A 57671-nucleotide genomic window follows, 5' to 3' on the forward strand; every position below is an offset into this window, starting at 1 on the left:
TAGTGGGTCAATGGTTTTTGACAGTACACAGGTTTGTTCATGTTCATCGCCATCAACGAAGCTGGCGCATGGGTATGGTCCGGTGTGGAAACGATCACGGCATCGATTTCGTCGCCCATTTCCTCCAACATGGCACGGTAATCAAAAAACACACGGGCACCGGGGTGCATTTTGTGTGCTGTGGACAGGTTGATGGCATCCACATCGCAGAGGGCGACCACCTCGACCGAGGCATGCGATGAAATCGCCTTGAGATCCTCCATCCCCATATTGCCCACGCCAATGTGGGCCGTTCGTAACTTTTCTTTTGGGAAACCTGCTTTTAAAATAGAAGGTGCCAACATGATCCCTAGGGCTCCCACACTGCTTTTTTTGATGAATTCTCTTTTGTTCATGGTTAGGTATTGGAGGTTATAGTTTCTTGATTTTTATGTTTCTGAACCAAATGGGGCTCGAATGGTCTTGCAAAGCGATGTAGCCCGTTTTGAATTTTCCGTAATCGGGGGCATTGTCCCATTTCCCCGAGGCCTTCTTGGCGTTCCATTCCTCGGACCACGGCACGAACTCCAACAGTTTCTTGCCATTGAGCCAGTGCTCCACCTTTTCGGGGGTGAACACGATCTTGGAAGAATTCCATTCCCCTACCGGGTTCAACTGTTTCTGGGATTCGTCCGCCACGTGCATGGCATAGTCCGCCCCTGTCCTCTGCCAGTCCTGGAGCAGCTCGGGGTGCTCGGCACCAAATTGCGAGTTGTACCCTGTCAGATCATGTATCCTGGCATAGTTCTCGTCATCGATGATCTGATATTCCGGGGCCACCACGGGGGGGCCGTCATAGCCTTCCTTCACATGGTAGAAAATGCCACTGTTGGCCCCTTCGGGGATCTTCCATTCCAGATAGAGCTCGAAATTGTCGAACTCCTCGGCACCATATATGATGTCCTTTCCACCGGTATAGTCCTGTTCCATGCCCAGTTCGGTGTCGAAGGTCAGGATGCTGTCCCTGATGGTCCATCCGGGGGGCAGGGAGTCCATGTTGTATCCTCTCCAACCTTCCAGACTGGTACCGTCAAAAAGATGGACCCATTCGGCTTTCTTCTCTTCAGGTTGGGCGGTTGTTGTTTCTTCTGTTTGTTTCGTTTGGTTTTTACAGGCCACAAGGAGGATGGATAGCAAGGCGAGCCTGAACAAATTTTGCATAGTACTAAGGTTTTTTATCTGGAGGGTTAAAGTACAAAATATTGCCAAACTTTTTTTGTGCCTTTTTCATTACATTTAAGCCTGACTAACTCAACACTTTACTAATGAAGACTTGCTTTTTCAAAATCGGTATGCTGATGCTTGCCGTGATTTTCTGCAGTACATCTATTCATTCCCAGAGAAAAAAGAACAGCCAAGCGGCCCCAGAGTACCCTAAGGACCTCTATTCCAGTTTGGAGTATCGATTGATAGGTCCTTTCCGAGGCGGACGTTCTGCAGCAGTCACTGGAGTACCGGGAGAACCCAACTTGTTTTATTTCGGTGCAACTGGCGGGGGTGTATGGAAAACAACTGATGGTGGCCGTAGTTGGGAGAATATTTCCGATGGTTATTTTGGTGGGAGCATTGGGGCAGTCGAGGTGGCCAAAAGCGACCCCAATGTTATATATGTGGGCGGAGGTGAAAAAACGGTACGCGGGAACGTCTCTTCCGGTTATGGGGTCTGGAAGACCGAAGATGCTGGCAAAACATGGAAGTCTGTTGGGTTGGAAAACACTAGGCACATCCCAAGGTTGCGAGTCCACCCCACAAATCATAATATCGTGTATGCTGCGGTCATGGGCGATATCTACAAACCGACCAAGGACAGGGGGATCTATAAAAGCATGGATGGCGGAGCATCTTGGAAACAGGTCCTTTTTGTGAACGATCAGGCAGGGGCAGTAGATTTGACCTTCGACCCCAACAACCCTCGGATCTTATATGCATCCACATGGAGGGTACAGCGCACCCCGTACAGTCTGAGTAGTGGTGGCGATGGTTCGGCTCTTTGGAAAAGCACGGACAGTGGTGAAACTTGGACCGAGATTTCAAAAAACGAAGGCTTCCCGAAAGATACGTTGGGGATTATCGGAGTGACCGTTTCCCCCCAAAACAGTGACAGGGTCTGGGCCATTGTGGAGAACAAGGAAAAGGGAGGGCTTTATCGTTCGGACGATGGAGGAAAAAAATGGACATTGATCAATGGTGACCGTAGCCTACGGCAACGGGCATGGTATTATACCAGGGTGTATGCGGATGCTGAGGATGTGGACAAGGTCTATGTGCTCAATGTAAGCTATCACAGGAGTACGGATGGTGGAAAGACCTTTGAGTCGTTCAATGCGCCACATGGGGACCACCACGATCTTTGGATAGCCCCGGAAAATTCCCAACGCATGATCATTGGTGACGATGGTGGGGCCCAGATCAGTTATGATGGCGGCGAAACGTGGAGCACCTATTACAACCAACCCACCGCCCAGTTTTATCGGGTGACTACCGACAATGCTTTTCCATACCGCATCTATGTGGCACAACAGGACAACTCTACCTTGCGGATCAATTATAGAAGCGATGACAATTCCATTGGGGAAGATGATTGGGAGGAAACCGCAGGAGGGGAATCGGCCCATATCGCTGTTGATCCTGCGAACAATGACATTGTGTATGGCGGAAGCTATGGCGGATTCCTGACCCGCGTCAACCATAAGAACAAGACCGTTAGGGGCATCAATGTCTGGCCAGATAACCCTATGGGTTATGGTGCTGAAGGCATGAAATATCGATTCCAATGGAACTTCCCCATTATTTTCAGCAAACATGATCCCAAAAAACTATACACTTTCTCCAATCATGTGCACATGACCACCAACGAAGGACAAAGTTGGGAACTGCTCAGTGGGGATTTGACACGGAATGATCCTGCAAAACTAGTGTCCAGCGGAGGACCTATCACCCAAGATAACACTAGTGTGGAATACTATTGCACCATTTTTGCCGCCAATGAAAGCCCGTTGAAGGAAGGATTGCTTTGGGTGGGCAGTGACGACGGACTCATCCATGTGACCAAGGACGGGGGCAAGACATGGGAAAATGTCACTCCACCGAACATGCCCGAGTGGAACATGATCAACAGTATAGAACCATCCGCTTTTGATGAGGGGACTTGCTATGTAGCGGCCACCCGATACAAATTGGGGGATTTTGCCCCTTACCTTTACAAGACCACCGACTACGGGAAAACGTGGGCCAAGATCACCAATGGTATCGAAGCCGAACATTTTACCCGTGTGGTCCGTGAAGACCCCAAAAGAAAGGGATTGCTCTATGCCGGAACCGAGACCGGGATGTATATTTCGTTCAATGATGGCCAAAACTGGGAAAAATTCCAGTTGAACCTGCCCATTGTGCCTATCACGGACCTGACCATCAAGGATGACAACTTGATCGTGGCCACCCAAGGAAGAAGCCTTTGGGTGATTGATGACCTTACCGTATTGCACCAGTTGAACGATGCGAAGAAATCCGCCAATGCCATCCTATATCATCCCAAGGACAGCTATCGAACCAAGGGCAATGCAGCAAGAAGGCCTTCCAAGACTGAAGGACAAAACCTCGCCAATGGGGTGATCACCCACTTCTACCTAAAGGATATTGCAGAAAAGGACAGTATCTCCCTCACGTATACCCAAATGAACGGGGATACCTTGGCTTCCTTTAGCAATTATGCTAAAGAAAAGGACAAGAAATTGGAAGTGAAAAAAGGAGGTAACACGCATGTTTGGGACACTAGGGGCAAAGGGGCCGAAAGGTTACAGGGCATGATCCTTTGGTGGGCCAATCTGAATGGTGCAAAAGCAGTTCCCGGAACATACAAGGTACATTTGAACGTTAACGGGGAAGAACAATCCCAAGAATTCAAGATCTTGCCCGATCCAAGGTCGGAGGCCAGTCTGGCAGAAATGCAGGAACAGTACGATTTCATCACCGATGTGAACGAAACAGTGGACAGGGCGCACCAATCCATCAAAAAGATCAGGAGCATCAATGGCAAACTGGACGAGTTCGTAAAGCAATATAAGGACAACGAAGCTACCAAGGCCTTGGTTGAAAAGGCCAAAAAAATGAAGGAAGGGTTTGGAGAAATTGAAAAAGCACTGTACCAGACGAAGAACCAAAGTAATCAAGACCCTTTGAACTTCCCGATCAGGCTCACCAATAAGCTGGGCCACTTGAACAGTTTGGTGGCGTTGGACGATTTTCCACCCACCGAGCAGGACATTGCGGTAAAAAATGAACTCTCCGCCAAAATAAAAGAACAGTTGACCGCTTTTGATGCATTGGTGGACAAAGAGATAGCGGCATTCAATGAGGAGTTCAACAACTTGAAACTGAACTACCTGTCTGTAGAGGAATAAAGAAGTAAAGGGAAAAAGAGTAAAGGGTAGGGGAAAAGATAGTTTTATATCTGCAACTTACCCTTTACCTTTGATTCCTATTACATTGGGCCCAACTAATGGAAATCTATAACTACATCAAATCGCTCCACTTGATCTTTGTGGTCACATGGTTTGCGGGACTGTTCTATATCCCACGGCTTTTCATATACCATATTGAGGCATGGCAAAAACCATCACCCGACAAAGATATCCTCACTGACCAGCTCAAGTTGATGACCAAGCGATTGTGGTACATCATCACATGGCCTTCTGCCATTCTGTGTACCCTTTTTGCCATTTGGCTGTTAGTTTTGATGCCCGGTTGGCTGCAACAATCATGGATGCATGTGAAGCTGGCCTTTGTGGCATTGCTCTTCATTTACCATTTCAAGTGTCACCAGATATTCAAGCAACTGCAGCGAGACGAGGTGAAATACACGTCAAAGTTCATGCGTATTTGGAACGAGGGGGCCACCCTTATCCTTTTTGCCGTAGTTTTTTTGGTCATTTTGAAGAGTGCCTTCAATTGGATCTATGGGGTCATCGGCATTTTCGTACTGGCCATACTGCTCATGTTGGGCATTCGACTGTACAAGCGCATCCGGGACAAAAATCCAAATGCCTAGAAAAAGTTCAAGTACCAAGTTCAAAATGGGGAGATCCAAATTTAGTTGAACTTGAGTTTGTCACTTGAAACTTGATCTTGAGCTTCATTTGGCTTGATAATTGTTTAAATTTATCGCAAATCAGCCAAGTTTGTTCAAGAAGCTATCCTTACGGTCCCGGATTTTTTTCGCCATGATCATGCTGGTGGTCATTGCTTCCATATTGATAGTTGCCGTCACCATTTATCAATATAGGGAAGAAGGAAAGGACTACCACAACGATAGGTTGGAGCGGAAGGAAGAACAGGTGTTACAGAGTATATCCTACACCTTGAAAGAGACTACCTATCCAATTACCACCGAAAACCTGGGCCATATTTTTAGGGAAGAGATCTATAAGATTGCGGACGTACAGAATGTCAACTTCAATATTTATGACCTCGAGGGCAACCTCATCAAAAGTTCACGTCCCAGCTTTGAAGAAGACTCCATAGCCAATTGTTTGGATGCAAAGATCCTGAATTACCTTCGTGATAGCGGAGACAAGAGATATGTTGAGGAAAAGCGGGCCGCTGGGGATAATTATCAGGCGACATATTCCTACATCAATGACCCCAAGTTCAAGCCCATCGGTATCATGAACCTTCCCTATTTTGAGGACAACACGTTCAACAACAAGGAACTACGGGAATTCCTTTTCAGGTTGGGCGGGGTGTACTTATTGATGTTGATTTCGGCCATAGTGCTGGCCTATTTCATTTCAAAATACATCACAAGGTCGCTCCAGACCATATCCGATAAAATGTATAGGACCAACTTGACCCGTAGGAACGAGAAGATCTATCTGGAAAACCCCGGTGAAGAAATCGGAAAACTAGTGGATTCCTATAACAGAATGATCGATGAATTGGAAGAGAGTGCCGTGAAATTGGCACGTAGCGAAAGGGAACAGGCCTGGCGGGAAATGGCCAAACAGGTGGCGCATGAGATCAAGAACCCCTTGACCCCATTGCGGCTTACCGTTCAGAGTTTTGAGCGCAAGTTCGACCCCAACGACCCCGACATCCTAAAGAAGGTAAAGGAGTTTTCCAAGACCTTGGTGCAGCAGATAGACACCATGAGCAACATTGCCACGGCCTTCTCCAGTTTTGCCGATATGCCCGCACAGCAGAACGAGACCCTGAATGTGGTGAAGATCGTGAAACTGGCACTGGAGATTTTCAATGAGGATTACATCCACTTTATTGCAGATGAGGAAGAGATCATTGCCAAACTGGACCGGACCCAGCTCATCAGGGTCATCACCAACTTGGTGAAAAATGCCATACAGGCCGTTCCCGAAGTCGAATCGCCCCGCATATTGGTCACAGTGGCCACTGAAGGGAAGTACGTGAAAATCTCTGTTGCCGACAATGGAGTGGGCATTCCAGATGGTCTGAGGTACAGGGTCTTTGAGCCTAAATTTACCACAAAATCAAGCGGCACAGGCCTTGGCCTGGGGATGGTCAAGAATATTGTGGAAAACTATAAGGGAACCATTACCTTTACTTCAAAAGAAGGCAAGGGAACGGTCTTTACCATCAAATTCCCCAAACAACAGCGAAAATAAACTCGAGAACCGGTCCGCGATGGACCATTTCTTAAAGGAAATATATGGACTACGAAAACATCTACATCGAAGAAGAAGGAAATTTGGCCATTATCACCATCAATAGGCCAAAAAAATTGAATGCACTCAATCGAAGGACCATTGAGGAACTCCATGTTGCTTTTAAGGAGCTGGACGAGGACAGGGATGTCAAGGCCATCATCATCACGGGCAGTGGCGAAAAGGCCTTTGTGGCCGGTGCTGATATTTCGGAGTTTGCCCACTTTTCGGTGAAGGAAGGCCGTCAATTGTCCGCCATGGGACAGAAAAACCTGTTCGACCTTGTGGAGAACCTGTCCACACCCGTTATAGCAGCCATAAACGGATTTGCGCTCGGCGGTGGCTTGGAACTCGCCATGGCCAGCCATTTCAGGGTGGCCAGTAGCAATGCAAGAATGGGGCTTCCCGAGGTATCTTTGGGAGTGATCCCAGGTTATGGGGGTACACAGCGTCTACCACAACTCATCGGCAAGGGCAGGGCTATGGAACTCATCATGACCGCCGGGATGATCGATGCGGACAAGGCTTTTGCTTTTGGACTGGTCAACCATGTAGTGTCACAGGAAGAACTTTTGCCCCTTTGTGTTAAAATAGCGGGCAGGATATCGAAAAATTCCGCTGTGGCCATCAAGCATGCAATAAAAGCGGTAAATGCTGGTTTTAGGTATGACGCCGATGGCTATGCCGTGGAGATAGATGCCTTTGGCCATTGTTTTGGCACCGACGATTTCAAGGAAGGTACATCCGCTTTTTTGGAAAAGCGTCAGGCAGATTTCCCCGGATCATGACCGTTGGCCCCAACTAAGCCAAACCATGACCAGAAACCAACTTTTTCTATTTTGCTTTGCGTTGTTCGCTATGGTGACCGTAGCACAAAAAATGCCAGTCACCTATGATTTCGGAGAAAAATACAACGATCGATATCGGTATTCCAACCTGATGACCATTGACGGGGATGGGACAGGGGGCTATATTTTGGTCCGGGCCTATTACCAAGGACTGATCTTGAGGCCAAAGGGATATCTTATTGAACATTATAATAGTGATCTGCAGTTGGTCAATGAGTACAACTATAAACTCAAGGACCAGGAATTTGTGGAAGGGTTCTTCAAAAATGGACAGTTGAACCTATTGTTCCTCAATTATAACGGAGCGAAAGGGCAATACGAATATTGGGTGCATACCAGTCCCATCATCGATTTTAATTTTAGCACAAAACAGTTGCTTTCCATTGCATCCGAACAGGTCAATGACCCTGTGGGCAAAAATTTTTATAACCGGAATTTTTCCAGTGGATTTTCCACCGCTATTCTTTTCAATGAGAAAAAAACAGGGTTCATCATAAGTACCCACCACAAAAAGGGAAAGGACAACAAGCACATCATCCATTTGTTCGATACTGCCCTGAACAAAAAGTTTGCGCATGATTTTTCCGAAGAGATAGAGGAAAAGAACTATGCCTTTGAGAACGTGTCCATCACTCCAGATATGCAAACGGCCTACATTATTGGAAAGGCCTATTTTAAAAAGAACCGTTTTCAGGTGGATGAGCGAAAGTTCCAGTATGAGCTTGTGAAAGTATCCCAAAATGGGAGCCAGACCCAATCTTTTGTGGATCCTGGCAAATACCCTGAAGGGCTTTACCCCATCATCTTAAAAGACAAACTTGTCTGCGTCGGTTTTTATGCCGATCGAAAGGACAATCGCTACAACGGCATCGCTTATTTTGATGTGGACCCCTCCACCCTCGATATCCGAACCAATAAGTACAATGCATTTTCGGAACAGTTCATGGATGACAAGTTTGGCCGCGAAGGGGACAAGGTCGTAAAGAATTTGGTGTTCAAAGGAGTAGAGATTGCCCAGAACAATGAAATTTTCTTCAATGCAGAGGAGTATTTTGTCACTTCCGGTCTGGAGGTCACTGGAGCGGGACAAAGGGTAAAGATTGAGCGCTACCACCACAACGACATCGTGAGTGTGAAACTGGGAGCAGATGGGAATATGGAGTGGGCACGCAATATCAATAAAACCGAGGTGACACAAGGTGATGGGGCGTATGCATCCTATAGTTCGTATTGCAAGGATGGCAAAACCTACTTTTTTATCTGTACCGCGGCAGAAAACCCACAACTTATCAACAACGAGCGCCTCATCTTCAAACAAGGTCTCAGCCGAAACCGCAATGTGTTCTTGATTTCTTTGGATGAAAATGGGACGATGGACTATGAAAAGATCATAGACCAGCAAGAGGCCAGATTGCCTCTTATGGTTTCCAAACCCTTGAAAGACGAAGCGGATAGCAATATGCTCTTCTACGCCAAGAGAGGCGGAAAAAAACAGTTGGTGAAGGTAGGCTTCAATTAAGGATTCTATGTTATTTTGTTATTGATACTTAATGCTCAATTCAGGGTGTTTAGTGTTTGAACATGAACTTGTGCTTATCACTAATTGGCTACAAACTGCCCATTGATTTCCGCATTCCCTCCTTTTTCAACCTTAGTTTTTTAAAATTTAAGAAAGAATATCCTTACAAACTTTTTCATCCGTCAATTCCAAAGGCATACAGGTCAATTTGCATTGGGCATCCGTTAGTTAGGCCCAATTCCTAAAAGACACTGAGGTACTTTTGGTTGGTATAACCTTTCAAATTGATTTTATGAAAACAGTTAAGTTGTTCAGTATGGCTATGCTCTGTATGGCAATGGTTTTGGTATCCTGTTCTGGTGAGGATGGGGAACAGGGCCCTCAGGGACCAGCTGGGGCACAGGGACCGGCTGGAGCGGATGGTAAGGATGGAATTGATGGACAGAACGGGACCCACGGAGCGGATGGTGTGGACGGGAATGCCAATGTGCAATCAGTCAAAATAAACATGGACGCATGGAATGGAGGAGAAATTTTTGAGTTTGACATGCCGATTGAAGCTCAAATGAGACCCAATTATGCTTTTCTTTTTTATTTGGAATATTTAATAGAAGGTGAAGTTGCAATGCATTCGGTGCCTGGGGCCCCTATATTTGGTGTATTTACAACAGATGTGAGTTTCTTGGCCAATTCCGATGTAAGCCCCAATGGCATTATTGTGTTCAAGGATTACCAAGGGGCTAGTTTTAATGTGCCTCCAGGTTTTTACCTCAACTTTGTCATTATTGCTATTGAGATAAATACCATGCAAGGCAAAGACGACAGTGTAGATATTATGACCAAACTTAAGGCCGCAGGAGTGGACACCAACGATTATAATGCTGTGGTAGCCTATTTTGGTCTGGATTGAAAAAGGAAATTACCCCTTTGGGGCACATCCCAACCATTAAGCGGAAAGCCGGACATTGTCCGGCTTTTATTTTCTGAATGAGTTTTAACAACTCAGAAATTCAAAAATAGGAAATAATCCATAAATTTGGAATAAATCCTATTTTATGACTTCCGATGATTTCCTAAAAGGCAGGGGCGCACAAAAAAACACCCCCAACCAGTTTTTGCAGCATGTGTACGAGATGCGGGCAGACTTTTTGGAATTTTGTAGGATAGAGGGCGAGGAAGCGGAAAGCAACAAGACTCAATACATCCCAATTTTCCCAAAGACCATCGTGAACAAGGTGGACAGCCCAGATGTGGGGATGATGTTCTCCATGAACCCATACCAAGGCTGCGAACATGGCTGCATCTATTGCTATGCAAGAAATGCCCACGAATATTGGGGATATAGTGCCGGATTGGATTTTGAACGAAAGATCTTGGTAAAGAAATCAGCTCCGAAACTGTTGGAGGCCAAGATAAAACACAAAAATTGGAAGGCGCAGACCATCGTTATGTCTGGCAACACGGATTGTTACCAGCCTGCCGAGCAACAATTTGGGATTACCCGAAAATGTTTGGAGGTATTCTTGAAATACAGGCATCCTGTGGGCATCATCACTAAAAACGCCTTGGTATTGCGGGACCTGGATGTGCTAAAAGAGCTCAATGCCCATAGGTTGATAGCCGTGAACATATCCGTCACTTCACTTTCCGAGGCAACCAGAAGAAAACTGGAACCACGGACGGCATCCATCCAAAAAAGATTGAAGACCATCCAAGTCCTGTCAGAGAACAATATCCCTGTGAATGCCATGTTGGCCCCCATGATACCTGGCATCAATAGCCATGAATTGCTGTCATTGGCAAAAGCGGTTTCGGAGCATGGAGCACTTTCTTTTGGGTTTACGGTGGTCCGGCTAAATGGAGCGATTGGACAGATCTTCACCGATTGGATAAAGAAGGCCATGCCAGATAGGGCAGAAAAAGTGCTCCACCAGATTCAAGATTGTCATGGCGGTACCTTGAATGACAGTCGGTTTGGACTTAGGAACAGGGGTGAGGGCAAGATAGCTTCCCAAATACACGATATGGCGCGATTGGCTCGTCAAAAATATTTCAAGGGCAAAGAGTTCCCGATCTTGGACAAGGAGCTCCATGAGCAATACAAGGATGGTCAGATGAGGCTGTTCTGAAGGAAAATGGCAATGAACAAATTCCAAAAAACAAAAAGGCTGTCCTAAAAAAGATTAAATTGTCATTTTGAGCACAGTCGAAAAATCTCAATTGCACTGTAATCAGACATTTGAACTTTAAGGAGATTCTTCACTTCATTCAGAATGACACTTTTAGGACAGCCTCTTAAGTTTTAATCTAGAGCTCCCACCCTTTTCGATACTCGCGGGTCACCCATTCATTGGCTTTGTCATAGTTGGTGATCTTCATGTTCTCTCCATCCCAGAGTAGTTTCCTTCTACCAGGGGAGTCGAAAGGATCCCAGTCCGTTGGGGTTTTTCCAGGCTTCAATTCCTTGTATTGATAGGCTTTTACGGCCAAGTTCCCCATAAGTACGGTTTCTGTCAACCTACCAGCCTTATCAAAGTTGGACGAAGTGGTCGCACCATTCAGGCAACCATCAACAAAGTTGGCAATGTGTCCGTCCATACCTCCGGGTATTCTCGGGTATTTTGGGGCGGGTGATTTGTAAAGGTCCATCATATCGGAAGGTAGCAAACGGGCATTTCTGGAATAGGTGTCGCAAATCAAAGTACCCTTATCGCCATACATAATAGTACCCCCACCGGTATCGCCAATGGTTTCTCCATCCTTCAGTTCATCCGGCAGATCTGGCTTAAGGCCCCCATCATACCAGTTCAGGGCGATGTCTCCGTGCTCTTCATGCTCAAATTTCAAGTGGATTTTGGATGATGGAGGGCAGGAATGGCTATAATCGGCTTCCACAAAATCATCTACCCAAACCGTAGTGCAACTGGCTTCTGCTTCGGTGGGATACCCAAGGTCCAGCACACTGAAAGGGGTCTCCATGATGTGGCAGCCCATATCGCCCAACGCACCTGTTCCAAAATCCCAGAACCCTCTCCATTTGAAGGGAAGATAAGCATCGTTGTAATCTCTCATGGCTGCTGGGCCCAACCAAAGGTCCCAATCCAGTTCCTTGGGGATGCGGTCTTTTTGGGTAGGCGTGGGAACGCCTTGCGGCCACACTGGGCGGTTGGTCCAGCAATCAATGGTATGTATTTTCCCGATGACTCCCGACTCCACCCACTCACGGGCGATACGGCTGTCATCGCTGGAAGCTCCTTGGTTGCCCATTTGGGTCACAATACCTTTCTCTTTGGCCACTTGGGTCATCATACGGGCCTCATGGATGTTATGGGTCAATGGTTTTTCAACATAGGCATGTTTTTTCTCCCGCATAAACGGAAGGGCTATGGTGGCATGCGTATGGTCTGGGGTTGCGACCATTATGGCATCGATATCTTTCAATTGCTCATCATAGACCTTTCTGAAGTCTTTATATCGCTTTACGTTCGGAAAAAGTTCGTAGGTAGGTTTTGCCCTTCTGTCGTCCACATCACAGAAGGAGACAAATTTGACGCGACCAGTGTCGTGTAGTCCCCTCACCACGGCATTTCCTCTGCCGCCGACACCAAAACCGGCAACATATAGGGTATCACTTGGCGGAACATGCATTTTGCCCAAGACATGGCTGGGTACAATGGAAAATGCGGCCGAAGCAGCCGCGGCATTTTTTAGGAACTTTCTTCTTTGCATTTTGTTTAGTTTGATTAAATGTCCATCACAAGATACAAAAAAGTGCAGGAGAAGGAATATTATTCTTTTCCATTCCACTCGTTATAAAATCGCTCCAGATAGTCCAGCATGAACAGGTGCCGCTCTTGGGCCATTTTTTTTCCGGTCTCGGTGTTCATGCCTTCTTTCAGCAATAAAAGCTTCTCATAAAAATGGTTGATGGTAGGCGCTTTGGAAGCCTTGTATTCCTCCTTGGTCATGTTGAGGTTGGGAGGGATACTCGGGTCGTAGAGCGCCCTGTTCTTGAACCCACCATAGTTGAAGGCCCTGGCAATGCCAATGGCGCCCATGGCGTCCAATCGGTCCGCATCTTGCACGATTTCCAGTTCTTTGGAGGTGAATTCTTCCCCATCCCCATCAAGACTATTTTTGAAGGACATGTGTTGAATGATTTTTACCACATGCTCGATGGTATTTTTGTTGACGCCTTCGGCTTCCAGAAAACTACACGCCATTTTGGGGCCAAGGGATTCATCGCCCTGATGGAACTTGGGGTCTGCAATGTCATGTAAAAGTGCTGCCAATTGCACGGTCAGTGCATCTGCACTTTCTTGTTTCAAAAGCATTTGGGAAGTGTTGAACACCCGTTCAATATGGAACCAATCGTGTCCGCCTTCGGCATCATGGAGCGTTTCCTTGACAAATTGGATGGTTTTTTCCAGGAGATGGTCGTTGTTCATTTGGAAGGATGTATTCCGGATACGATCTGTGCTTCGGCCCGGGCAATGAGTTCTTCGGCATTTCCCTTGTTCTCAAAGGGTTCATGTACTTGGAATTGGACATGGGAACCCAGCCCCATCGGGAATTTTCCATAACGGAGCAATTTCCATGAATTGTTGATGCTGATGGGAACGATCAAGGCCGAGGGAGCTTGCTTCATCAATACCTTGAGCCCGGTGGTCCTGAAAGGTTTTGGATCTCCTGTGCGACTGCGGGTGCCCTCGGGGAATATGACCGCACTGCGTTGGTGCGTTTCAATATACTTTCCCAATTTTTGGAGCTCAGCGATGGATTGTTTGGGGTCTTTCCTGTCAATCAGTGCCGAGCCGCCATGCCTTAGGTTGAAGGACACACTCGGGATACCCTTGCCCAGCTCTATTTTGCTCACAAATTTGGGATGATGTTTCCGCATGTACCAGATGATGGGGGGGATGTCATACATGCTCTGGTGGTTGGTGACGATGATCAGGGGCCTGTCAGTCGGTATCTTATGCAGATTTTCAAACCTATAGCGTGTCCCTAGTACATTGGTGCACCGCATAATGAACCAATTCAGCACCGATACGCTCCTTTTGTGTGCATCGTATCCGAACACCTTGAGGCAAAACCATTGGATGGGATGAAAAACGACCAGTACCAAACCAAAAAAAAGGAAGAAAAGAACGGTCAGGGGATAGGATAGCAATTTTATCACGGCAAAAACTTACATATAGTTAATCGTAAAAATAAAAAAACCACCCTTTAGGGTGGCATCTAATTTAAGTCATGGAAGGAATCAACAAAACTCGTTGTAGGCTTCCATCAAATTTTCGGCAATGAGTTCCGCTGGTCTTCCCTCAATGTGGTGCCTTTCTATCATGTGCACCAATTCACCATCCCTGAAAAGGGCCATACTGGGTGAAGATGGGGGGAAAGGGACCATGTGGTTTCTTGCAGTGTTCACCGCTTCGGTGTCCACTCCGGCAAAAACGGTCACCAAGTGGTCCGGTTTCTTACTGTTCTGTAAGCTCAATTTGGCAGCTGGACGTGCATTTGCAGCGGCACAACCACAAACGGAATTCACCACGACAAGGGTGGTGCCTTCCTTCTTGAGGGCGTTTTCAACGGACTCACTAGTATATAGTTCTTCAAACCCGGCCATGGCCAAGTCTGCTCGCATGGGTTTAACCAATTCTTCGGGATACATAGGCTTCATTTTTATTAAAATACAAAGATACGGCTTTGTCGGGTTTTTTTCATCACCCTTAACATAGCTTAAGACTTTGTTTCTTCGTTAAAGCCCTATATTTGGGCTTTAAAATTTGTAGGATGGTCAAATGGGTGGCCGCCGTTCTCGGCTTTTTTTTGTTTCGGTTTCCAGGGGCTGTGCTGGGCTTTTTTTTGGGAAGCCTTATGGACAGTCTTGGAAGTTCTGGTAGTAGTGCCAAAAATTTTACCCGACAGACGGTCTCCCCCGCTGATTTTGAGCTGAATCTGCTTTCCCTCTGTTCCATTATCATCAAGGCCGATGGGCAGGTCAGCCAAAGGGAGCTCGACTATGTGCGGCAGTATTTTTTGAGCACCTATGGCAAGGAGAAGGCCAATGCCATTTTTAGGACGTTCAACGAGGTCATCAAAAAAAGGGAGATATCGGCACAGCGCATTTGCTCCTATTTGGCACAGCGTACCCGTTATGAGGTCCGGTTACAGTTGCTGCACTTTCTGTTCGGGATAGCACAGGCCGATGGACAGGTGAGCCAGGCCGAAATCAACAAATTGAGGGAGATTGCAGGTTATCTGAAAGTGGGCCAATACGATTTTGAGAGCATCATGGCAATGTTCATCAGGTCCGCCGACAACGCCTATAAGATTTTGGAAGTGAACAAGGATGCCACGGACGAGGAGATAAAGAAGGCCTATAGGAATATGGCCAAAAAATACCATCCCGATCGTGTGGTGACGGAAGACGAGGCTATCAAGAAGGGGGCAGAGGAGAAGTTCAAAGAGGTGCAGAAGGCCTATGAGACCATACAAAAAGAACGGGGAATCTCGTAAATTTAGTTAGGAGTTAGGAGTTAGGAGTTAGGAGTTAGGAGTTGGTGGATTGTGTGTTTCAATTAAAACCATACGCTGACCATAAACAACAATACCATGCAAGATTTTATATTTTATATCAAACTGGGGCTGAACCATGTGTTGGATTTTGGGGCTTATGACCATATCCTCTTCCTATCGGCATTGGCAGTGCCCTTTACGTTCAAGTATTGGAAACGGGTATTGATTCTGGCCACAGTGTTCACCATCACCCACTGTATTTCCTTGGCGGTTTCTGTTTATGAGGTCATTACTGTGGATGTGGGCCTCATAGAGTTTTTGATTCCCGTGACTATCTTGCTGACCGCCCTTTTCAACTTCACCTACGTGTTCAAGGAGGCCATGGATGTTGGTCTTTTCCTGCACATTTTGGCCACCTCCTTCTTTGGGTTGGTCCATGGGTTTGGGTTTTCCAACTATTTTAAAATGTTGATGGCCGAAGAGGAGGACAAGATTACCCCATTGCTGGGTTTTGCAACGGGAATAGAGCTTTCGCAGGTGACCATCATTTTGGTTGTCCTTGCCATTGCTTATGTAATGTTGGACTTATTGAAGATCAAAAGACGCATTTTTATAATGGTGGCCTCCATTTTGATCATAGCCATCACAATACCGCTGCTCATTGCCACGTTTCCCATATAAGGCCCCGTTAAATTTAACCGAATAAGGTTGTAAGGGTCTTCCAAAGCAGGTATATTTATTTCAGCATCAGCATTTTTGATATTGACCTATGAAGGAGAGCAAACAAGAAAAATATGACAAAGCCTACTTGCGGATGGCCCAGGAATGGGGAAAACTCTCCTATTGTAAAAGAAGACAGGTGGGGGCCATCATTGTCAAGGACCGCATGATCATATCCGATGGATACAACGGGACACCCACCGGTTTTGAAAACATCTGCGAGGATGATGAAGGATATACCAAATGGTATGTGTTGCATGCCGAAGCGAATGCCATACTCAAGGTAGCTTCCTCCACCCAGTCCTGTGAAGGGGCCACATTGTACATCACGTTGTCCCCATGCAGGGAATGCAGTAAACTGGTGCACCAGTCTGGCATAAAACGTGTGGTGTACCAACAGGCGTATAAAGATGATTCCGGGTTGAAATTCCTGGAGAAGGCCGGTGTGGAGATCCTGCATTTGCCCGTTGTGGAGGAAATGGTTTGAACCTCAATTGCTATTATGAAAAAGATCAAAGGTTATTTATGGCCAACATTGCTTGCTCTTGCAGTGGCTATCGGTATATTTATTGGGGGGAAGCTCCATTTCAATGACTCGCCCGAAAAACTGTTCTCCACCAATTCCAAAAAGGACAAGCTCAACCGCCTCATCGACTATATCGACTATGAATATGTAGATGAAATCGACACGGACAGCATCGTGGATGTTACCGTGAACAATATTCTGGGCAAGTTGGACCCCCATTCCGTCTATATCCCAAAGAGTGAGATGAAAGAGGTCTCCGAGAACATGAAGGGGGATTTTGCGGGCATTGGAGTGAGTTTTTACATGTTCCGGGACACCATCACCGTGATCAGGACCATAAAGAACGGTCCAAGTTACATCAGTGGCATCAGACCGGGTGACCGTATTTTGATGGCCGACAAGGATACCCTGTTCGGGAGAAGGATCCCCAACGACGATGTGGTCGCTACCTTAAAAGGTAAAGTAGGCACTAAGGTAAACCTTAAGGTGTACAGGAAATCGGAAAACAAGATGATGGATGTGTCGGTTACCCGAGATCGGGTGCCGATCAGGAGCGTGGACGGGTATTATATGCTCACCAAGGACATTGGCTACATCAAGATCAACCGCTTTGCCGAATCCACATTTGGAGAGTTCAAGGATGCCCTAAAAAAATTAAAACTTAGGGGTGCCGAAAAACTGGTCTTGGATTTAAGGGACAATCCCGGGGGATATTTGGGCATAGCCGAAAAACTGGCCGATGAATTTTTGAGCGAGGACAAGCTCATCCTTTTTACCAAGAACAAAAAGGGACGCATCAAAAAGGCCTTTGCCACCGATAAGGGGGATTTTGAGGACAAACCGGTGTACGTGCTGATCAATGAGCGTTCGGCGTCGGCCAGTGAGATCATTGCCGGGGCATTGCAGGACAACGATATAGGGACCATAGTGGGCAGACGTTCCTTTGGAAAGGGATTGGTGCAGCGGGAAATGGACCTCGGCGACGGCTCTGCGGTTCGTCTCACTGTTTCCAGATATTACACGCCTACGGGACGTTCCATCCAAAGATCCTACAAGGATGGCAACCGCGACTATTACCACAAGTTCATGGAGCGCTACAGTAGTGGAGAGCTTATTTCAGCGGACAGCATCAAAGTGGCGGATTCGCTACGATTTGTGACCCCCAAGGGAAAAGTGGTATACGGTGGCGGCGGTATTATCCCTGATGTCTTTGTGCCCATTGGAAGTAATGAGGAAGAGGCCATTGAAAGCATGGACGACACCTATCAGTTCTTTTCACGGTTTGTTTTTGAGCATTTGGAAGAAGATCGGACCCGATACTCGGGATACGACCATAACCAATTTTTGGACGAGTTCACTGTGGACGATATCCTTTTTGACCAGTTCATCCAATTCGTTTTGGACAGAAAGGTGAAACTGGACTTTTATGCCTACGAGGAAAAAATAAAAGCCTATTTGAAAGCCAATATTGCGGAGCAGCTCTTTTCACCCAATCTTTCCGCACAGATCAAGGGTGATTTTGATGCCATGCTGATGAAGATCAAGGAATTGGATGCCGAAGCCTTTGAAAAATCACAGGTTGGCGCGGTAAACCTCAACCGTTGAATCAATCCCTGTTCTTGAGCTTGTTCTCCACCTTTTTGGAGGTAATGTAGATCAACAGTAGCACTACGGCACACAAAGAGGCCATGATGCCAATGAGCGCAATGGTACTATCGCCTTGGAAAGGTTCTTCAAAATCCACCAAGGTCACATTGTACGCAATGAGGCCCAAGGCCAAAATAATGAGGATCACACTGAATGTTCTGTTCATGACAAATCTTTAAAGCCCATGCTCAAAGAGCTGGTTGATATTGGTGGCAAACAATTTTACGGCAATGGCCAATAGCACCACTCCAAACACCTTTCGGATGATGCTCAGCCCGTTCTTTCCCAATACTCGTTCAATCTTGGCACTGGACTTAAGAACCATATACACAAAGATAACGTTTAGAACGATGGCAACGATAATGTTCTCCACATGATATTCTGCTCGCAACGACAAAAGGGAGGTCATGGTGCCGGCCCCGGCAATAAGGGGGAAGGCAATGGGAACGATGGAGGCGGTCTCTGGTTCATCGTCCCTGTAGAGCGTGATGCCCAATATCATTTCAATGGCCAGGAAAAAGATGATGAACGATCCTGCGACCGCAAAGGAATTCACGTCTATCCCGATCAGGGAAAGGATCCTTTCCCCAACGAACAGGAAGGCGACCATGATGCAGGCAGCCACAATGGATGCCTTTTCGGATTGGATATGGCCCACCTTGTTTCGCAACGAGATGATGATAGGGATACTTCCCAAGATGTCTATCACGGCGAACAAGATCATTCCAGCAGTTGCTATCTCCTTAAAATTGAAATTCATGGCGCTATTTTTTTCGGACTGCAAATTTACGTGTAAAAAAACCTTTTGGACCATATAAAAAGGTTTCGAAAACGTCAAATTTTAGGTTTTGGACTACCTTTGTCCCAAAAGCGATAAGCCCATTATGTTCCAGATAGGAAAAACCATTGTATCCGAAGAGATATTGGAGAACGACTTCGTCTGTAACCTGAACGCCTGCAAGGGAGCTTGCTGTGTTGGGGGGGAGTATGGTGCGCCATTGGAAGATTCGGAAACTGACAAGCTCGTCAATATTTTTGAAGAGGTGAGGCCCTTTTTGAGACCTGAGGGCATCAAGGCCATTGAGGAGCAAGGTGCCTTTGTGGAAGGGGAGGACGGTGAGTGGGAAACCCCTTTGGTGAACAACAATGAGTGTGCCTATGTCATCTTCTCGGATGCAGGAGTGGCCAAATGCGGCATAGAGGCAGCCTATGAGGCCGGTGCCACGAAATGGAAAAAACCTGTTTCCTGCCATCTGTACCCCGTTCGGACACGTGAATATTCGGAATTTACGGCGGTCAACTACCACAAATGGGAAATATGCGACCCTGCTTGCAGCTTGGGGAAAGAATTGAAAGTGCCCATTTACAAATTTGTGAAGGATGCCCTGATACGAAAGTTTGGAAAGGCGTGGTACCGGGAGTTGGAAGAGGTAGCTGAGGGGAAACCTAAATCGTAGGGATGTCCAGCACCACTTTGGTGCCGTTCGGGACCCCGTTTTCATCGAATAGGTCCACTAAGGCCACCTCAAACTTGTTCTGGTAGTCCTTGGAAAAATTGGCCAAGCGCTCCTTGGTAATGTGGATGCCCACGGACTTTCTTTTCAACACTCTGTTTTCCTTGTTGGCCTCTGCGGCCAATCGGCCCACACCATTGTCGATAATCTCTATGGTCACATGTCCCTTGTCCCTCTTCCGTACATTGATGTGGATTTTTTTCTCACCATCCTTTGGGGAAAGTCCGTGCCATAGCGAGTTTTCAAGAAAGGGTTGCAAGGTCAGCGAAGGGATTTTGATGTTATCGATGAAAATATCCTTGTCCACATCGATTCTGAAGTCGATTTCATTGGAGAACCGTATGTTTTCAATGTTCATGTACAGTTCCACGGTCTCCAGTTCTTCCGCCAGGGAAATTTCCCTTTGCGAGGAGGCCTCCAGAATTTTTCGCACCAGTTTTGAAAACTTGTTCAGGTAGTGTACCGCATTTTTTTGCTCGTTGTTGATGATATACAACTTTATGGAATTCAAAGAGTTGAACAAAAAGTGTGGGTTCATTTGGCTGCGTAGCATTTTTTGCTCCAGCGTGAGCACCCTTTTCTCGTTCTTGCTCTGGTACTGACGGTACAGAATGTAGAGAATGGAGGAGATGAGCCCTACGATCAATGCGCTGACCAAGAGGGTGGTCTGGTTTTTTTTCAGCCGGAGGCGCACGATCTCATTTTCTTTGGCCAGCACAGAAATCTGGTTGTTCTTCTTTTCGGCCTCGTAACGGACGATGATGTCGTTCATGTACCTCAAGTTGGTGGCGCTGGAAATCTGTGCTTCATACTCATCTGCCTTCTTGTAGAACTCATAGGCCTTTTTGAAGTCGCCCCTGACACTTTCAAGCTCTGACAATTTTTGGTAGGCATAAAGGATACTGCTGGGCAGGTTATGGGTTTGGGCCATTCCAAGTCCTTCTTCGATGAATTCCCTTGCTTTTTCATAATTGCCCAATTTGGTATGGGCCCACCCCGTGTTGATGAATATCGATGGGGTGATGAAAAAGTCCCCGATCCTTTGTGAGGCCTCCAACAAAGGTTCTAATAGCACCAAAGCGGCATAAGGCATTTCTTGCTTGAGGTAGATCTGGGCAAGGCTGTTCTTGCAGATGATGCTTCCGTATTCCGAATTGATTTCCTCGTTGTAGGCAAGGGATTTACGGTAGTTTTCCAGAGCGGCTTCTAGGTCCCCTTTTTCTTCAAGACAGTGACCAATGTTTTGATGGTTGATGGCCAGCCCCAGTTTATTGCCAAGTTCCTCTTCCAATTTCAGTGCCCTTCGGAACTGCATGATGGCCAGATCGTACTGTTCCAGGGTTTGGTAGAGATTCCCGATGCCGTTCAGTGCCACATTGATGCTCCTTTTGATATGGTTGGAAGGATTTTCCACCGTTTCGGCCAATTCCAGGGCCCTTTGGTTATAGTCCAATGCTGTTTTTATGGCATCGGTCCTTCTATAGACCACCCCGAGCATATTCAGGCTGAGCACCCGGAGTTCCGTGTTGTTCGCCTCTTCGGAAGCGGCCAGTGCCTGTTCGTGCAGATCGGCCGCCTTTTTGTATTGGGAAATGTTTCGGTACTTGGACCCCAATTGGTTCAGGGCATAGGCCTGGCCTTCCGGATAGTTGTTTTCTTCGCTCAATCGAGCAAAATAGCGCAAGAGTGTAGTGTCGTTTTTCTCCGCTTCCAGATGTTCGTCCAAGGATTCGTAAGTCTTGGGCTGTAACTGGATAATGGCTTCGGCTTTTTCCACAAAGTCTGCAGGGACTTTTTGAGCTTTCGATACCTGGAATACGGAAAGGAACAATACAAATGCCAGAGTAGTTCTTTGTACTCGATGTAGGTTTTCGATTTGTTTGAACTTTATCTTAGGCACGTATATAAGGGAGGGTTACAGCATATCCAGAAAATCGGATTTTTTTTGCCGGGATACGGGAATTTTGTGATTGGACTCCAAAACCACATAACCATCGGTCTTCAAGAACTCCTTTATCTTATTGAGGTTGATGATGTATGAATTATGGATCCGGAAGAAACTGCTTTCTGGCAAGAGCGAGTTCACTTCCTTTAATTTTTTGGTGAGTAATATCTTCTGGCCATCCTTTAGAAAGATGGTGCTGTAGTTCCCGTCAGATTCGGCATAAAGAATCTCATCGCTGTTGAGGAAGACCAACTTGCCGTCCGTGTTGATGGTGATTTTCTTGCTGTGCGATTCCGCATTGAAATTCAAGAGGATCTTCTCCAGCCTGTTGACAGTCAGGTTCTTGGAATTGTACCTCTTTATTTTGGCAATGGTGATCTCTAGGTCGTCGGAGTCTATGGGTTTCAACAGATAGTCTATGGCCTCGTTCTTGAGGGCTTGTAGGGCATATTGGTTGTATGCAGTGGTGATGACCACTGGAAAATCTTTGTTCTTGAGGTTTTTGATGAACTGGAACCCATCCATCGCTGGCATTTCTATGTCCAGAAAAAGGCAGTCTGGGGTGTTGCGCTCCAGATACTCCAACGCCTCATGAGCATCGGTAAAAGACGCAACAATGTCCACTTCATCGCTCAAATTGGTCAGTTCCCAACTCAAACTCTGTAGGGCCTTTATTTCATCGTCCACAATTACGGCTTCTAGCATAGTACACGTATAGGTCTTACCAAATTTAGGATTATTCTCCATACACCGCTAAAATTATGTGCTAATGGATGTTTAACGCGTATAACTGGCATGAAATACCAAATTAGGGGGATTAAACCCTTTTTTTGGGGTGTAGACGTGGTTTTCTGGTTGATATGACACAGGACAAAAACCAGTTATACACAAAAAGGGACCGTTTATACATACTCTAAAGGGGACACATTTTTTGTTCTTTATCTTGGCGGTGTCAAAAAATGAATGATTGACGAAAAGCAACCAGTGATGAAAAAATGTGTAGTTCTTTTTGTGATTTTGATTGTTGCTTTGATCATTGCCGCAGTATCTGAACGTAAACCAGTGAAGATACAGACAGAATGGGACAAGGTCATTGCCAAAAAATGACAGTCTTGGCAAGACAACGCTCTTGAAAATATTGTATTACCAAACATATGTACGGCCGCAGCAATCAAACTCTTGATTATAGAAACCGCTTGCAAAAAAAAATCTCCGGGCGCCACGATCTGGATTTGGTTATAGGTTTCGGGGGAACTACCTATTTCAAATAAGGATCATAAAACGGTTGGACGGGGACAGGCCGTACCTTTGGTAATATGACAAGGGAGATATTTCTCCTTAAATAATACAAGACCAATCAGTATAGAATCCAATATACTTTTTGGTCTTTTTTTGTTGTGCCCCACAACGGAAAAAATCTTTCCACAAAGGCGTCTTTTCTGAACCCAAGAAACATCACTGGCCACCCAAGATTTCAACATTTGGTGTTAAAAACTTTGTCCCTGATTCAAATATGTGCCCTTTACATTCTAACAACATTTTTAAATCTTTGTTGACCTTTTGAACCCTTCCGAACTAAAAACTTTTATAACGAGCTATTATGTCCGCAGCAACAGAGCCCATATTGCAGGAAAACAAAGACAGATTTGTGATTTTCCCCATTCAGCACAATGACCTGTGGGAGTGGTACAAAAAATGTGAAGCCTGTTTTTGGACCGCGGAAGAAATAGACCTGCACCAGGACCTAACGGACTGGAACACCAAACTGAATGACGACGAGCGTTATTTCGTCAAACACATTTTGGCGTTTTTTGCAGCTTCGGACGGGATAGTGAACGAGAACCTTGCGGAAAACTTCGTGAACGAGGTGCAGTATTCCGAGGCTAAGTTCTTTTATGGCTTCCAGATCATGATGGAGAACATCCACTCAGAGACCTATTCCCTCCTGATCGACACCTATGTGAAGGACGAAAAGGAGAAAAACGTACTCTTCAATGCCATCGAGAACTTTCCGGCCATAAAGAAAAAAGCGGATTGGGCCCTCAAGTGGATTGAGTCGCCAAGCTTTGCCGAACGATTGATCGCCTTTGCGGCCGTAGAGGGGATTTTCTTCTCAGGCGCCTTCTGCTCCATCTTTTGGTTGAAAAAAAGAGGGTTGATGCCCGGGCTCACCTTTTCCAATGAGCTTATCTCCAGGGACGAGGGCATGCACTGCGATTATGCCGTACACTTGCACAACAAGCACTTGGTGAACAAGGTGCCAAAAGAACGCATCACCGAGATTATCGTGGATGCACTCAACATAGAAAGAGAGTTCATCACGGAATCGCTCCCCGTTAGCCTTATCGGGATGAACGCCAAATTGATGACCCAATACTTGGAGTTTGTCACGGACAGATTGTTGGTGGAACTGGAATGCGAGAAAGTATACAACGCCACCAATCCGTTCGATTTTATGGACATGATTTCACTCCAAGGTAAGACCAATTTCTTTGAAAAACGCGTATCCGAATACCAAAAAGCGGGCGTGTTGAACAAGGAAAGTGACTCCGATTCGCAGAAAATCAGTTTCGACGCGGACTTTTAAGGAACCGAAGAACCTTTGCCCACAAGAAAGCTCCTTTCTTGTGGGCCTTATAGGCCTTGATCTAAAAATGTTAATTTTTTTAACAAGGCTGTGGAAGAACCAACAGTATCAACAATAATATTCGTAGCGACATGTATGTAGTAAAAAGAGACGGTAGAAAAGAGCCGATAATGTTCGATAAGATCACGGCAAGGGTCAGGAAACTTTGTTATGGACTCAACAATCTGGTAGATCCCGTAAAAGTGGCGATGAGGGTCATCGAGGGACTGTACGATGGTGTTACCACCTCCGAGTTGGACAACCTGGCGGCGGAGATAGCGGCTACCATGACCACCACGCATCCGGACTATGCAAAACTGGCCGCGCGGATATCCGTTTCCAACCTGCACAAAAATACCAAAAAGTCCTTCTCCGAAACCATGAAGGACCTCTACGAATATGTAAACCCGAGAACCGGCAAAAAGGCGCCACTGCTTTCCGATGAGGTGTATCAAGTGATTGCCGAACATGCCGAACAACTGGACTCGACCATTATCTATAACCGCGATTTTGGCTACGACTATTTTGGGTTCAAGACCTTGGAACGTTCCTACCTGTTGAAGATCAACGGGAAGATAGCGGAACGTCCTCAACAGATGCTCATGAGGGTCGCTGTGGGAATCCATTTGGACGATATGGATGCCGTGGTGGAAACCTACGAGCTGATGTCCAAAAAGTATTTCACCCATGCCACGCCCACGCTCTTCAACTCAGGGACCCCCAAACCCCAGATGTCCTCCTGTTTCCTTTTGGCCATGAAGGACGATAGCATTGACGGAATCTATGACACCTTGAAGCAAACAGCAAAGATTTCACAGTCTGCGGGTGGGATTGGCCTGTCCATCCACAATATCAGGGCCACAGGATCGTACATTGCCGGGACCAATGGGACCTCCAACGGAATTGTGCCCATGCTCCGCGTGTACAACGACACAGCTCGCTATGTGGACCAAGGTGGCGGAAAACGCAAAGGTAGCTTCGCCATTTATGTGGAACCTTGGCATGCCGATATTTTCGACTTTTTGGAACTTAAAAAGAACCACGGGAAGGAAGAGATGCGGGCACGTGACCTGTTCTATGCCATGTGGATCCCCGATCTGTTCATGAAGCGCGTGGAAGCCGACGGGGAGTGGACCTTGATGTGTCCCAACGAATGTCCAGGACTTTTCAGTACCCACAGTGAAGAATTTGAGGCACTCTACACCAAATATGAGGCCGAAGGAAAGGGTCGCAAAAAGATAAGGGCCAGGGACCTTTGGGAGAAGATATTGGAATCCCAAATTGAGACAGGTACCCCCTATATGCTCTACAAGGATGCCGCCAATAGGAAAAGCAACCAGAAAAATTTGGGGACCATACGTTCCTCCAACCTCTGCACGGAGATTTTGGAATATACCTCCCCCGATGAAGTTGCGGTGTGCAACTTGGCATCCATAGCACTGCCCATGTTCGTGAAAAATGGTGAGTTTGACCATAAGGAACTCTTTAAGGTCACCAAGCGCGTCACCAGAAACCTGAACAAGGTCATCGATAGGAACTTCTACCCTGTGGAGGAAGCCAGAAACTCCAATATGAGGCACAGACCCATAGGATTGGGTGTGCAGGGCTTGGCAGATGCCTTCATCATGTTGCGGATGCCCTTTACCAGCGACGAGGCCAAAAAACTGAACCAAGAGATTTTTGAGACACTGTACTTTGCTGCGGTGAGCGCTTCCATGGAAATGGCCCAGGAAGAAGGAGCCTATTCCACATACAAAGGTTCCCCAATGTCCAAGGGAGAGTTCCAGTTCAACCTATGGGGCATCAAGGACGAGGAACTGTCCGGCCGATGGGATTGGGACAAACTTAGAAAGGAAGTGCTGCAGCACGGCGTCAGGAACTCCTTGTTGGTGGCTCCCATGCCCACAGCGTCCACATCGCAGATATTGGGCAACAATGAGTGCTTTGAACCCTATACCTCCAACATATACACCCGCAGGGTGCTTTCCGGGGAGTTCATCGTTGTGAACAAACACCTATTGGAAGATTTGGTAAAATTGGGCCTTTGGAACGAGAACCTAAAGCAGGAACTCATGAGGGCCAATGGTTCCGTGCAGGGCATAGATGCCATTCCAGAGGACATCAAGGAACTGTACAAGACTGTTTGGGAGCTCAGCATGAAGGATATTATCGATATGAGCAGGCAACGTGGCTATTTCATTGATCAAAGCCAATCGCTGAACCTGTTCATGGAGAACGCCAATTACGCCAAGCTCACCTCGATGCATTTCTACGCTTGGAAGAGCGGCCTGAAAACGGGGATGTACTACCTTCGAACCAAGGCAGCGGTGGATGCCATCAAATTTACGTTGGACAACACCAAGAAGCAAGAAGTCCCTGTTGAGGTAGAGGCAGAAGCAGCATCGGCGGCAGTGGCGCAAGAGATCACTGTGGAGGCTATTTCTGCCGAACAGCAGCAAGAAATTGACATACAACCCATGACTCCTGAAGAAATGAGGGAAATGATAGCACGGGCCAAGGAAGGCCAAGCAGACGACGACTGCCTGATGTGCGGTTCATAGCATAGTCGGCACTGGACTTTATCAGTGCATGTGATAGTGTTTATTGACCAAATGCCCCGGAGCGTTCACCCCACTTGGAACAATTCCGGGGTATTTTTTTGAAAAGATTCATAAATAAAAAACCCTCCAATTTTATTGGAGGGTTTTTTTATATCTCATAAGAGAACAAGACTTACAGCGACCAAGCTTTTCCGCCGGTCAGCGTGTTGAGGTCTTCACAGGGGATGTATTCTCCTGGTATGGGCAAATAGGCCAATACTTCCTCACCAACATATTCTGATGATTTGTAGGCCCAAGTACCCAGATCTCTCAGATCGTTGGCAAAGGAGAAGCGGGAAATATCGTCATCCAAAGTGGCTTGGCCTCCCTGCATGATGGCCTCCATGTAGCTGTTGATGGCTTCAAAATGGGCTTCCTCTTCCTCATCCGAACGTTTTCTTAAGTATGTTTGAAGTGCGGGCTCAATATCCACGGGTTCGATGTCCATCAGCGTCTCTTTTCCGGAATCCACCAGAACCTTATCGTAGAATTTGTTCATTTTCATGACTACAAAATCCCTTTGTTCCAATGGAATTACCTCATCCAAGTATTTGTCGATGAAAACGTGTACGTTCATTTCCGTAGCAGATGGGGTATCTGTTTTGGGAAGGATCACGTCCAGTGTCTGGGCAAGTGCATATCCTTTTTCCTTGTCCAGAAAACTGGGGACCCACTCGGCATAGGCGGGTTTGTCCTTACAACTTTGGAGCAGTCCCAAAAGGGTCGGAGTGGCCACGGCATAACCAAAGGCCAATCCCATATTCTTAAGTGCAGATCTTCTTTCCATTATATATTTCCTTTTTTGAGTTCTTGGGCAGCATGGTTAGCAGCTCTCGCGGTAAAAGCCATATAGGTCAACGATGGGTTTACGCAACTGGCTGAGGCCATAAAGGCACCGTCCGTTACATAAACGTTCTTACAGGCGTGGACTTGGTTGTATCCGTTCACCACGGAGGTCTTAGGGTCAAGGCCCATACGAGCGGTACCCATCTCGTGGATGCCCAATCCAATGGCATAGGGGTTGTCGTAAGGCGTAATGTCCTTGGCCCCTGCTTTTTCAAGCATCTGTACCGCTTGGTCCTGCATGTCCTTGCGCATGTTCAGCTCGTTCTGTCTGATTTCGGCATCGAAGGTAACGGTAGGTAGTCCCCATTTGTCCTTTTTGTCGTAATCCAAGATCATCCGGTTGTCTTCATAGGGAAGAATTTCTCCGAAGGCCAACATGTTCATGGTCCATCCGCCAGGTGTCAGGATGGCATCCTTATAGCCTTTTCCGAAGGAGGCCTCGGCGACCAATTCTTCATAATTGCCCCTAGAGGCACCTCCTTGGTAACCATAGCCACGGGTAAAGTCCTTCATGTCGGTATCCCCGCCAAGGTTCCTGAACCTCGGAATATAGGTTCCGTTTGGCTTCCTTCCCTTATAGTATTTGTCATCAAACCCATCGAATTTGCCACTGGCACCAACCAAGAAATGGTGGTCCATGATGTTTCTACCCAATTGGTCGGAGTCGTTCCCCAATCCGTTAGGGAACCTGTCCGACTTGGATTGCATCAAAATGGAGGTAGAGGCCACGGCCGAGGCACAAAGGAAAATAACCTTTGCCTTGAACTCGAATTCTTCCTTGGTTTCCCTATCGATTACTTTGACACCGGTTGCTTTCTTGGTATTGGGATCATAGATGATTTCATGTACAATGGAGTCGGGTCTAAGGGTCATGTTTCCGGTCCTTTCCGCGGCGGGCAATGTGGACGACACGCTGCTGAAGTAGGCCCCGAAAGGACACCCTCTCACGCAACGGTTACGGAACTGGCAACGCACCCTTCCGTCTCCCTCAAATTTTTTGTCACTGTTGATGTGGGCCACCCTTCCAGCGGTGATCACACGGCCATTGAAGTGTTCGGCCACTTTTCCTTTTACATGCTCTTCCACGCAGTTGAGCTCCATCATGGGTTCAAATTGCCCATCAGGTAGTTGGGGCAGGCCCAGGCTCTCACCCGAAACACCGATATAACTTTCAACCTTATCGTACCAGGGGGCGATGTCCTTGTAACGTACGGGCCAATCCACGGCGATGCCTTCGTTCTTGTTGGCGGTAAAATCGATATCGCTCCAGCGGTAACTGTGACGGCCCCACATAATCGAACGGCCTCCCACATGATATCCCCTCATCCAGTCAAATCGTTTCACTTCATTGTAAGGGTGCTCCAGATCGTTCACAAACCAATGCTTGGATTCGGCCCTGACAGTATATCCTGTCCTGGCCTGCTTTTCTTGTTGCTTTAGTTCCTCTCTTGTGGGCTGTCCGGCATTTGGAAAATCCCATGGGTCCAGATTGGCTGTTGGATAGTCTTCACGGTGTTTGACCATCGGACCACGTTCCAAGACCAAGGTCTTGAGCCCATTTTCGCAAAGTTCCTTGGCGGCCCAACCGCCACTGATGCCCGTTCCTACCACGATGGCATCATAGGATTCTTGCTCTTGGTTGTAATAAAATTTACTCATTTATTCGGATTGTTTATTTGCTAAATGTATTAATTATTAAATTAATTTTCTACATTTAATGCCTGTGTTTATTGAGAATTCAATACTATAACGTTGTAGTTTTTGGATTCTATATCAAAATTTTCAACTTAAAAATATGAACAGAAGTAGTTTAGCCCAAAAAGGTATTTTATCTCTATTTGCAGTTGTATTGTTTGGAATTTTTTCCTGCAAACAGAATCCCAAAAAGGAAGTTGTCGATGATCAGGTAGCAGAGGGGGTAATGGTCGAGGAAACCAAATCGGACATTAAACTTTCATTGGCCCAATGGTCCTTGCACAAAATGATATTGGAAGAAGGGGTGGACCCATATACCTTTGCCGAGAAGGCCAAAGGATGGGGTTTTGAAGGCCTGGAATATGTGAGCGGACTCTATTATAAGGAACTCCAAGCAGCCAATTTCTCTGAGGAGGCTATGAAGAATTGGGTGGAAAAGAGCAAGGCGGAAAGTGAAAAGCACGGTATGAAGAACCTGCTCATCATGGTGGATGGTCAGGGAGACTTGGCGGCCACTGATGAAAAAGAAAGGAAAGCAGCTGTGGAGAACCATTACAAGTGGGTGGATGCCGCTGCTGCGTTGGGGTGCCATTCCATCCGTGTCAACTTGAACGGGACGCAGGACCCAGAACCATGGGTGCCCGCATCGGTGGACGGACTTACCCAATTGGCCACTTATGCCAAGGACAAGAATATCAATATCATCGTAGAGAACCATGGTGGGCCTTCCTCAAATGCAGCTTTGTTGGTCGAGGTGATGAAAAAAGTGGGAATGGACAATTGTGGCACACTGCCCGATTTTGGAAATTTCTGCATCAAAAGGGAAGCAGGCGATTACTATGAGTCCAAATGCCTTGAGGAATATGACAGATATAAAGGAGTGGAAGAGTTGATGCCCTATGCCAAGGCCGTAAGTGCCAAATCCTATAGCTTCGATGCCGAAGGCAACGAGACCCGGGTGGATTATAAAAAAATAATGGACATTGTGGAAGAAGCGGGCTATTCAGGCTTTGTGGGCGTGGAATACGAAGGAAGCGAACTCAGCGAAGAGGAAGGGATTTTGGCCACCAAAAAGTTATTGGAAAAAGTGCTTAACTTACCCGAATAATTTTAGGGTCCATGAAGGGATTTTTGCAACAACTCTTCGATTACAATTTTCATTGTAACAAAAAAATCATCCAACAGTGTGGCGGTCTGGACGTAGTTCCTGAGAACAGCCAAAGGCTTTTCAGCCATATTTTGAACGCCCACCATATCTGGAACCACAGATTGTTGGGCAAGCCCAGTGAGTTTGGGGTGTGGGATACACAACCTTTTGAAAAGTGGGAAGAGGTCCATTACGAAAACCAGCGTACCTCTTTTGAGATCGTGACCAACACCGACGATTTTATGAAGCGGGTGGAATATGAGAATAGCCAAGGCAGGACATTTTCGAATGAGACCAAGGACATCCTTTTCCATATCATCAACCATTCCACGCACCACAGGGGCCAGATCATGATGGAACTGCGTGCCTCTGGAACAGTGCCGGAACCATTGGACTATATACATTACAAAAGATGAATACTAACTAAACACCCCACATGAACATAAAAACCAAACTTCAACTTTCCTTTATGATGTTCCTCGAATTTTTTATTTGGGGAGGTTGGTTCGTTTCATTAGGTACGTTTTTAGGGAACAACTTGCAAGCCACGGACGCACAGCTTGCCATGGCTTTTTCCACACAGTCTTGGGGTGCCATCATAGCACCGTTCATTATCGGTCTGATAGCTGACCGATATTTCAACGCCGAACGGATTTTAGGGGTTTTGCACCTCATGGGTGCGGTGTTGATGTACCTGATGTACCAAAGTGCCGATTTTGCTACTTTCTATCCGTATGTCTTGGTCTATATGATTCTGTATATGCCCACGCTTGCATTGGTGAATTCGGTATCATTCAACCAAATGACAGATCCCGCCAAACAATTTTCATTTGTACGGGTTTTTGGTACTATCGGATGGATTGTTGCCGGGCTTTTGATCAGTTATGTTTTTTTCTGGGATTCACCCGAAGGCAGGGAGGCAGGTCTGTTGAAGAACACATTTTTAATGACGGGTATTGCTTCGGCTCTTTTGGGTCTTTTCAGTTTTACCCTACCCAAGACTCCTCCAAAAGTAAACAGGAATGAAAAAGTGGACATTTCCGAGATATTGGGATTGGATGCCCTGAAGCTTTTGAAGGACAAAAATTTCCTCCTGTTCTTTATATCCTCTGTATTGATATGTATTCCGTTGGCATTTTATTACCAAAATGCAAACCCGTTCCTTGCTGAGATCGGTGTGGAGAATCCAACAGGGCTGATGACCATTGGTCAGGGTTCTGAGGTTTTGTTCATGTTGCTACTTCCTTATTTCTTTAAAAAATTCGGGTTCAAGAAAACCATATTGGCAGGGATGCTGGCTTGGACCGTGCGCTATTTGCTATTTGCATATGGGGATACGGGAGAGCTTTTGTTCATGCTTATCATTGGGATAGCCCTTCACGGAATCTGTTATGACTTCTTCTTTGTTTCAGGGCAGATTTACACCGATTCAAAAGCAGGAGAAAAATATAAAAGTTCTGCGCAGGGATTGATTACCTTGGCCACCTATGGAGTAGGTATGCTCATCGGGTTCTGGATTGCTGGGAAAATAGCGGATTATTTTAAAATAGAAGGTGTGCACGAATGGCAGAATATATGGATGTACCCAGCAGGCTTTGCATTGTTGGTGGCCATATTGTTCGTGCTATTCTTCAAAAATGAAAAAGTAGCCTATAAATCATAAAAACAAATAGCACCATATATATTAAGGGACACAATTAATAACTAATGCAAACCATGAAAAACGTAAATAAGAACCAACTTTTTTTGGCGGCCTGTATATCCTTGGTCGTTACTTCCATGACCTTTGCCATCAGGGCAGGTATATTGACCCAGTTGGGCGAGGAATTCGGGATTTCCAACCAACAATTGGGGTGGATAAACAGTATGGCCTTTTTGGGATTTCCTTTGGCGATGATCCTTGGAGGGCTGCTTTATAATAAAGTAGGGGCACGAAAACTTATGGTGGCTGCGTTTGTCTGCCATCTATTAGGGTTGGTGCTTACCATTGTGGCAGGGGGGTTCTGGACCCTGATTATTTCCACATTCTTCATTGGCTTTGCCAACGGATCCGTTGAGGCGGCCTGTAACCCTATGATTGCCGATATGTACACCAAAAACCGTACAGCAATGCTCAATAAGTTCCATGTTTGGTTCCCGGGAGGTATTGTGATAGGCTCGTTGATCTCAAAGTTCATGACCGATTTTGGAATGGGGTGGCAGTTACAGATTGGGATTATGTTGATACCTACCTTTATATACGGGTACATGTTTTTCAAACAGGAATTTCCAGAAAGCGAGCATATTGAAACAGATACGGCGAAGAACATCAAGTCGCTTGCCGACCCCTTGTTCATTTTCATTTTGGCATGTATGACCCTTACCGCCATTTCAGAATTTGGACCACAACAATGGGTAGAGCGTATTTTGGGCAACTCTGGGGCCAGCCCAATGCTGATATTGGCCATGGTAACAGGTATTATGGCCATAGGGCGGTACTTTGCAGGGCCAATAGTGCATAGGCTCAATCCAATAGGGGTGCTTTTGTTGTCCGCACTCATAACAACCGCAGCCGTATATAGCATGAGCATAGCCGAAGGATCCATGATTTATTTGGCCGCGGTTCTTTTTGCCTTGGGGGTTTGCTATTTTTGGCCTACCATGATCGGTTTCACCTCGGAATACCTCCCCAAGACAGGGGCACTTGGAATGTCGTTGGTGGGAGGTGCAGGAATGTTCGCCACATCCATATGGCAGCCTGTGATCGGCGGATGGTTGGACAGTGCAAAGGAAACCGCAGTGGCTTCTGGACTGACCGATCAGGTGGCAGAGCTTACCGCGGGCAAGGCCACTTTGGGAAAAATGATGTTCTTTCCATTGGCAGTGGCCATTTTGTTCGCCATTTTGTTTTTGTTTCGAAAAAAATTGGAAGAACGAAGAGTCCCGCAAGGACATGCTTCTGAAGAAATAGTTTAATCAAAAAGTAAAAATAGAAAATGCCAAAAAAAATAAGACTTGGAATTCTTGGAGGAGGTGGTGATTCCCTGATCGGGGTGTTGCACAGAGTAGCCTCTTTCATCAATGACAATTATGAAATCGTAGGAGCGGTCTTTAACCCAGACCATGAGCAAAGTTTAGATTTCGCAAAGGAAATAGATGTCCCCACTAACCGTATCTACAAAGATTTTGATACGTTGATAGCAGAGGAAATGAAGTTGCCGGAGGATGAGCGTATACAGGTGTGTTCCATCCTTACGCCCAATTTTCTCCATTTTCCCATGGCCAAAAAGCTACTGGACAATGGGTTTCATGTCATTTGCGAAAAACCCATGACCACCACTTACGAAGAGGCCAAGATTTTACAGGAAACCTTAAAAGAGGCAGGAACGGTCTTTGCGGTTACCCATACGTACACCGGATACCCTATGGTCCGCCAAATGAGGGAGATGATCAAGGACGGCGTAATCGGGAAGATCCACAAAGTGGACGCCCAATACTACCAAGGCTGGATGAACCCCATAATCCACGACAAGGAGAAACGTGGAACGGTTTGGAGGCTCGATCCCAAAAAGGCGGGCATCAGCTCCTGTATGGGGGATATTGGGGTACACGCCTTCAATATGATCGAGTTTACCACTGGTTTGCAGGTACAATCCATTTTGTGTGATTTCAATTATATCTATGATGATAATGTGATGGATATGGATGGTACCGCCCTTATCCGTATGGACAAAAATGTGAAAGGGGTCATTAGGGCTAGCCAAGTGGCCACAGGGGAAGAAAATAATCTGTCCATTGCCATTTATGGCCAAAAGGGTGGATTGAAATGGGAGCAGGAAAACCCAAACTACCTTTACAAGTTGAACGATCCAGAACCGCTACAGGTCTACAAGCCGGGCCATGGGTACAACTCCAAACTATCGTTGGACGGCACCAAACTGCCCCCGGGCCACCCGGAAGGCATCTTTGATGCCATGGCCAATATCTATTTGGGCGTGGCAAAGGCCATCCGTGGAGAGGAATACAACAACGGGGAATTCCCTACCATGTTGGATGGTGTCCGTGGTCTCAATTTTATTGAGAACACTGTGGCCTCCCATAAACAGGGCAATATTTGGGTGGATATGGATTGATCCAAAAAGATTTCATGTCAGTTCGAGCGCAGTCGAGAACAAAAGAGGTTTCGACTGCGCTCAACCTGACAACTTTCTAACATAGGAGACCTCCTATTTTTTATACAACATTTCAAAGGCCTCAAAGACCACGATCATGCTTTCTGAGGGTTGGGTGCCGAATTCCGAAAGTTCACGGGTATAATAGTCCCAATGGGTCTTTTTCCAATGTGAAAGGCTTTTGTCCCCCTCACCTTCCAAACGTGCATGATCTTCACGAATGGCAAAATAGGGCACCAACTTTACCGATGTGGTCCTAATGACACATTTGGCGGTCCCTTTCCAGTCCGTCACCACATAAAAATCCCCTATTTTGGGCAATTTTTCATTCCGTAGTTGGATTCCCTTCAAGGAGTGGGAGGTCGCTCTTTTGATTTCCTTGCAGACAAGATCGGCGCAGGTGTTGGCATCCTTCTCATTATCACAGAAATGGATGACCTTGGGTGCATCCTCGGAAGCAAATTCCAAATGGGCATCCAAAAAATCGCCCCAAAGATTTCGGGCAGAGGCATTTTCCATAAGCAGGTTTTAAGAAAATTTATGTTGTTTGAATTGTTGCGCGGCATGGTTTGCAGCCCTTGCAGTAAAAGCCATATAGGTCAGCGAAGGGTTTACGCAATTGGCCGAGGTCATAAATGCCCCATCGGTAACATACACGTTGGGAACGTCATGCAATTGGTTATGCTTGTTGAGGACGGATGTTTTTGGGTCGTGACCCATTCTTGCCCCTCCCATTTCGTGTATGCCAAGTCCGGGACCTGTTACCATATCGTAGGTGCTGACGTTCCTAAAGCCGGCGGCCCTTAGCATGGCAGCAGCCTCCTCTTTGATGGCCTCCCTCATTTTATACTCATTCTCCTTGAATTCCACGTCAAAGTCCAATTGAGGTAGTCCCCATTGATCTTTTTTGTCCTTGCTCAAGGTCACGCGGTTGTCGTGGTATGGGAGCATTTCACCAAATCCGGTCATCCCGATTTCCCAACCTCCCGGTTCTAAAATGGCTTCTTTGAGAGCAGCACCATGACCCAGTTCGGCCACTGTCTCGCCCCAATTGCCCCTACTGGCGCTCCCCTGGTAGCCAAAACCACGCAGAAAATCCTTTCGTTTGGTCTTTTCATCAAGGTTGACAAACCGTGGAATATAGAACCCATTCGGTCTTCTTCCCTTGTAGTATTTGTCCAAATGCCCATCCACTTTGGCAGAAGCGCCCAAATTGTAATGATGGTCCATGATGTTGCGCCCAAGTTGGTCATGATTATTGCCCATGCCGTTGGGGAACACCTTCGACTTGGATTGCAATAAAATGCCCACTGAGGCCATGGCCGAGGCGCAGAGAAAAACAATTTTTGCCTTGAACTCTATTTTTTCATGGGTTTCGGCATCCACGATCTTTACCCCGGTAGCCCTTTTTTGGTTTTCATCATATACCACCTCATAAACAATGGAATTGGGCCTCAAGGTCAAATTTCCGGAGCGTTCGGCAGCGGGCAAGGTGGAGGAATTACTGCTAAAATAGCCTCCGAACGGGCACCCTCTCCAACATCGGTTTCTGTATTGGCAAGGACCCCGACCCTCAATGTTGGGGTCTTTATCGGTAATGTGGGCGACCCGGCCAATGGTCAAGAGCCGATCATCGTCGAATTGTGAGCCTAGGGCAGATTGAAGTTCTTTTTCCACACAGTTCAGTTCCATGGGAGGCTGAAATTGTCCATCGGGCAACTGTTTCAGGCCCAATTTTTCGCCGCTTACGCCAATATAGGTCTCCACTTTATCGTACCAAGGGGCTATATCTTCGTAGCGCACCGGCCAATCCACACCAATGCCCTCATTTTTATTGGCTTCAAAATCAATATTGCTCCACCTATAGCTTTGTCTGCCCCAGGTCAGGGAGCGTCCGCCGACTTGGTACCCCCTGATCCAATCGAACCGCTTGGTTTCTTGGTAAGGATGTTCCAGGTCATTCACAAAAAAATGCTTTACATCGTCACGGGGTGCCCAACCCACGCGTAATTGTTTATGATACTTTTCTTGGTCCTCCCGGCTTAGGTTTCCTCTAAAGGGGAAATCCCATGCGTCCTTGTTCATGGTCTTGTAGTCCTCAACATGTTTGACCATTGGGCCACGTTCAAGCACTAAGGTTGTAAGACCGTTTTCGCACAGTTCCTTGGCGGCCCAGCCCCCACTTATACCTGTGCCAACAACAATGGCATCATAAACTTTGTTTTCGTACACCTTGTATTGTTTTAATTGTTAACGAATCCCTATATTTATGTTTTACTTCAAGAGATGTAAAATTAACACAGTTTTTTTCTTAAATATAGAAGATAAATCCTAAATGGATGAGGATTTATAAATTCTTAAAATCAATTTAAATGAAGACAATCAAAGGACCGGCTGTATTCTTAGCGCAATTTGTGGACAGTCAACCTCCGTTCAACTCCTTGGACGGACTTTGTAAATGGGCCTCAAGTTTGGGGTACAAAGGCATCCAGATACCCACTTGGGAATCGTTTCTCATCGATTTGGACAAGGCAGCCGAAAGTCAGGATTATTGTGATGAACTGAAGGGAAAGATCAATTCCTATGGGTTGGAGATCACGGAACTTTCCACCCACTTGCAAGGACAATTGGTGGCGGTTCACCCTGCCTATGATATCATGTTCGACAATTTTGCTCCTGAAGCCTTTAAAGGCAAACCCAAGGAGCGCACCCAGTGGGCCATCGAAACCGTGAAAAAAGCAGCCACGGCCAGTAGAAGATTGGGTCTTAATGCCCACGCAACCTTTTCAGGGGCATTGCTTTGGCATACCGCCCACCCATGGCCCCAACGCCCTGCCGGACTGGTGGAAATGGGCTTTGAGGAGCTCGCCAAAAGATGGATGCCCATCCTCGACCATTTTGATAAAGAAGGAGTGGATGTCTGTTATGAGATCCATCCAGGGGAAGACCTGCATGATGGGGACACCTTTGAGCGATTCTTGGAAGCCACGGGCAATCACAAACGGGTCAATATCCTCTACGACCCAAGCCATTTTGTACTGCAGCAGTTGGATTATATCGAATACATAGACCATTACCACGAGTTCATCAAGGCATTCCACGTGAAGGATTCCGAGTTTAACCCCACGGGTAAGAAAGGTGCCTTTGGTGGTTATAACGATTGGGGAGACAGGGCCGGAAGGTATCGTTCCCTAGGCGATGGTCAAATCGATTTTAAGACCATCTTTTCCAAACTGACCCAGTATGGGTGCGATGTGTGGGCCGTGATGGAATGGGAATGTTGCATCAAGAGTCCGGAACAGGGAGCCCGTGAAGGAGCCAAATTCATACAGGACCATATCATCGAGGCAACGACCAAAACGTTCGATGATTTTGCCGGTGCTGAAATAGATAAAAATCAACTAAAACGAATACTAGGATTATGAAAAAATCAGCTTTGTTGGCAGTACTTGCCGTGGCTTTTGCCTGTAAGGAAAAACCAAAAGAGAACACGGAAGAAATGGCAGAAGAAATCATCGAAGTAGTGGAGGAACCTGAATGGACCACCTTGTTCGATGGAACATCCTTTGAAGGATGGCACTATTACAATGGAGGGGAAATAGGGGAGCCCTGGAAAATTGAGGATGGAAGCATGGTACTCTATCCGCCAGAAACAAGACCCGAAGGAGCCAACTACAATCTGGTCACGGACAAGGAATTTACCGATTTTGTGCTCACCATGGAGTGGAACATAGCCGAAGGGGGAAACAGCGGTATTTTTTGGGGGGTCAAGGAAGATGAAAAGTATGGACAGCCCTTTTTGACCGGACCTGAGATCCAAGTATTGGATGATGAGAGACATCCCGACGCCAAGAACGGTCCCGATCGTTTGGCCGGAGCCCTCTATGATATGGTGCCGCCATCTGCCAAAGCGGTTAAACCAGCAGGGGAGTGGAATGCCGTTGAAGTCATGATCAACCATAAGACGAATGAAGGTTACATCATGCTCAATGGGACCAAAATCGTTGAATTTCCTGTTGAAGGTGAAGGATGGGATGCATTGGTCGCCGATTCAAAGTTTGCGGATTGGGAGGCTTTTGGGGCGTTCAAAACAGGCAAAATAGGCCTTCAGGATCATGGTAACATGGTGTCCTTTAGAAATATCAAGATCAAAGAACTATAGCATGTCAGTATTCAGAAACACCTTCATGGCCCTTGCCATACTGATGGGCATATTTGTATCCGCACAAGAAGTGGAACCCAACAAGCCAGAGGCCACTGAGCTCTACCAACCCGTGCCGCCAAAGGTGGTGCCCGGAGCGAACGGGGCCCCTCCGAGTGATGCCATCGTACTTTTCGATGGTACCAGTTTGGACCAATGGATCAGTTCCGTGGATAGCACTGCGGCCAAGTGGACCCTTAACAAAGACGGCAGCATGACCGTGAAGAACAGGACAGGGGACATACAGACCAAGCAGAATTTTGGCAGTGTGCAGCTCCATATCGAATGGAAATCGCCTGCCGAGGTGCAGGGCAAGGGGCAGAGCAGGGGGAATAGCGGTGTGTTTCTTTCCAACCTGTACGAAGTGCAGGTTTTGGACAACAATGACAATGACACCTACGTGAACGGTCAGGTTGGGTCCATATACAAACAGCACATCCCCTTGGCAATGGCTTCCGTTCCCACAGGGGAGTGGAACGTTTATGACATCATATACCATGCCCCTGTTTTTGAGAAGGGGCAAAAGGTGAAGTCGGGCACATTGACCGTCATCCATAACGGGGTTTTGGTACAGGACCATGCTGAGATTAAGGGAACGACCCCCTACATTGGGTGGCCCAAAAATCCACCGCATGGGAAGGGGCCCATCAGGCTTCAGGACCATGGGGACAACAGCAGGGTGAGCTATAGGAACATTTGGGTGAGGGAACTATAACCGTTCCAAGACCCGCCCCCCACGCACAACATTTTCAGACCGCAAAGAGGCTAAAAGCTATTTTGGTTACCTTTGGCAAAATTTTCATGTATATATGATCCAATCCATGACCGGCTTTGGGAAGCACATCGTGCAGCTCCCTTCAAAGAAGATTACCGTAGAGCTAAAATCGCTCAACAGCAAGAGCTTGGACATCAATGCGAGGATCCCACAATCCTATAGGGAGAAAGAACTGGAATTGCGCAAGATGATAGCCGACGTTTTGGTGCGCGGAAAAGTGGACCTTGCCCTCTATGTGGAGATCACAGGAGAAGAGACCACTGCGGAAGTGAACCAAGGCATGGTCAGAAAATACATGGAACAGCTGGCCAATATCGCCAAGGGGGATGATATCAAACTATTGGAACTGGCATTGCGCATGCCAGATACCTTGAAGACGGAGAGGGACGATATCGACGAGACAGAATATGAAGCCATAACAGAAGCCATGAAAGAGGCGCTTTCCGAGATAGTTTCCTTTAGGAACGAGGAAGGAAAAGTATTGGAGAAAGATTTCGATGATCGCCTCGATAACCTGAACACATTGTTGGCTCAGATCAAGGTGATGGACCCAGAACGACTGGCAACGGTAAGGGAGCGTTTGGAAAAGGCCGTGGCAGACCTCAAGGTGGAACTGGACGCCAACCGGTTTGAACAGGAACTGATCTATTATCTGGAAAAATACGACATCACCGAGGAAAAAGTACGCTTGGCCAACCATTTGGACTATTTCAAGGCTACGCTAAAATCCAATGACTCCAATGGGAAAAAGCTGGGGTTCATCGCACAGGAAATCGGTAGGGAGATCAATACCATCGGTTCCAAGGCCAACTTTGCCCCCATGCAACAATTGGTGGTGCAGATGAAAGACGAACTGGAAAAGATCAAGGAACAAATGCTCAACGTATTATGACAGAAGGAGGAAAACTCATCATTTTTTCGGCACCGTCCGGTAGTGGAAAGACCACTATTGTCCAACATTTGTTGAAACAACCCGAATTGAACCTTGCATTTTCCGTATCCGCAACCTCAAGACCGCGAAGAGGGAAAGAAAAGCATGGTGTCAATTATTACTTCATGTCGGTATCGGAATTCAAGCGGCACATCAAGAATGAGGATTTTTTGGAGTGGGAGGAAGTCTATCGGGACAACTTTTACGGAACATTGAAAAGTGAAGTGGAACGCCTTTGGGCCGAAGGGAAGAATGTGATCTTTGATATCGATGTGGTGGGTGGCCTGCGCATAAAGAAAAAATTTCCCGATAGGACCTTGGCCGTTTTTGTGAAACCGCCCAGTGTGGACGAGTTGAAGATCAGACTGAAGAAGAGGAGCACGGAAAGCGATGACAAGATCAACATGCGTATCGCGAAAGCCTCTGTGGAACTGGCCACGGCTCCCCAGTTTGATAAGATCATAAAGAATTACGATTTGGATGTGGCACTCAACGAGGCACACCAACTGGTCGCCGAATATGTCGGTGCCAAGGTGCCCGGTCCAAAAGAAGAATAAATATGAAAAAGGTAGGGCTCTTTTTTGGGACCTTCAACCCGATACATATAGGCCATTTGATTATAGCCAATCATTTGGTGGAGTTTTCGGACCTGGATGAGGTTTGGTTCGTTATCACCCCTCAAAGCCCGTTCAAGACCAAGCAATCGCTTTTGGAGGACCACCACAGGTACCAAATGGTGTACGAGGCCGTCCAAGACTATGACAAGTTAAAACCGAGCAAAATTGAGTTTGATCTGCCACAACCCAATTACACCATCAACACCTTGGTCCATTTGGATGAAAAATATGGCGAAGGACATCAGTTTTCTCTCATTATGGGAGAGGACAACCTGAAGGGTTTCCATAAATGGAAAAACTATGAGACCATTTTGGAACACCGTTTCATTTATGTATACCCCAGAATTTCCGAAGGAATAATAGAACACCAGTTTCATGGACATCCCAAAATCAAAAAGGTGGATGCCCCCATCGTGGAAATTTCTTCAACCTTCATCCGAAAGGCCCATAAATTAGGTAAAAACATCAAACCATTGCTTCCCTTTGCCGTATGGAAATATATGGATGAGATGAACTTTTACAGATAGTAAGTTACGGTTTGGCCTTTACCACACCCACCATACTGTCAGCGGTGCCATAATACAAATACCAAGTTTCGTTGAAGAGTATAAGTCCTTCCAGAAAAGTGGTCCCCTCTTTGTACTGTCCCGATTTTTCAAAAGGCAGTTCGGGCTTGATAAAGGGCGCATCGGTGCGGTCCAGTAGTTTCCAAGGCTCGTTTGGGTCAAAAAGTGCCTGTCCGCCTGTATAAATTCGATTGCCCAGTTCCTTTACTCCTATGTTCTGTGAGTTTCCTGCATTGTAGAGCACCACAATGCCTTTTTCGGTGAGCAAGGGAGGTGGTCCGGCCTCCACCAGCCAAGAATCAAAATAACCGGGTCTGGGGCTTAAAACTGGGGCAAGTTTGCCTTCGTAGGTTTCCACGGGTGCCCAGTCTTTCAGATTTGTTGAACTGGCCAGCCAAATGTGTGGAACCCCATAGTACATCCAATAGAGCCCATTGATTTTGGCGGCAACCAGTTTGTCGTTTTTAAGTTCAGTAACTATGGCTCCAGATTTGGTTTCACGATTTAAATAAACACCTTGTTCATATTTTTGAAAAACAGGGCCATGTTTTTCCCAGTGTACCAAATCCTTGGAAGTAGCCACTGCAAGTCTAGGCACTTCGCGGTTCCACTGGGTATAGGTCAGTACGTAGGTCCCATCTTCCGTTTCCACGATCCTGGGGTCTTCCGTGCCGCCAGGCCATTCATTCTGCTTTTGATGGTCTTCATCGGGATAAAAAACGGGCACAGGCTGTTTGGTATAGGTGACCCCATCTTTGGAAATGGCCATCCCGATCCTGGAACGGTGCCCTCCAATTTCCTTTTCCCCTAATTTTTCCTCGGCTCTGTAAAGCACATGAATGCTCCCATCCTTCACAATGGCCGCTGGATTAAAAGTGGCCATGGATTCCCAATGCGTATTTTGATGGGTTATTGGATCTTTGAACTCAGATTCTGAATTTTTCCCAAGAATGGGGCGTGCATCTTGATCGCGCTCGAAAGGCCCTAACATCCATTCCTTTTCCTTGGATTGCGCCAAAGCAGAAAAAGAAGAGAATATTAGAAACACATAGACGAACCCACGAAGCATGACCATGCCATTTTTAGAGTTAGTCTTAATGTCCAAGTTGAAGAAATTATGCATCATTTTTCAGCGGGATTTGCTGGAAAAGATACGCTATTTTATTTCTTCTCCGTGATCTTGGCCGGTGTTATGGAACTGTCGTGTTGTTGAAAATACTGTTCCAACAGATCCATCATAGCGGTCATAAGGTCACGTGTTTCCAACAAAAGGGAGAAATAGAGGGTGGTATTCTTGGGGCTGGACTCTTCTGTCCTTGTCCTGGAAACCTGCCTGTCTATTTTTTGCGAAACCATGTCATAGAGATCCTGCTTGGAATCCAAAATGGCCCCTATCTGTTCAAAAGACTTCGCCTCAAAGGCCTTTTGGGTCCTGTCAAAAAGTTCTTCCAGCTTTTGGTCTATTTCCTTTAGTTCCTTGATCTGGTTGTACTTTAATTTCTTATGATTATTGTGCACATGGTTATAGCTCACCTTACCAATGTACTCAAGGGATTGGGAAACATCGGTGAGGTGCCCCATCGCATTGATGTAAAAGTTACTGGCCCCAATATGGGCTTCCTCCAAGTTTTTGATGAAGTAAAAGGTATGTTCCCGAAGATCTTCGATCTCCCCGGCCAGCTTATTCCCCTGTTTTTTGTTCTTCTTCAAAAAGTTGAGGTCCTGTTTGGCCAGCCCATTGATGGAATTGGAATAGATTTTTTTGCTACGCTTCACCACATTGGCAATGTTGGCGGCACTTTCTTCGATGACCCCCTGTATGGAGCTGCTCTCGGCCCTTCGTAGGCGATCCTCCACCTTGATTTCCTTTGTCTTCTTGTTGTAGGAGATGTAGTTCCTCACCAAGAGCAATACGGAGGCAAACAGCAAAATGGCGATGGCCGCGCCCTTGCCAAAACTGATCAGTGCCAAGATGGTCCCAGAGGCCAAAAAGGCGATGATGGCCGTACTGAACCATCCAGCGATCACGTTCAGTACCCCGGCCACACGGTAAACGGCACTTTCAGCACCCCAGGCCCTATCGGCCAAAGAGGTTCCCATCGCAACCATAAAGGTCACATAGGTGGTGGAAAGGGGTAATTTGTACGATGTGGCCACGGAAATCAGGATACCGGCCACCATAAGGTTCACAGAGGCCCTGATCATATCAAAGGCGGGCAAATGGTGCACTTTGTCCTTGGAGAGGTTGATGACAGGTTTTTGGAACCTTTTATCAACTGCGGCTTTTACATTGGAAGGAACCATGGAGGATGCCCACTCCGATACGGCAATGGTATACCGGACAAGGCTTCTGGACAAATAGTTGGGTTGGAACCTTTCGTTGGCCTCCCCTTCGCGGGACAGGTTGATCTCCGTATCGGCTACATATCGGGCCTTTTTGGAAAGCCACAAAGTGGCCACCATCACCATACCCGAAATGAACAGTAGCAGGGTAGGGGTCTCCACTTTGGTGGACAGGACCTCCATGCTGAACTCGGAAGCTGGTATTCCCGATGCGCTCCAAGCTTGATAGGACTGTAGCCCTGCAATGGGAACCCCTATAAAATTCACAAGGTCGTTTCCGGCAAAGGCTAGGGCAAGGGAAAAAGTTCCCACACCGATGATCAGTTTATAGATGTTCGTTTTAGCAAATAGGATAAGGACATACGAAATAACGGCCCAAGCCAAAAAGTTTACTACTATGACCTGATAGACACTGGTTTCAAGGAACGCCTTGATGGTCATGTTTCCAATGAGACCGTAGGTTCGGTCGGCAAATGGAGTGCCGCTGATCCCTTTGATCAGAATAAAGTATGTAATGGCCGAAAGCGCCAATCCCCCAAAAATGGCACCGGTCCATTTGGGTTTCTTTTGGAAATTATAGGACAGTAAAAGCCTTGAGACCCATTGCACCACGGCTCCAATGGAAAACGCGATGACGACCGAGGAAAGGATTCCCACAATGATCTCAACGGCCTTTTCGGTATTGATGTAGTTGACAACATCGGAAAAATTTCCGTTGGCAGCACCTATCTTGATCAATGCCATGGCTACCGCAGCCCCCAAAAGGTTGAACACTATGGAGACCGTTGTGGAGGTGGGCATCCCCAAGGTGTTGAAAAAGTCCAACAAAAGAATGTCCGTGATCATCACGGCCACAAAGATGAACATGATTTCATCGAAATAGAATTCCCCGGGGTTAAAGATCCCTTTTCGGGCAACTTCCATAAGTCCACTGGAAAAAATGGCGCCACAGGCAATGCCTATGCTGGCCACGATCATGATGGTCTTGAAGGAAAGGGCCTTGGACCCAATGGCTGAGTTCAGGAAGTTCACGGCATCATTGCTCACACCAACTACAAGGTCGGCAATGGCCAGTACTGCAAGCGCAACCATTATGAGGAAGTAAATATTGTCCATAGTTAAAATTCAAAAAAATTTTTCAAATATCAAGAGAATGACCTACGATTAAGTTATGTTAAGGTTATTTTTTATAGGTGTACGTCCAATTGTAACCGGAACATCACCTCGTCCGTTCCGTTGTCCACATTCAAATAACTGAGGTCTGTCTGCACCTTCAGTTTGTGCCCCACAATATACTTTGAAAGTCCCAGTGTATATTGATTTTCCGGATTTTTTCCAGTGATGTCCCGATCTAATTCAACATGGGTGTACCTTGCAGAAACTTCCCAATCGGTCTTGAAAAGATAGCCTGTCTGAAGGTTCAGGGCATTCCCCACTTGTACAATATCCCCTGTTTCCGTGCCGTCCAGGTTGATGGCCACAGGCTCGTCCGCATCGCGATGGGCATATTCGCCCATGAGGGAAAGTCCACGGTATTTGAACATAAAATCCATGAATAGTGTTGAGATATCCGTTTCGTACAGGCCAGTATCCGTTTGCATGAATGTCCCCATATTGCTTCGGGTCCTTACGGCATCCTTGTTTATATCATAGGTGGCAGCTACCATGAGTTTTGGAGTTGGTTCCCGGCTCAGGTCGGCCCCTTTGTAATCCCCTTTGGAAATGAACGTGCCAAACGGAAGGAATTCCAACCGTGAGGTGTATTGATGTCCTCCCAGATTACCTTTGGTAATGTTTCTGCCCTCACCTTGGGAAAAAGCAAACTTTTCCCGCACCAATGCTTTTTTCCCCAATTTGAAATGATGCCTTAGCTGAAAGCCCATGTCCCGGTCTATGTTGAATTTGCTGTTGAGCAGTGACCTGTCCACCTGCTGGAGGTCCGCCGAGGAAATGACTCGCTCAATGTTTCCTGGGAGTTTGGTCTGCCCGAACCAGAGTTCAAAGTTTTGGTAAAAGTTCCACATCACCACGGCGTCCAAAATGTATCTGGGGGTGTTTCCCGTAAATTCCGAACCTCCTGAAATATCACGGTTGGATAGCCCAAGCTCCAACTTGTAACGGAGTTTCGGGGTATGGACAAATCCATCAAATTTCAGTCGGGCCCTACGCACCAAAAAATTCTGTTCAGGGTTTCCAAGCTCCCCATTTTGGTTTTCTTCCCAAGATGAAATGGCCAAAATCTGCATTCTTGCCCCAACCTTTGCGGTCCAGCTGCTGTCCTTTCCGACAATATTCAAGAGGCCATTGCCAAATGTGGATTGGGCCTGGTATTGCGAATAGGAAAAATGAATGCATAGGAAAAGAAAGTAGAATCCCAATAGGGCCAACTTTTTGATATCCATTACAGTACTAGTTTTTGTCGCTGCAAAGAACCGTACCCAATGTTAAATTAATGTTGCCTGTATGTTATGATAAGAATGTGTCATACAAAAAGGGCCACCTTTTTGAAAAAGGCAGCCCTAGGATTTCGAAGAATAGTCGACAAAAACTAATATCCGTAACGAAAACCTTATTGTAAACCATACAAAATAGCTCCTTCTAGATGTCTTAAGTGTAATGCTAAAATGAAGAAATCATTAAAATTCGAGGCACAAATGCACTTTGAGGTTTGCTTGAGCATATGAAAGCTTAGGCGTATATTGCACCAATAGTAAACTATGGACTGGGAACAGCTACTCTCATTACGGAGATTCGGGGACAAAGCAAAGAGATTGCGCAAAGAACAAAATGAGACCCGTTTGGGTTTTGAAGTGGATTATGACCGCATCATCTTCTCCTCTGCATTTAGAAGCCTTCAGGATAAGACACAGGTAATCCCGATGCCCATTAGCGTTGGCTCCAAAAAGGATTTTGTACATACACGCCTCACCCACAGTTTGGAGGTTTCCGTAGTGGGAAGGAGCCTTGGGCGCATTGCCGGGCAGCAGATCTTGTCCAAATATCCCTTTTTGTCCGAGGTACATGGCTATCATTTCAATGATTTTGGGGCCATAGTGGCCGCAGCCGCCTTGTCGCACGACATTGGCAATCCGCCCTTTGGGCACAGCGGGGAAAAGGCCATCGGGAATTATTTTGCCCAGGGCAGTGGCAAAAGATATAGGAATGCCCTTTCCGAAGTGGAGTATCAGGATTTGATCGATTTTGAAGGGAACGCAAACGGTTTTAAACTGCTGACCGAATCCAGGGAAGGGGTTCCCGGGGGGCTTCGGTTAAGCTATGCCACTTTGGGAACTTTTATGAAATATCCAAAGGCCTCGTTGCCCAAAAAGCCTTCCCGACATATTGCGGACAAAAAGTTTGGGTATTTCCAATCGGAAAAAGCCTTCTTTTTGGAAGTTGCCCATGAAATTGGGCTCGTACCAAACCCCAATGCCCTTGGAACGGCTTTCTTTCGACATCCGTTGACCTATCTGGTAGAAGCGGCCGATGATATCTGTTATACCATCATCGATTTTGAGGATGGGATCAACCTTGGGCTTGTACCGGAAGAATATGCCCTGGAATACCTGATCAACTTGGTGAAGGGGAGCATCAACACCCAAAAATACAATGCCATGAACAGTTCCAGTGACCGATTGAGCTATTTGAGGGCCTTGGCCATAAATACCTTGATCGGTGACGCTGTTGAAGTTTTTGTGGCGAACGAGGACAAGATCTTGGAAGGTAATTTTGACGCCGCTCTTTTGGATAAGGGAAAATACAAGGCCCAGGTAGACGATATCATAAAATTGAGCGTGGAGCGAATCTATCAGTCCACCGAAGTGATCGACAAGGAACTGGCGGGCTATCGTATCATATCCGACCTTTTGGAAATGTACACCACGGCCCTTGTCAACATCAAGGAAGGGCATGATACCAACTATGACCGGCTTCTCGTGAAAAGCCTGCCCGAAATGTACCGAAAAACAGACGTTGACATCTATACGATATTATTGGGCACCAGCTGCTTCGTGGCCAGTCTATCGGATAGTGCGGCCGTGCATATCCACGATAAATTGACGGGGAGGACATTCTAAAAATTGTATAGGATACCCACGCCCAGTAGCTGCTTGAACTGGATTCGGGGGATACCTGGGTCGACTATGGTGCCGTCATCTGCCACCACTTCATCAAACTTGATGTCATCGTCAAAAATGAGATGCGTGCCTATATTAGCGTTGATGTATTGATTTACCTTGAGGTTGAAGTTCATTTCCCAATCCACATCAACATTTCCAAAACTCCGCACATAATCGGTATACAGGTTTATCCTATGCTTCATCAGTACATTTTTTAGGACTTCCTTTTCCCAGGTATTGGTGACCAAAAATCCCATTTCCATAAAGACATTGTCCCCAGCTTCCACACCGAAGGACCCCAAATTGGAAAGGGCATCGTCCAGAACAAAGGTGGATTTCATGGTGGCGGGAGATATGTAAAGGTTAAACTTGTCGTTGGGTGGAATATAGGAAGTACCGATACCCACAAAAAGGTAGCCGGGGGCCATGAACCTGGAAATGGGGTTCTCCCTGTCCGGATATTTGAAACCGTTCGAGAATTGGGTGTTGAAATTGGCCTTTACGGAATAGTACCAATTGGTTATGGTATCCCTCCTGAAACTTATGGTCGTTGAAAGCCTGAGTTGGTCATCCGTTTTCCGGAGCTTTCTTCCTTCTTGGGCATTCATCCCATATCGGAGCTGTGCCTCATTGTCCCAGTTCAGATAGCGAAACTTGTAGTTCCGTGCAAAACGGAAACTCGCTAGGGCCGAGACGGAGTTGTCGCCCCCCGCATTCCAGTTCACAAAGGAAACCTCATTGATGTTGAGGCCAAATTCGTTCACTTTTTTCCAAAAGGAAGTAGGCTTGAAGCGTTTGTACCATCGCTTCAAGGGTTTCACCCGGTTCAGCACGGTCCGCGGATCGGTCAGCTTTGCCTCCCGGGTAAGATATTTGAGTTTGGTATCCTTGATACGGACAATCTTGAAACCCGTTTCCGTACTATCGGGTTCGAAGACTTTTAAGCGATTGATCTGTGCATGTGACGAAAGGAAAACAGTGAAGAATAGAATCAGAAAACAAATTATCCGCATTGGTCCAAGGTTGATTGTAAATATGAAAAAAGCGTATCAAAATCTATACCAGCCATCTTGTGGGTCTCCTCCATGGTGCCATGATCCACAAACTTGTCCGGAATACCGAGAATGGTAACAGGTTTGGACAACCGTTCCCCGTTTGCAAATTCCAGTACCGCCGAACCAAATCCACCCATTTTGCAGCCATCTTCCACGGTGATGATATGATCGTACCTTTCAAAAATAGTACGGAGCATCTTTTTGTCCAAAGGTTTGGCAAAGCGCATATCATAGTGGCCAATGCTTTCGGGTGTGTCCAAAGCGGCAATAGCCCGTTTCACCTCGTTTCCGATATGGCCAATGGAGAGCACGGCTATTTTTGTTCCCTCCGTCAAGCATTTGGCCGTGCCAATTTCAATGGGTTCAAAATCATTTTTCCAATCCAAGGTTGTGCCCTGCCCTCTAGGGTATCGGATGGCTATGGGGCCACTTAGTCCCAATTGGGCGGTGTACATGATGTTCCTCAGCTCCATTTCGTTCATCGGGGCAAAAACAACAAGGTTGGGGATGCATCTCAAATAGGCGAGGTCAAACACCCCATGATGTGTTGGGCCATCTTGTCCCACCAGTCCGGCACGATCCAAACAGAAGACTACGGGAATGTTCTGAAGGGCCACATCATGTATGACCTGATCATAGGCCCGTTGTAAAAAAGTGGAATAGATGTTACAAAAAGGCACAAGGCCCTGTGTGGCCATCCCCGCAGCCAAGGTAACCGCATGCTGTTCGGCAATCCCCACGTCAAATGCGCGATGGGGCATTTTGTCCATCATGAATTTTAGTGAGCTGCCAGTGGGCATGGCAGGTGTGATTCCCACAATCCTGTCGTTCCTTTCGGCCAATTCCACCAAAGTATGCCCAAAGACATCTTGATATTTGGGAGGCTCGTTTCCTTTCACTTTTTTGAACCGTTCCCCGGTCACCTTATCAAATTTCCCCGGGGCATGGTACACCACTTGGTCCTCCTCGGCTTTTTTCAGCCCTCTTCCCTTGGTGGTTATGATGTGCAACAACTTTGGTCCGCCCAGTTGTTTCAACTGTTCCAGTTCTTTGATCAAGGCTCCAATGTCATGGCCATCTATGGGTCCGGAATAGTTTAGGTTGAGGCATTCGAAGATGTTTTCGTCCTTTGCTGTCCCTTTTTTGACATTGGTGAGGTATTTTTTAAGAGCCCCGACGCTGGGGTCTATGCCGATGGCATTATCGTTTAGGATGATGAGTGCATTTACATCAGTAACGCCCAGATGGTTGAGCCCCTCAAAGGCCATTCCACTGGCAATGGAAGCATCGCCCACCACAGCAATGTGCTGTTTGGCAAGGTCACCGTTCAACCTTGATGCCATGGCCATGCCCAAAATAGCAGAAATGGCAGTGGAACTGTGACCTGTGCCAAAATCATCGTACACACTCTCACTTCGTTTGGGAAATCCGCTGATACCGCCAAGTTGTCGGTTGGTCCCAAAAATTTCCTTTCGTCCTGTCAATATCTTGTGTCCATAGGCCTGGTGTCCCACATCCCAAATGAGTTTGTCCTTCGGGGTGTCGAATACATAATGTAGGGCAATGGTGAGTTCCACTACCCCCAAACTGGCACCAAGATGGCCTTCTTTGGTAGATACAATGTCAATGATGAATTCCCTCAGTTCTTGGGCAAGTTTGGGCAATTCATCCATGCCCAATTTTTTGAGGTCTTCAGGGGAATTGATATGTGTTAAAAGTGCTTCCAACGGACAAAAAACAAAAGTACCGATTATCGACTAACTTTTTTTATGCGTAGCTTAGCCCATCCATGATTTTTTCAATTTTTTTCCGGAATGAACCTGTTTGATGACAACTATTTCATGAAAAAGGCCTTGCAACAGGCCGAAACCGCTTTTGAAATCGGGGAAGTGCCCGTTGGCGCGGTGGTGGTAGTGAACAACAGGATCATTGGCAGTGCGCACAACCTTACCGAGCGACTAAGGGATGTCACGGCACATGCCGAAATGCAGGCCATTACGGCCGCCTCCAATTTTCTGGGGGGCAAATACCTGCATGGGTGTACACTTTATGTTACCTTGGAACCTTGTCAAATGTGCGCCGGGGCGCTCTACTGGAGCCAAGTTTCCAAAGTGGTCTATGGGGCTGCAGACCTTGAGCGCGGGTTCAGCGTAGTGGGTGGGAACTTGCATCCGAAGACAGAGATTCTTGGAGGGGTCATGGAAAATGAGGCCTCCGAGCTGCTCAAAAGGTTCTTTATCCAAAGAAGGAATTTGAATTAAATAAAAAACCCTGACAGTGCCAGGGTTCTACAAAAAATCAAAATAAAATATTGATGTTATCCGATTACCTGCACACGTGCAGCAACCACTCCTTTTCTTCCTTCTTCTTCTTGGTATTCTACTTTGTCGCCTTCGTTCAATTCCACCCCGTTCAAAGCTGTAACGTGAACAAAGATGTCCTTTCCTGTGTCGTCGTTGGTAATGAACCCATAACCTTTGGATCCATTAAAAAATTTTACTGTACCGGTCATTAAAATAAATAATTTGTTAAAATACGAAAGTAGAGTTTTTTGTGTCGCGATAGATAAATTGAATATTAAATCTTAAGAAAATTATTGATTTTCAGTCTTTTTTTGCTCCTTTTCTTGCATTTTCTTAATGTTTTCCTTCGTCAACATATAATCTTTCATATTTTTCCCCTTGCTCTCCTTGATCAAGAAGAGGGGCATGGCCACAAGGAACAGGCCCACGGTACCCAGGCCGATGCACTTATGCCCCAGGCCGGGATTTTCTTCCTTAATGGAAAAACCATAGATGATGGAAGCGATGGCGGCCAAGGTGACCAAGACGACAATATATTTAAATTTGAATTTCATTGGCTGTAATTGATCAATTTTCTGCGATAGGCTGTCAATAGTTTTGATTTTGAGATGAAGCCCTCATATTTCCCATCCTTGATGACCGGAAGGTTCCAAGCCCCGCTGTCCTGGAATTTTTTCATCACCTGTTTCATGCTGTCCTTACCGTAGAAAATGTGTTCAGGCGGAGCATGCATCAAGTTCTTTACAAAAACGGTGTCGTAAAGTTCCGTATCGAACATGAATTGCCGGATATCGTCCAGCACAATGATGCCCATCAGTTTTTCGTCGTCGTCCAAAACAGGAAAAATGTTCCTTTTGGACTTGGAGACGGATTCGTGTAGCATTTCGCCCAAGGACATCCTCGGGTGCACGGGCATGAAATTTTTCTCGATCACATCATCCATTTCCAAAAGACCCAGTACCAATTGGTCTTTATTGTGCGACAAAAGGGCGCCGATCTTGGCCAATTCTTTGGTGTATATGGTATAGTCCAAAGCATTTTTGGTGATCAGATACGAAATGGAAGCGGTGATCATCAGGGGGACGAACAGTTCATAGCCCCCAGTAATTTCTGCAATAAGGAATATGGAGGTCAGTGGGGCGTGGATCACCCCAGCAATGAGACCGGCCATGCCGATTAAGGTAAAATTGCTCTCGGATACCGAAAACCCAAACCCCAGATTATTGATGACCTTAGCCACCACATTGCCCAGTGCACTGCCCATCACCATGGTCGGGATGAAGATCCCCCCGGCACCCCCAGCGGCAAAAGTGGTCGTCATGGCTATGGCCTTGAAAAGGGTGATTCCGAACAGCAGTGCGATGACCACCCAAATATTGTTCGTGTAGGCATCAAAAGGAGTCGTGCCCAAAGCTTTCAGGTGATTGCCCTCCAAAAGGTTGTTGATGAAGCCAAAACCTTCACCATAGAGCGGGGGAATGGCATAGAGCATGATACCAATGGCTATCCCGCCCACCAACAGCTTGTATTTTGGGCTTTTGAATCGTTTAAAAAAATTCAGGATGGCAAAGTACATTTTGGTAAAATAGATGGATGCAAAAGCGGTGCCCACGCCCAATAAAATGTAAAAAGGCGTATCCTCCAACTGGAACCCTTCGGTCAGTGAGAATTTGAAAAGCACCTCGTTCCCCAAAAAGAAATAGGAGGTAAGGACCCCTGAAATTGAGGCAAGAAGCAGTGGCAGCATGGACATCATGGTCAGGTCCAGCGTGAACACCTCCACGGCAAAGATGATGGCGGCTATGGGTGATTGGAAAATGGAAGAAATGGCCCCAGCGGAGGCACAGGCCACCAATAAGGACCTTGTCTTCGTATCGATATGGAACAATCGGCTAAGGTTGGAGCTGATGGCCGATCCTGATTTTACGGCCGGCCCCAAAAGCCCCACGGATCCCCCAAAACCGACCGTGAGCGGTGCGGTGATGAGAGGGGTGTAGATGTCCTTGACCCCCAGTAGCCCTCCCTTTTTGGAAAGGGAAAAAATGATGGACGAAACGGCATGTTGTAGCGGTTTCTTCTGTACATATTTCACGTAGAGATATACAAAGGTCAAGCCGATGGTGGGCAGAATGAAGTACAGTTGGTTCTCGGAAAAGATAATGCCCATTTTCAAGAGGGATTCTATAAAATAGGTGATGTTCTTCAACGTCACGGCCACCAGCCCTGCCAAAAAGCCCACGACCAGGCTCATGATGTGCACAAAGGTCTTGTTGGAGATGTTTTTGTATCTCCATTTCAGAAAGCGGGTAAGTAAGCTTTTCTTATTGGGCATTTAGCTAACGGTGTACTTAAAGGTATTAAAAATCCCGCCTTGGGCGGGATGAATTTTATAAGTCCAATTTGATATGTAGTTCCTTCAACTGTGCTTCATCGATTTTGGCAGGGGCATCTATCATCACATCCCTTCCGCTGTTGTTCTTGGGGAATGCGATAAAGTCCCTGATGGTCTCCTGACCGCCCAAAATGGACACCAAACGGTCCAGGCCGAAGGCAATCCCACCGTGGGGCGGGGCACCATATTGGAAGGCATCCATCAAAAAGCCGAACTGTGCCTTGGCCTCTTCGGGGGTAAAGCCCAAATGTTTGAACATGGTGGCTTGGGTTTCCTTATCGTGGATACGGATGGATCCCCCACCTATTTCATTTCCGTTCAGCACGAGGTCATAGGCATTGGCCTTGACGGCACCAGGGTCGGTCTCCAAAAGCTCCAATTGACCCGGCTTGGGAGAAGTGAAGGGGTGGTGCATGGCATGATAGGTGCCCGTTTCCTCATCCAATTCCAACAATGGGAAATCCACTACCCAAAGTGGGGCAAATTCATTCGGTTTTCGGAGTCCGAGCCTAGTGGCCAGTTCCATGCGGAGCGCACTGAGCTGTGCACGGGTCACATTGGCATCGCCAGATAGCACACAGATGAGGTCTCCGGGATTGGCTCCGGTCACTTCGGCCCATTTGGCCAGGTCCTCTTGATCATAGAATTTATCCACGGAGGATTTATAGGAGCCATCTTCGTTACATTTTACATAGACCATGCCCTTGGCGCCGACCTGTGGGCGTTTGACCCAGTCGATCAGAGCGTCAATTTCCTTGCGGGTATATTCCGATGCACCGGGAACGGCAATGCCCACTACCAATTCGGCGGTATTGAACACATTGAAATCTTTGTGCTGTGCCACGGTGTTCAGTTCACCGAACTGCATCCCGAAACGGATGTCCGGTTTGTCGTTGCCATAAAGGCGCATGGCATCGTCATAGGTCATTCTTGGAAATTCCTGAATGTCCACGCCTTTGATTTCCTTCAAAAGGTGTTTGGTGAGGCCCTCGAAGGTGTTGAGGATGTCCTCCTGCTCCACAAAGGCCATTTCACAATCGATTTGGGTGAATTCCGGCTGCCTGTCCGCACGGAGGTCTTCGTCCCTGAAACATTTTACGATCTGGAAATATTTGTCCATACCGCCCACCATCAACAACTGTTTAAAGGTCTGTGGGGATTGTGGAAGGGCATAGAATTGTCCTTCGTTCATTCGGCTTGGCACCAAAAAGTCACGGGCACCTTCTGGTGTGGATTTGATCAAGTAAGGGGTCTCCACATCGATAAACCCTTGGTCCGAAAGGTATTTTCGGACTTCCATGCTCACTTTGTGTCTGAAAATGAGATTATTTTTTACCGGGTTCCGGCGAATATCCAAATAGCGGTACTTCATGCGAATGTCCTCCCCACCATCGGTATCGTCCTCAATGGTGAAGGGGGGCAGGAGGGATGTGTTCAGGATGGTCAGTTCGGTCACCAATACCTCGATTTCCCCCGTGGGGATATTGGGATTTTTGGAGGCCCGCTCTATGACCTGTCCCTTGGCCTGGATAACGGTTTCTCGCCCCAGTTCCCTGGCCTGTTCCAGAAGTTCTTTTGAAGTGCGCTCCTCATCAAATACCAATTGCGTGATCCCGTAACGGTCGCGCAGATCCACCCAGGCCACAAACCCCTTGTCCCTTAGCTTGTGCACCCAGCCACTTAAAATAACCTCTGAACCTATATGTGACGCCCTTAGTTCGCCACAAGTATTGCTTCTATACATGATGTTTGTTAATGAGAGGGCAAATTTAATAGGAAAGCACATATTTATAGCGAGATAAACGGATTTTCTGTCCCCAAACCTTTATTTATAGATCAGTTCAAGATATGGTCGATATAGGCGTTTTAGGTTGTTTTTTGGTCTATTTCTTAACATTAAATTTACATTGGAATGCCCTTTTAATGGATTAAAGCCTAAATAAAACGATAAATGGATGACATATTTTCAATTTAAAATATTAAAAATCAATTATTTACAACTTTAAAGTTAATTTAATGTAAATTAATTGTTGTTTAAACGTTATTTTCATCTGTATTTTGGATAACTTTGTGTAGTTACCCTTTGGTAATGAAGATTTTAAAACCCATTACTATGAAGAAAGCTGTATTTTTTTTAGCAATTATGTTTTCGGTTTGTATGTTTTCACAGGAAACAAAACCGACTTTGGAAAAAGTGGGGAAAATGGTGAAGGCTACCTATTTTCACGAAAATGGGGAAGTATCCCAGACTGGTTATATGCTAAAAGGAAAGTTACATGGGGATTGGCTTATGTTTGATACCAATGGCAAAAAGATAGCCTCTGGAAAGTATGACAATGGAAAGAAGACCGGGAAGTGGTTCTTTTGGAAGGAAGATGTTTTGCGTGAAGTGGATTTTTCCGATAACCGCATTGTCAATGTAAAGGATTGGAGCCAGTCCGAGGTTGTTTCCGTAAACAAATAACTTGGACCCACAATGAACAAAAAGCCCCGACCTTAAGGTCGGGGCTTTTTTATGTGCTGCCTTTTGCCGTTAAGCCGTGGCAGCATCCAAGTTTTCATTCTTACGCTCTTCCCTTCTTGTCTTGGCCCTTTGGATCCTTAGTTTCAATTTGTACACCAAACTGAAGAGAATGGGTACCACGATCAAGGTAAGGAAGGTTGCCACGAACAGTCCGTAAATAACGGTCCATGCCAAGGGTCCCCAGAAGATGACGTTGTCCCCTCCAATATAGATGTTCGGGTCAAAATCCGCCATCAAGGTAAAGAAGTTGATGTTGAAACCGGTGGCCAAGGGAATCAATCCCAAAATAGTGGTGATGGCCGTGAGCAATACGGGACGTAGCCTGGCCTTGCCGCCCTTCACTACAGCCTCTGTAAAGTCTTCAAGGGGCAATAGGTCCTCTTCGTCCATATCCAGTTTGGCCTTTTTCCTATCAATCAGCAATTGGGTATAGTCCAACAACACCACTCCGTTGTTCACCACAATACCGGCCAAGGAAATGATTCCCATCATGGTCATCATGATAACGAAGGCACTGCCCGTGGCGATCAATCCGCCAAAAACCCCGATCAAGCTCAAGAAAATAGCGAGCATGATGATGCCGGGCTTTGAAATGGAGTTGAACTGGAAGATCAATATGAAGAAGATCAGTCCCAGACCCGTGAAAAAGGCACCCATCAAAAAGGCCATTTGCTTGTTCTGTTCCTCGATCTGTCCTGTATAATCGATTTTAATGCCCGAAGGTAGCCCTTCATAATCGTTCATTTCCTCCTGTATCTTGCTCACGATGGCCCCAGCATCTGTGTATCCGGGAGCTAAGGCAGAATAGACCGTAACGACACGTTTGG

Annotated in this window: 52 protein-coding genes (1 of these 52 running past the window's edge); 28 read left to right on the forward strand and 24 right to left on the reverse strand. The window is 46.6% G+C overall.

Annotation, left to right across the window (positions count from 1 at the left end; translation table 11 throughout):
* Both D2V93_RS15170 and D2V93_RS15175 read right to left on the reverse strand, forming a co-directional pair.
* Window positions 1–395 (reverse strand): Gfo/Idh/MocA family protein (locus D2V93_RS15170; RefSeq protein WP_147377383.1); only part of this gene is annotated, 395 nt, incomplete at its 3' end.
* A gap of 16 nt (window positions 396–411) precedes the next feature.
* A complete protein-coding gene (locus D2V93_RS15175) occupies window positions 412–1200 on the reverse strand; it encodes a 3-keto-disaccharide hydrolase (protein ID WP_119620005.1) in 789 nt (262 codons plus the stop codon).
* A gap of 104 nt (window positions 1201–1304) precedes the next feature.
* Between D2V93_RS15175 and D2V93_RS15180 the strand changes: the two genes are divergently transcribed.
* The 7 genes from D2V93_RS15180 to D2V93_RS15210 all read left to right on the forward strand — a co-directional run bounded on the left by D2V93_RS15180 (window position 1305) and on the right by D2V93_RS15210 (window position 11209).
* Window positions 1305–4439, forward strand: coding sequence for a VPS10 domain-containing protein (locus tag D2V93_RS15180; RefSeq protein ID WP_119620006.1), 3135 nt, complete (start codon window positions 1305–1307; stop codon window positions 4437–4439).
* A 98-nt stretch (window positions 4440–4537) separates the two neighbouring features.
* On the forward strand, window positions 4538–5086 hold the full coding sequence (locus D2V93_RS15185) for a CopD family protein (protein WP_119620007.1): 549 nt from the start codon (window positions 4538–4540) through the stop codon (window positions 5084–5086).
* 172 nt (window positions 5087–5258) lie between these two features.
* On the forward strand, window positions 5259–6674 hold the full coding sequence (locus tag D2V93_RS15190; RefSeq protein ID WP_119620008.1) for a sensor histidine kinase: 1416 nt from the start codon (window positions 5259–5261) through the stop codon (window positions 6672–6674).
* 44 nt (window positions 6675–6718) lie between these two features.
* The gene (locus D2V93_RS15195; RefSeq protein ID WP_072880534.1) at window positions 6719–7501 is read left to right on the forward strand and encodes an enoyl-CoA hydratase-related protein; all 783 of its coding nucleotides are present in this window, start codon (window positions 6719–6721) and stop codon (window positions 7499–7501) included.
* Between the two features lie 25 nt (window positions 7502–7526).
* On the forward strand, window positions 7527–9080 hold the full coding sequence (locus D2V93_RS15200) for a hypothetical protein (protein WP_119620009.1): 1554 nt from the start codon (window positions 7527–7529) through the stop codon (window positions 9078–9080).
* A 292-nt stretch (window positions 9081–9372) separates the two neighbouring features.
* Entirely contained in the window at window positions 9373–9990 is a 618-nt protein-coding gene (locus tag D2V93_RS15205) for a collagen-like protein (protein ID WP_119620010.1), read from the forward strand.
* 145 nt (window positions 9991–10135) lie between these two features.
* Window positions 10136–11209 carry a PA0069 family radical SAM protein gene (locus D2V93_RS15210; protein ID WP_119620011.1) on the forward strand — a complete coding sequence of 358 codons (1074 nt, stop codon included), beginning with the start codon at window positions 10136–10138 and terminating at the stop codon, window positions 11207–11209.
* A gap of 178 nt (window positions 11210–11387) precedes the next feature.
* Here D2V93_RS15210 and D2V93_RS15215 read toward each other — a convergent pair whose 3' ends face one another.
* The 4 genes from D2V93_RS15215 to D2V93_RS15230 all read right to left on the reverse strand — a co-directional run bounded on the left by D2V93_RS15215 (window position 11388) and on the right by D2V93_RS15230 (window position 14754).
* Entirely contained in the window at window positions 11388–12809 is a 1422-nt protein-coding gene (locus tag D2V93_RS15215) for a Gfo/Idh/MocA family protein (RefSeq protein WP_119620012.1), read from the reverse strand.
* A 59-nt stretch (window positions 12810–12868) separates the two neighbouring features.
* Window positions 12869–13528: an HD domain-containing protein gene (locus D2V93_RS15220; RefSeq protein WP_119620013.1), complete on the reverse strand. Its 660-nt coding sequence runs from the start codon at window positions 13526–13528 to the stop codon at window positions 12869–12871.
* Window positions 13525–14262, reverse strand: coding sequence for a lysophospholipid acyltransferase family protein (locus D2V93_RS15225; protein ID WP_119620014.1), 738 nt, complete (start codon window positions 14260–14262; stop codon window positions 13525–13527). The genes D2V93_RS15220 and D2V93_RS15225 overlap by 4 nt, the downstream gene beginning before the upstream one ends.
* 81 nt (window positions 14263–14343) lie before the next feature.
* Window positions 14344–14754 (reverse strand): BrxA/BrxB family bacilliredoxin, encoded by a 411-nt coding sequence (locus D2V93_RS15230; RefSeq protein WP_072880550.1) that lies wholly within the window; start codon window positions 14752–14754, stop codon window positions 14344–14346.
* Between the two features lie 122 nt (window positions 14755–14876).
* On the opposite strand from D2V93_RS15230, the gene D2V93_RS15235 reads away from it, so the two are divergent.
* The 4 genes from D2V93_RS15235 to D2V93_RS15250 all read left to right on the forward strand — a co-directional run bounded on the left by D2V93_RS15235 (window position 14877) and on the right by D2V93_RS15250 (window position 18453).
* Window positions 14877–15602 (forward strand): TerB family tellurite resistance protein, encoded by a 726-nt coding sequence (locus D2V93_RS15235; RefSeq protein WP_072880552.1) that lies wholly within the window; start codon window positions 14877–14879, stop codon window positions 15600–15602.
* Window positions 15603–15698: 96 nt separating this feature from the next.
* A complete protein-coding gene (locus D2V93_RS15240; protein ID WP_072880554.1) occupies window positions 15699–16283 on the forward strand; it encodes a HupE/UreJ family protein in 585 nt (194 codons plus the stop codon).
* A gap of 88 nt (window positions 16284–16371) precedes the next feature.
* Window positions 16372–16809 (forward strand): deoxycytidylate deaminase, encoded by a 438-nt coding sequence (locus tag D2V93_RS15245; protein WP_072880556.1) that lies wholly within the window; start codon window positions 16372–16374, stop codon window positions 16807–16809.
* 15 nt (window positions 16810–16824) lie between these two features.
* Window positions 16825–18453, forward strand: coding sequence for a S41 family peptidase (locus D2V93_RS15250; RefSeq protein WP_119620015.1), 1629 nt, complete (start codon window positions 16825–16827; stop codon window positions 18451–18453).
* A 1-nt stretch (window position 18454) separates the two neighbouring features.
* Here the strand turns inward: D2V93_RS15250 and D2V93_RS15255 are convergent, their stop codons facing one another.
* On the reverse strand, window positions 18455–18661 hold the full coding sequence (locus D2V93_RS15255; protein ID WP_072880560.1) for a hypothetical protein: 207 nt from the start codon (window positions 18659–18661) through the stop codon (window positions 18455–18457).
* A gap of 9 nt (window positions 18662–18670) precedes the next feature.
* Window positions 18671–19255 carry a MarC family protein gene (locus tag D2V93_RS15260; RefSeq protein WP_072881030.1) on the reverse strand — a complete coding sequence of 195 codons (585 nt, stop codon included), beginning with the start codon at window positions 19253–19255 and terminating at the stop codon, window positions 18671–18673.
* 124 nt (window positions 19256–19379) lie between these two features.
* Here D2V93_RS15260 and D2V93_RS15265 point away from each other — a divergent pair, with 124 nt between their 5' ends.
* Complete coding sequence (locus D2V93_RS15265; RefSeq protein WP_119620016.1) at window positions 19380–19952, forward strand: DUF3109 family protein; 573 nt, start codon at window positions 19380–19382, stop codon at window positions 19950–19952.
* Here D2V93_RS15265 and D2V93_RS15270 read toward each other — a convergent pair.
* Both D2V93_RS15270 and D2V93_RS15275 read right to left on the reverse strand, forming a co-directional pair.
* Complete coding sequence (locus D2V93_RS15270; protein ID WP_245978254.1) at window positions 19942–21786, reverse strand: tetratricopeptide repeat protein; 1845 nt, start codon at window positions 21784–21786, stop codon at window positions 19942–19944. The genes D2V93_RS15265 and D2V93_RS15270 overlap by 11 nt on opposite strands.
* Before the next feature lie 138 nt (window positions 21787–21924).
* Window positions 21925–22659, reverse strand: coding sequence for a LytR/AlgR family response regulator transcription factor (locus D2V93_RS15275; protein ID WP_072880564.1), 735 nt, complete (start codon window positions 22657–22659; stop codon window positions 21925–21927).
* Window positions 22660–23554: 895 nt separating this feature from the next.
* Here D2V93_RS15275 and D2V93_RS15285 point away from each other — a divergent pair.
* Both D2V93_RS15285 and D2V93_RS15290 read left to right on the forward strand, forming a co-directional pair.
* The gene (locus tag D2V93_RS15285) at window positions 23555–24541 is read left to right on the forward strand and encodes a ribonucleotide-diphosphate reductase subunit beta (RefSeq protein WP_072880568.1); all 987 of its coding nucleotides are present in this window, start codon (window positions 23555–23557) and stop codon (window positions 24539–24541) included.
* A 131-nt stretch (window positions 24542–24672) separates the two neighbouring features.
* The gene (locus D2V93_RS15290) at window positions 24673–27141 is read left to right on the forward strand and encodes a ribonucleoside-diphosphate reductase subunit alpha (RefSeq protein ID WP_119620019.1); all 2469 of its coding nucleotides are present in this window, start codon (window positions 24673–24675) and stop codon (window positions 27139–27141) included.
* A gap of 172 nt (window positions 27142–27313) precedes the next feature.
* Here D2V93_RS15290 and D2V93_RS15295 read toward each other — a convergent pair whose 3' ends face one another.
* On the reverse strand, window positions 27314–27967 hold the full coding sequence (locus D2V93_RS15295; protein ID WP_119620020.1) for a gluconate 2-dehydrogenase subunit 3 family protein: 654 nt from the start codon (window positions 27965–27967) through the stop codon (window positions 27314–27316).
* A complete protein-coding gene (locus D2V93_RS15300) occupies window positions 27967–29685 on the reverse strand; it encodes a GMC oxidoreductase (protein ID WP_072880574.1) in 1719 nt (572 codons plus the stop codon). The genes D2V93_RS15295 and D2V93_RS15300 overlap by 1 nt, the downstream gene beginning before the upstream one ends.
* 136 nt (window positions 29686–29821) lie before the next feature.
* On the opposite strand from D2V93_RS15300, the gene D2V93_RS15305 reads away from it, so the two are divergent.
* Genes D2V93_RS15305 through D2V93_RS15325 form a run of 5 tightly spaced genes read left to right on the forward strand, consistent with a single transcriptional unit; the run spans window position 29822 to window position 34980 of the window.
* Window positions 29822–30829: a sugar phosphate isomerase/epimerase family protein gene (locus tag D2V93_RS15305; RefSeq protein WP_119620021.1), complete on the forward strand. Its 1008-nt coding sequence runs from the start codon at window positions 29822–29824 to the stop codon at window positions 30827–30829.
* An 11-nt stretch (window positions 30830–30840) separates the two neighbouring features.
* Window positions 30841–31284 (forward strand): DinB family protein, encoded by a 444-nt coding sequence (locus D2V93_RS15310; protein WP_119620022.1) that lies wholly within the window; start codon window positions 30841–30843, stop codon window positions 31282–31284.
* Between the two features lie 20 nt (window positions 31285–31304).
* The gene (locus D2V93_RS15315) at window positions 31305–32531 is read left to right on the forward strand and encodes a nucleoside permease (protein WP_119620023.1); all 1227 of its coding nucleotides are present in this window, start codon (window positions 31305–31307) and stop codon (window positions 32529–32531) included.
* A 53-nt stretch (window positions 32532–32584) separates the two neighbouring features.
* Window positions 32585–33823: an MFS transporter gene (locus tag D2V93_RS15320; RefSeq protein ID WP_072881034.1), complete on the forward strand. Its 1239-nt coding sequence runs from the start codon at window positions 32585–32587 to the stop codon at window positions 33821–33823.
* A gap of 20 nt (window positions 33824–33843) precedes the next feature.
* Window positions 33844–34980: a Gfo/Idh/MocA family protein gene (locus D2V93_RS15325; protein WP_119620024.1), complete on the forward strand. Its 1137-nt coding sequence runs from the start codon at window positions 33844–33846 to the stop codon at window positions 34978–34980.
* 93 nt (window positions 34981–35073) lie between these two features.
* Here the strand turns inward: D2V93_RS15325 and D2V93_RS15330 are convergent, their stop codons facing one another.
* Both D2V93_RS15330 and D2V93_RS15335 read right to left on the reverse strand, forming a co-directional pair.
* Window positions 35074–35538, reverse strand: a complete 465-nt coding sequence (locus D2V93_RS15330) for an ASCH domain-containing protein (RefSeq protein ID WP_119620025.1) — start codon at window positions 35536–35538, stop codon at window positions 35074–35076.
* 9 nt (window positions 35539–35547) lie between these two features.
* On the reverse strand, window positions 35548–37251 hold the full coding sequence (locus tag D2V93_RS15335) for a GMC oxidoreductase (RefSeq protein ID WP_119620026.1): 1704 nt from the start codon (window positions 37249–37251) through the stop codon (window positions 35548–35550).
* Between the two features lie 140 nt (window positions 37252–37391).
* Between D2V93_RS15335 and D2V93_RS15340 the strand changes: the two genes are divergently transcribed.
* The 6 genes from D2V93_RS15340 (at window position 37392) to nadD (ending at window position 42070) form a co-directional block, all read left to right on the forward strand.
* The gene (locus D2V93_RS15340; RefSeq protein ID WP_119620027.1) at window positions 37392–38444 is read left to right on the forward strand and encodes a sugar phosphate isomerase/epimerase family protein; all 1053 of its coding nucleotides are present in this window, start codon (window positions 37392–37394) and stop codon (window positions 38442–38444) included.
* Window positions 38441–39181, forward strand: coding sequence for a 3-keto-disaccharide hydrolase (locus D2V93_RS15345; RefSeq protein ID WP_119620028.1), 741 nt, complete (start codon window positions 38441–38443; stop codon window positions 39179–39181). Before D2V93_RS15340 ends, D2V93_RS15345 begins: the two co-directional genes overlap by 4 nt.
* A gap of 25 nt (window positions 39182–39206) precedes the next feature.
* Window positions 39207–39935 carry a 3-keto-disaccharide hydrolase gene (locus tag D2V93_RS15350; RefSeq protein ID WP_245978287.1) on the forward strand — a complete coding sequence of 243 codons (729 nt, stop codon included), beginning with the start codon at window positions 39207–39209 and terminating at the stop codon, window positions 39933–39935.
* 94 nt (window positions 39936–40029) lie between these two features.
* The gene (locus D2V93_RS15355) at window positions 40030–40887 is read left to right on the forward strand and encodes a YicC/YloC family endoribonuclease (protein ID WP_119620030.1); all 858 of its coding nucleotides are present in this window, start codon (window positions 40030–40032) and stop codon (window positions 40885–40887) included.
* Window positions 40884–41483, forward strand: coding sequence for a guanylate kinase (gene gmk, locus D2V93_RS15360; RefSeq protein ID WP_119620031.1), 600 nt, complete (start codon window positions 40884–40886; stop codon window positions 41481–41483). The genes D2V93_RS15355 and gmk overlap by 4 nt, the downstream gene beginning before the upstream one ends.
* A gap of 2 nt (window positions 41484–41485) precedes the next feature.
* On the forward strand, window positions 41486–42070 hold the full coding sequence (gene nadD, locus D2V93_RS15365; protein WP_119620032.1) for a nicotinate (nicotinamide) nucleotide adenylyltransferase: 585 nt from the start codon (window positions 41486–41488) through the stop codon (window positions 42068–42070).
* A gap of 4 nt (window positions 42071–42074) precedes the next feature.
* On the opposite strand, the gene D2V93_RS15370 is transcribed toward nadD, so the two are convergent.
* The 3 genes from D2V93_RS15370 to D2V93_RS15380 form a co-directional block, all read right to left on the reverse strand.
* On the reverse strand, window positions 42075–43214 hold the full coding sequence (locus tag D2V93_RS15370) for a glycoside hydrolase family 130 protein (protein ID WP_245978256.1): 1140 nt from the start codon (window positions 43212–43214) through the stop codon (window positions 42075–42077).
* Window positions 43215–43270: 56 nt separating this feature from the next.
* Complete coding sequence (locus tag D2V93_RS15375; RefSeq protein WP_119620033.1) at window positions 43271–45568, reverse strand: inorganic phosphate transporter; 2298 nt, start codon at window positions 45566–45568, stop codon at window positions 43271–43273.
* 71 nt (window positions 45569–45639) lie between these two features.
* On the reverse strand, window positions 45640–46854 hold the full coding sequence (locus D2V93_RS15380; RefSeq protein WP_119620034.1) for a porin: 1215 nt from the start codon (window positions 46852–46854) through the stop codon (window positions 45640–45642).
* A gap of 315 nt (window positions 46855–47169) precedes the next feature.
* Between D2V93_RS15380 and dgt the strand changes: the two genes are divergently transcribed.
* On the forward strand, window positions 47170–48528 hold the full coding sequence (gene dgt / locus D2V93_RS15385; protein ID WP_119620035.1) for a dGTP triphosphohydrolase: 1359 nt from the start codon (window positions 47170–47172) through the stop codon (window positions 48526–48528).
* Here dgt and D2V93_RS15390 read toward each other — a convergent pair.
* Window positions 48525–49583 (reverse strand): DUF3078 domain-containing protein, encoded by a 1059-nt coding sequence (locus D2V93_RS15390; protein ID WP_119620036.1) that lies wholly within the window; start codon window positions 49581–49583, stop codon window positions 48525–48527. The genes dgt and D2V93_RS15390 overlap by 4 nt on opposite strands.
* The gene (locus D2V93_RS15395; protein WP_245978258.1) at window positions 49574–51298 is read right to left on the reverse strand and encodes a 1-deoxy-D-xylulose-5-phosphate synthase; all 1725 of its coding nucleotides are present in this window, start codon (window positions 51296–51298) and stop codon (window positions 49574–49576) included. The genes D2V93_RS15390 and D2V93_RS15395 overlap by 10 nt, the downstream gene beginning before the upstream one ends.
* Before the next feature lie 141 nt (window positions 51299–51439).
* Here D2V93_RS15395 and D2V93_RS15400 point away from each other — a divergent pair, with 141 nt between their 5' ends.
* The gene (locus D2V93_RS15400) at window positions 51440–51886 is read left to right on the forward strand and encodes a nucleoside deaminase (RefSeq protein WP_072880609.1); all 447 of its coding nucleotides are present in this window, start codon (window positions 51440–51442) and stop codon (window positions 51884–51886) included.
* A gap of 56 nt (window positions 51887–51942) precedes the next feature.
* On the opposite strand, the gene D2V93_RS15405 is transcribed toward D2V93_RS15400, so the two are convergent.
* From D2V93_RS15405 to aspS, 4 genes are all read right to left on the reverse strand, one after another.
* A complete protein-coding gene (locus tag D2V93_RS15405) occupies window positions 51943–52137 on the reverse strand; it encodes a cold-shock protein (protein WP_072880611.1) in 195 nt (64 codons plus the stop codon).
* 81 nt (window positions 52138–52218) lie between these two features.
* Window positions 52219–52482: a hypothetical protein gene (locus D2V93_RS15410; protein ID WP_072880613.1), complete on the reverse strand. Its 264-nt coding sequence runs from the start codon at window positions 52480–52482 to the stop codon at window positions 52219–52221.
* The gene (locus D2V93_RS15415; RefSeq protein WP_072880615.1) at window positions 52479–54260 is read right to left on the reverse strand and encodes a chloride channel protein; all 1782 of its coding nucleotides are present in this window, start codon (window positions 54258–54260) and stop codon (window positions 52479–52481) included. The genes D2V93_RS15410 and D2V93_RS15415 overlap by 4 nt, the downstream gene beginning before the upstream one ends.
* 55 nt (window positions 54261–54315) lie before the next feature.
* Entirely contained in the window at window positions 54316–56064 is a 1749-nt protein-coding gene (aspS, locus tag D2V93_RS15420) for an aspartate--tRNA ligase (protein ID WP_072880617.1), read from the reverse strand.
* A gap of 414 nt (window positions 56065–56478) precedes the next feature.
* Here aspS and D2V93_RS15425 point away from each other — a divergent pair, with 414 nt between their 5' ends.
* Window positions 56479–56784: a toxin-antitoxin system YwqK family antitoxin gene (locus D2V93_RS15425; protein ID WP_245978260.1), complete on the forward strand. Its 306-nt coding sequence runs from the start codon at window positions 56479–56481 to the stop codon at window positions 56782–56784.
* Between the two features lie 69 nt (window positions 56785–56853).
* Here the strand turns inward: D2V93_RS15425 and D2V93_RS15430 are convergent, their stop codons facing one another.
* Window positions 56854–57671, reverse strand: partial view of an efflux RND transporter permease subunit gene (locus D2V93_RS15430; RefSeq protein WP_119620038.1) — the 3' portion only. Its footprint extends 2695 nt past the window's final position; the window shows 818 of its 3513 coding nt (coding positions 2696–3513); its start codon lies off the right edge, out of view; its stop codon occupies window positions 56854–56856.

This window comes from Flagellimonas taeanensis, assembly GCF_003584105.1.
GTDB lineage: Bacteria > Bacteroidota > Bacteroidia > Flavobacteriales > Flavobacteriaceae > Flagellimonas > Flagellimonas taeanensis.

Coding starts and splice junctions, on each gene's coding strand:
- D2V93_RS15175 (WP_119620005.1), bottom strand. CDS start 1,200: ATGCAAAATTTGTTCAGGCTCGCCTTGCTATCCATCCTCCTTGTGGCC.
- D2V93_RS15180 (WP_119620006.1), top strand. CDS start 1,305: ATGAAGACTTGCTTTTTCAAAATCGGTATGCTGATGCTTGCCGTGATT.
- D2V93_RS15185 (WP_119620007.1), top strand. CDS start 4,538: ATGGAAATCTATAACTACATCAAATCGCTCCACTTGATCTTTGTGGTC.
- D2V93_RS15190 (WP_119620008.1), top strand. CDS start 5,259: ATGATCATGCTGGTGGTCATTGCTTCCATATTGATAGTTGCCGTCACC.
- D2V93_RS15195 (WP_072880534.1), top strand. CDS start 6,719: ATGGACTACGAAAACATCTACATCGAAGAAGAAGGAAATTTGGCCATT.
- D2V93_RS15200 (WP_119620009.1), top strand. CDS start 7,527: ATGACCAGAAACCAACTTTTTCTATTTTGCTTTGCGTTGTTCGCTATG.
- D2V93_RS15205 (WP_119620010.1), top strand. CDS start 9,373: ATGAAAACAGTTAAGTTGTTCAGTATGGCTATGCTCTGTATGGCAATG.
- D2V93_RS15210 (WP_119620011.1), top strand. CDS start 10,136: ATGACTTCCGATGATTTCCTAAAAGGCAGGGGCGCACAAAAAAACACC.
- D2V93_RS15215 (WP_119620012.1), bottom strand. CDS start 12,809: ATGCAAAGAAGAAAGTTCCTAAAAAATGCCGCGGCTGCTTCGGCCGCA.
- D2V93_RS15220 (WP_119620013.1), bottom strand. CDS start 13,528: ATGAACAACGACCATCTCCTGGAAAAAACCATCCAATTTGTCAAGGAA.
- D2V93_RS15230 (WP_072880550.1), bottom strand. CDS start 14,754: ATGTATCCCGAAGAATTGGTTAAACCCATGCGAGCAGACTTGGCCATG.
- D2V93_RS15235 (WP_072880552.1), top strand. CDS start 14,877: ATGGTCAAATGGGTGGCCGCCGTTCTCGGCTTTTTTTTGTTTCGGTTT.
- D2V93_RS15240 (WP_072880554.1), top strand. CDS start 15,699: ATGCAAGATTTTATATTTTATATCAAACTGGGGCTGAACCATGTGTTG.
- D2V93_RS15245 (WP_072880556.1), top strand. CDS start 16,372: ATGAAGGAGAGCAAACAAGAAAAATATGACAAAGCCTACTTGCGGATG.
- D2V93_RS15250 (WP_119620015.1), top strand. CDS start 16,825: ATGAAAAAGATCAAAGGTTATTTATGGCCAACATTGCTTGCTCTTGCA.
- D2V93_RS15255 (WP_072880560.1), bottom strand. CDS start 18,661: ATGAACAGAACATTCAGTGTGATCCTCATTATTTTGGCCTTGGGCCTC.
- D2V93_RS15260 (WP_072881030.1), bottom strand. CDS start 19,255: ATGAATTTCAATTTTAAGGAGATAGCAACTGCTGGAATGATCTTGTTC.
- D2V93_RS15265 (WP_119620016.1), top strand. CDS start 19,380: ATGTTCCAGATAGGAAAAACCATTGTATCCGAAGAGATATTGGAGAAC.
- D2V93_RS15275 (WP_072880564.1), bottom strand. CDS start 22,659: ATGCTAGAAGCCGTAATTGTGGACGATGAAATAAAGGCCCTACAGAGT.
- D2V93_RS15285 (WP_072880568.1), top strand. CDS start 23,555: ATGTCCGCAGCAACAGAGCCCATATTGCAGGAAAACAAAGACAGATTT.
- D2V93_RS15290 (WP_119620019.1), top strand. CDS start 24,673: ATGTATGTAGTAAAAAGAGACGGTAGAAAAGAGCCGATAATGTTCGAT.
- D2V93_RS15295 (WP_119620020.1), bottom strand. CDS start 27,967: ATGGAAAGAAGATCTGCACTTAAGAATATGGGATTGGCCTTTGGTTAT.
- D2V93_RS15300 (WP_072880574.1), bottom strand. CDS start 29,685: ATGAGTAAATTTTATTACAACCAAGAGCAAGAATCCTATGATGCCATC.
- D2V93_RS15305 (WP_119620021.1), top strand. CDS start 29,822: ATGAACAGAAGTAGTTTAGCCCAAAAAGGTATTTTATCTCTATTTGCA.
- D2V93_RS15310 (WP_119620022.1), top strand. CDS start 30,841: ATGAAGGGATTTTTGCAACAACTCTTCGATTACAATTTTCATTGTAAC.
- D2V93_RS15315 (WP_119620023.1), top strand. CDS start 31,305: ATGAACATAAAAACCAAACTTCAACTTTCCTTTATGATGTTCCTCGAA.
- D2V93_RS15320 (WP_072881034.1), top strand. CDS start 32,585: ATGAAAAACGTAAATAAGAACCAACTTTTTTTGGCGGCCTGTATATCC.
- D2V93_RS15325 (WP_119620024.1), top strand. CDS start 33,844: ATGCCAAAAAAAATAAGACTTGGAATTCTTGGAGGAGGTGGTGATTCC.
- D2V93_RS15330 (WP_119620025.1), bottom strand. CDS start 35,538: ATGGAAAATGCCTCTGCCCGAAATCTTTGGGGCGATTTTTTGGATGCC.
- D2V93_RS15340 (WP_119620027.1), top strand. CDS start 37,392: ATGAAGACAATCAAAGGACCGGCTGTATTCTTAGCGCAATTTGTGGAC.
- D2V93_RS15345 (WP_119620028.1), top strand. CDS start 38,441: ATGAAAAAATCAGCTTTGTTGGCAGTACTTGCCGTGGCTTTTGCCTGT.
- D2V93_RS15350 (WP_245978287.1), top strand. CDS start 39,207: ATGGCCCTTGCCATACTGATGGGCATATTTGTATCCGCACAAGAAGTG.
- D2V93_RS15355 (WP_119620030.1), top strand. CDS start 40,030: ATGATCCAATCCATGACCGGCTTTGGGAAGCACATCGTGCAGCTCCCT.
- gmk (WP_119620031.1), top strand. CDS start 40,884: ATGACAGAAGGAGGAAAACTCATCATTTTTTCGGCACCGTCCGGTAGT.
- nadD (WP_119620032.1), top strand. CDS start 41,486: ATGAAAAAGGTAGGGCTCTTTTTTGGGACCTTCAACCCGATACATATA.
- D2V93_RS15375 (WP_119620033.1), bottom strand. CDS start 45,568: ATGGACAATATTTACTTCCTCATAATGGTTGCGCTTGCAGTACTGGCC.
- D2V93_RS15380 (WP_119620034.1), bottom strand. CDS start 46,854: ATGGATATCAAAAAGTTGGCCCTATTGGGATTCTACTTTCTTTTCCTA.
- dgt (WP_119620035.1), top strand. CDS start 47,170: ATGGACTGGGAACAGCTACTCTCATTACGGAGATTCGGGGACAAAGCA.
- D2V93_RS15390 (WP_119620036.1), bottom strand. CDS start 49,583: ATGCGGATAATTTGTTTTCTGATTCTATTCTTCACTGTTTTCCTTTCG.
- D2V93_RS15395 (WP_245978258.1), bottom strand. CDS start 51,298: ATGGATGAATTGCCCAAACTTGCCCAAGAACTGAGGGAATTCATCATT.
- D2V93_RS15400 (WP_072880609.1), top strand. CDS start 51,440: ATGAACCTGTTTGATGACAACTATTTCATGAAAAAGGCCTTGCAACAG.
- D2V93_RS15405 (WP_072880611.1), bottom strand. CDS start 52,137: ATGACCGGTACAGTAAAATTTTTTAATGGATCCAAAGGTTATGGGTTC.
- D2V93_RS15410 (WP_072880613.1), bottom strand. CDS start 52,482: ATGAAATTCAAATTTAAATATATTGTCGTCTTGGTCACCTTGGCCGCC.
- D2V93_RS15415 (WP_072880615.1), bottom strand. CDS start 54,260: ATGCCCAATAAGAAAAGCTTACTTACCCGCTTTCTGAAATGGAGATAC.
- aspS (WP_072880617.1), bottom strand. CDS start 56,064: ATGTATAGAAGCAATACTTGTGGCGAACTAAGGGCGTCACATATAGGT.
- D2V93_RS15425 (WP_245978260.1), top strand. CDS start 56,479: ATGTTTTCACAGGAAACAAAACCGACTTTGGAAAAAGTGGGGAAAATG.